The sequence below is a fragment of the Pseudomonas sp. PS01270 genome (assembly GCF_029959775.1).
In the GTDB taxonomy this organism is placed as follows: Bacteria; Pseudomonadota; Gammaproteobacteria; order Pseudomonadales; family Pseudomonadaceae; genus Aquipseudomonas; species Aquipseudomonas atacamensis.
In genome coordinates this window covers 1-56951 of sequence record NZ_JASCPT010000006.1, presented here as the reverse complement: position 1 = coordinate 56951, position 56951 = coordinate 1, and the positions used below count along the sequence as shown (strand labels likewise).

Annotated in this window: 54 protein-coding genes and 1 other RNA gene (1 of these 55 running past the window's edge); 19 read left to right on the top strand and 36 right to left on the bottom strand. The window is 60.3% G+C overall.

Annotated features, from left to right (window positions below; all coding sequences use genetic code 11):
- From cyoB to hmpA, 4 genes are all read right to left on the bottom strand, one after another.
- Positions 1-594 carry the 5' portion of a cytochrome o ubiquinol oxidase subunit I gene (gene cyoB / locus QMX86_RS04045; protein WP_016773302.1) on the bottom strand. 1437 nt of this gene lie to the left of the window's left edge, so 594 of the gene's 2031 nt are visible here — the first part of the coding sequence; its start codon is at positions 592-594; the stop codon falls past the left edge of the window.
- A 3-nt stretch (positions 595-597) separates the two neighbouring features.
- On the bottom strand, positions 598-1539 hold the full coding sequence (gene cyoA / locus QMX86_RS04040; RefSeq protein WP_024014231.1) for a ubiquinol oxidase subunit II: 942 nt from the start codon (positions 1537-1539) through the stop codon (positions 598-600).
- 827 nt (positions 1540-2366) lie between these two features.
- Entirely contained in the window at positions 2367-2876 is a 510-nt protein-coding gene (locus QMX86_RS04035) for a disulfide bond formation protein B (RefSeq protein ID WP_016773299.1), read from the bottom strand.
- A 251-nt stretch (positions 2877-3127) separates the two neighbouring features.
- Positions 3128-4309: an NO-inducible flavohemoprotein gene (gene hmpA, locus QMX86_RS04030; RefSeq protein WP_071173537.1), complete on the bottom strand. Its 1182-nt coding sequence runs from the start codon at positions 4307-4309 to the stop codon at positions 3128-3130.
- Between the two features lie 165 nt (positions 4310-4474).
- Between hmpA and norR the strand changes: the two genes are divergently transcribed.
- From norR to QMX86_RS04005, 5 genes are all read left to right on the top strand, one after another.
- The gene (gene norR / locus QMX86_RS04025) at positions 4475-6037 is read left to right on the top strand and encodes a nitric oxide reductase transcriptional regulator NorR (RefSeq protein ID WP_282383557.1); all 1563 of its coding nucleotides are present in this window, start codon (positions 4475-4477) and stop codon (positions 6035-6037) included.
- A 316-nt stretch (positions 6038-6353) separates the two neighbouring features.
- Positions 6354-7256, top strand: coding sequence for a chemotaxis protein (locus tag QMX86_RS04020; protein WP_016773296.1), 903 nt, complete (start codon positions 6354-6356; stop codon positions 7254-7256).
- 3 nt (positions 7257-7259) lie between these two features.
- Entirely contained in the window at positions 7260-7742 is a 483-nt protein-coding gene (locus tag QMX86_RS04015; RefSeq protein WP_122747813.1) for a GNAT family N-acetyltransferase, read from the top strand.
- A gap of 154 nt (positions 7743-7896) precedes the next feature.
- Positions 7897-8223 (top strand): hypothetical protein, encoded by a 327-nt coding sequence (locus tag QMX86_RS04010; protein ID WP_110646182.1) that lies wholly within the window; start codon positions 7897-7899, stop codon positions 8221-8223.
- Positions 8224-8306: 83 nt separating this feature from the next.
- Positions 8307-9056 carry a YkgJ family cysteine cluster protein gene (locus tag QMX86_RS04005; RefSeq protein WP_282383564.1) on the top strand — a complete coding sequence of 250 codons (750 nt, stop codon included), beginning with the start codon at positions 8307-8309 and terminating at the stop codon, positions 9054-9056.
- 123 nt (positions 9057-9179) lie between these two features.
- Here QMX86_RS04005 and QMX86_RS04000 read toward each other — a convergent pair whose 3' ends face one another.
- The 3 genes from QMX86_RS04000 to QMX86_RS03990 form a co-directional block, all read right to left on the bottom strand.
- Positions 9180-9419: a hypothetical protein gene (locus QMX86_RS04000; protein ID WP_039761398.1), complete on the bottom strand. Its 240-nt coding sequence runs from the start codon at positions 9417-9419 to the stop codon at positions 9180-9182.
- A 139-nt stretch (positions 9420-9558) separates the two neighbouring features.
- Positions 9559-9978: a hypothetical protein gene (locus QMX86_RS03995; RefSeq protein ID WP_130928502.1), complete on the bottom strand. Its 420-nt coding sequence runs from the start codon at positions 9976-9978 to the stop codon at positions 9559-9561.
- Positions 9941-10570, bottom strand: coding sequence for a nucleotidyltransferase domain-containing protein (locus QMX86_RS03990; protein WP_071173543.1), 630 nt, complete (start codon positions 10568-10570; stop codon positions 9941-9943). Before QMX86_RS03990 ends, QMX86_RS03995 begins: the two co-directional genes overlap by 38 nt.
- Before the next feature lie 191 nt (positions 10571-10761).
- Here QMX86_RS03990 and QMX86_RS03985 point away from each other — a divergent pair, with 191 nt between their 5' ends.
- The 7 genes from QMX86_RS03985 to QMX86_RS03955 all read left to right on the top strand — a co-directional run bounded on the left by QMX86_RS03985 (position 10762) and on the right by QMX86_RS03955 (position 20801).
- Positions 10762-11922 carry an efflux RND transporter periplasmic adaptor subunit gene (locus tag QMX86_RS03985; RefSeq protein WP_273526196.1) on the top strand — a complete coding sequence of 387 codons (1161 nt, stop codon included), beginning with the start codon at positions 10762-10764 and terminating at the stop codon, positions 11920-11922.
- Positions 11919-15020, top strand: a complete 3102-nt coding sequence (locus tag QMX86_RS03980) for a multidrug efflux RND transporter permease subunit (protein ID WP_273526195.1) — start codon at positions 11919-11921, stop codon at positions 15018-15020. Before QMX86_RS03985 ends, QMX86_RS03980 begins: the two co-directional genes overlap by 4 nt.
- Before the next feature lie 9 nt (positions 15021-15029).
- Positions 15030-15707 (top strand): heavy metal response regulator transcription factor, encoded by a 678-nt coding sequence (locus tag QMX86_RS03975; RefSeq protein ID WP_016773287.1) that lies wholly within the window; start codon positions 15030-15032, stop codon positions 15705-15707.
- Positions 15697-17061 (top strand): heavy metal sensor histidine kinase, encoded by a 1365-nt coding sequence (locus tag QMX86_RS03970; protein WP_122611824.1) that lies wholly within the window; start codon positions 15697-15699, stop codon positions 17059-17061. The genes QMX86_RS03975 and QMX86_RS03970 overlap by 11 nt, the downstream gene beginning before the upstream one ends.
- Positions 17062-17360: 299 nt before the next feature.
- Positions 17361-17582, top strand: coding sequence for a hypothetical protein (locus tag QMX86_RS03965; protein ID WP_016773285.1), 222 nt, complete (start codon positions 17361-17363; stop codon positions 17580-17582).
- A gap of 194 nt (positions 17583-17776) precedes the next feature.
- Complete coding sequence (locus tag QMX86_RS03960; protein WP_273526194.1) at positions 17777-19093, top strand: OprD family porin; 1317 nt, start codon at positions 17777-17779, stop codon at positions 19091-19093.
- A 199-nt stretch (positions 19094-19292) separates the two neighbouring features.
- Positions 19293-20801, top strand: coding sequence for a sensor domain-containing diguanylate cyclase (locus tag QMX86_RS03955; protein WP_282383577.1), 1509 nt, complete (start codon positions 19293-19295; stop codon positions 20799-20801).
- Between the two features lie 149 nt (positions 20802-20950).
- Here the strand turns inward: QMX86_RS03955 and lpxC are convergent, their stop codons facing one another.
- The 18 genes from lpxC to rsmI all read right to left on the bottom strand — a co-directional run bounded on the left by lpxC (position 20951) and on the right by rsmI (position 40504).
- Positions 20951-21862 (bottom strand): UDP-3-O-acyl-N-acetylglucosamine deacetylase, encoded by a 912-nt coding sequence (gene lpxC, locus QMX86_RS03950; RefSeq protein WP_007916984.1) that lies wholly within the window; start codon positions 21860-21862, stop codon positions 20951-20953.
- Between the two features lie 112 nt (positions 21863-21974).
- On the bottom strand, positions 21975-23171 hold the full coding sequence (gene ftsZ / locus QMX86_RS03945) for a cell division protein FtsZ (protein ID WP_016773283.1): 1197 nt from the start codon (positions 23169-23171) through the stop codon (positions 21975-21977).
- Positions 23172-23239: 68 nt separating this feature from the next.
- Positions 23240-24499 (bottom strand): cell division protein FtsA, encoded by a 1260-nt coding sequence (gene ftsA, locus QMX86_RS03940; protein WP_016773282.1) that lies wholly within the window; start codon positions 24497-24499, stop codon positions 23240-23242.
- Positions 24500-24514: 15 nt separating this feature from the next.
- Positions 24515-25381 (bottom strand): cell division protein FtsQ/DivIB, encoded by an 867-nt coding sequence (locus QMX86_RS03935; RefSeq protein ID WP_073473459.1) that lies wholly within the window; start codon positions 25379-25381, stop codon positions 24515-24517.
- Between the two features lie 4 nt (positions 25382-25385).
- The gene (locus tag QMX86_RS03930; protein ID WP_016773280.1) at positions 25386-26360 is read right to left on the bottom strand and encodes a D-alanine--D-alanine ligase; all 975 of its coding nucleotides are present in this window, start codon (positions 26358-26360) and stop codon (positions 25386-25388) included.
- Positions 26357-27817 (bottom strand): UDP-N-acetylmuramate--L-alanine ligase, encoded by a 1461-nt coding sequence (murC, locus tag QMX86_RS03925; RefSeq protein ID WP_024014243.1) that lies wholly within the window; start codon positions 27815-27817, stop codon positions 26357-26359. Before murC ends, QMX86_RS03930 begins: the two co-directional genes overlap by 4 nt.
- The gene (gene murG / locus QMX86_RS03920; RefSeq protein WP_016773277.1) at positions 27810-28880 is read right to left on the bottom strand and encodes an undecaprenyldiphospho-muramoylpentapeptide beta-N-acetylglucosaminyltransferase; all 1071 of its coding nucleotides are present in this window, start codon (positions 28878-28880) and stop codon (positions 27810-27812) included. Before murG ends, murC begins: the two co-directional genes overlap by 8 nt.
- Positions 28870-30081 (bottom strand): putative lipid II flippase FtsW, encoded by a 1212-nt coding sequence (gene ftsW / locus QMX86_RS03915; protein WP_172667897.1) that lies wholly within the window; start codon positions 30079-30081, stop codon positions 28870-28872. The genes murG and ftsW overlap by 11 nt, the downstream gene beginning before the upstream one ends.
- 2 nt (positions 30082-30083) lie before the next feature.
- Positions 30084-31430, bottom strand: coding sequence for a UDP-N-acetylmuramoyl-L-alanine--D-glutamate ligase (gene murD / locus QMX86_RS03910; protein ID WP_282383582.1), 1347 nt, complete (start codon positions 31428-31430; stop codon positions 30084-30086).
- Positions 31431-31435: 5 nt separating this feature from the next.
- The gene (gene mraY / locus QMX86_RS03905) at positions 31436-32518 is read right to left on the bottom strand and encodes a phospho-N-acetylmuramoyl-pentapeptide-transferase (protein ID WP_016773275.1); all 1083 of its coding nucleotides are present in this window, start codon (positions 32516-32518) and stop codon (positions 31436-31438) included.
- Positions 32518-33885 carry a UDP-N-acetylmuramoyl-tripeptide--D-alanyl-D-alanine ligase gene (gene murF, locus QMX86_RS03900; protein ID WP_282383584.1) on the bottom strand — a complete coding sequence of 456 codons (1368 nt, stop codon included), beginning with the start codon at positions 33883-33885 and terminating at the stop codon, positions 32518-32520. Before murF ends, mraY begins: the two co-directional genes overlap by 1 nt.
- Positions 33878-35341 carry a UDP-N-acetylmuramoyl-L-alanyl-D-glutamate--2,6-diaminopimelate ligase gene (locus QMX86_RS03895; RefSeq protein WP_016773271.1) on the bottom strand — a complete coding sequence of 488 codons (1464 nt, stop codon included), beginning with the start codon at positions 35339-35341 and terminating at the stop codon, positions 33878-33880. The genes murF and QMX86_RS03895 overlap by 8 nt, the downstream gene beginning before the upstream one ends.
- Positions 35341-37080 (bottom strand): penicillin-binding protein 2, encoded by a 1740-nt coding sequence (locus QMX86_RS03890; RefSeq protein WP_174823877.1) that lies wholly within the window; start codon positions 37078-37080, stop codon positions 35341-35343. The genes QMX86_RS03895 and QMX86_RS03890 overlap by 1 nt, the downstream gene beginning before the upstream one ends.
- A complete protein-coding gene (ftsL, locus tag QMX86_RS03885) occupies positions 37080-37373 on the bottom strand; it encodes a cell division protein FtsL (RefSeq protein ID WP_016773269.1) in 294 nt (97 codons plus the stop codon). Before ftsL ends, QMX86_RS03890 begins: the two co-directional genes overlap by 1 nt.
- A complete protein-coding gene (gene rsmH, locus QMX86_RS03880) occupies positions 37370-38311 on the bottom strand; it encodes a 16S rRNA (cytosine(1402)-N(4))-methyltransferase RsmH (RefSeq protein ID WP_110603100.1) in 942 nt (313 codons plus the stop codon). Before rsmH ends, ftsL begins: the two co-directional genes overlap by 4 nt.
- Before the next feature lie 2 nt (positions 38312-38313).
- The gene (gene mraZ / locus QMX86_RS03875) at positions 38314-38769 is read right to left on the bottom strand and encodes a division/cell wall cluster transcriptional repressor MraZ (RefSeq protein ID WP_007917012.1); all 456 of its coding nucleotides are present in this window, start codon (positions 38767-38769) and stop codon (positions 38314-38316) included.
- Positions 38770-39171: 402 nt separating this feature from the next.
- Positions 39172-39525, bottom strand: an RNA gene (gene rnpB, locus QMX86_RS03870) — RNase P RNA component class A.
- Positions 39526-39598: 73 nt separating this feature from the next.
- Entirely contained in the window at positions 39599-40504 is a 906-nt protein-coding gene (gene rsmI / locus QMX86_RS03865; protein WP_282383587.1) for a 16S rRNA (cytidine(1402)-2'-O)-methyltransferase, read from the bottom strand.
- Between the two features lie 177 nt (positions 40505-40681).
- On the opposite strand from rsmI, the gene QMX86_RS03860 reads away from it, so the two are divergent.
- From QMX86_RS03860 to QMX86_RS03845, 4 genes are all read left to right on the top strand, one after another.
- Positions 40682-42493, top strand: coding sequence for a penicillin-binding protein activator (locus QMX86_RS03860; RefSeq protein WP_095181681.1), 1812 nt, complete (start codon positions 40682-40684; stop codon positions 42491-42493).
- Positions 42493-42855, top strand: a complete 363-nt coding sequence (locus tag QMX86_RS03855) for a YraN family protein (RefSeq protein ID WP_016773265.1) — start codon at positions 42493-42495, stop codon at positions 42853-42855. The genes QMX86_RS03860 and QMX86_RS03855 overlap by 1 nt, the downstream gene beginning before the upstream one ends.
- Before the next feature lie 101 nt (positions 42856-42956).
- Entirely contained in the window at positions 42957-43550 is a 594-nt protein-coding gene (locus QMX86_RS03850) for a phosphoheptose isomerase (protein WP_008082788.1), read from the top strand.
- The gene (locus QMX86_RS03845; RefSeq protein WP_024014250.1) at positions 43547-44125 is read left to right on the top strand and encodes a BON domain-containing protein; all 579 of its coding nucleotides are present in this window, start codon (positions 43547-43549) and stop codon (positions 44123-44125) included. Before QMX86_RS03850 ends, QMX86_RS03845 begins: the two co-directional genes overlap by 4 nt.
- 48 nt (positions 44126-44173) lie before the next feature.
- Here the strand turns inward: QMX86_RS03845 and QMX86_RS03840 are convergent, their stop codons facing one another.
- The 7 genes from QMX86_RS03840 to rplM all read right to left on the bottom strand — a co-directional run bounded on the left by QMX86_RS03840 (position 44174) and on the right by rplM (position 49063).
- On the bottom strand, positions 44174-44587 hold the full coding sequence (locus QMX86_RS03840) for a ClpXP protease specificity-enhancing factor (protein WP_016773263.1): 414 nt from the start codon (positions 44585-44587) through the stop codon (positions 44174-44176).
- A gap of 16 nt (positions 44588-44603) precedes the next feature.
- Positions 44604-45221 carry a glutathione S-transferase N-terminal domain-containing protein gene (locus tag QMX86_RS03835; RefSeq protein ID WP_007961620.1) on the bottom strand — a complete coding sequence of 206 codons (618 nt, stop codon included), beginning with the start codon at positions 45219-45221 and terminating at the stop codon, positions 44604-44606.
- 146 nt (positions 45222-45367) lie between these two features.
- Positions 45368-46150, bottom strand: coding sequence for a cytochrome c1 (locus QMX86_RS03830; RefSeq protein WP_024014251.1), 783 nt, complete (start codon positions 46148-46150; stop codon positions 45368-45370).
- Entirely contained in the window at positions 46150-47361 is a 1212-nt protein-coding gene (locus QMX86_RS03825) for a cytochrome bc complex cytochrome b subunit (protein ID WP_071173554.1), read from the bottom strand. Before QMX86_RS03825 ends, QMX86_RS03830 begins: the two co-directional genes overlap by 1 nt.
- Positions 47361-47954 (bottom strand): ubiquinol-cytochrome c reductase iron-sulfur subunit, encoded by a 594-nt coding sequence (gene petA, locus QMX86_RS03820; protein WP_007917031.1) that lies wholly within the window; start codon positions 47952-47954, stop codon positions 47361-47363. Before petA ends, QMX86_RS03825 begins: the two co-directional genes overlap by 1 nt.
- A gap of 273 nt (positions 47955-48227) precedes the next feature.
- A complete protein-coding gene (gene rpsI / locus QMX86_RS03815) occupies positions 48228-48620 on the bottom strand; it encodes a 30S ribosomal protein S9 (protein ID WP_003228056.1) in 393 nt (130 codons plus the stop codon).
- 14 nt (positions 48621-48634) lie between these two features.
- On the bottom strand, positions 48635-49063 hold the full coding sequence (gene rplM, locus QMX86_RS03810; protein ID WP_003228062.1) for a 50S ribosomal protein L13: 429 nt from the start codon (positions 49061-49063) through the stop codon (positions 48635-48637).
- Positions 49064-49307: 244 nt separating this feature from the next.
- Between rplM and QMX86_RS03805 the strand changes: the two genes are divergently transcribed.
- Positions 49308-50348, top strand: a complete 1041-nt coding sequence (locus tag QMX86_RS03805; RefSeq protein ID WP_282383598.1) for an NADP(H)-dependent aldo-keto reductase — start codon at positions 49308-49310, stop codon at positions 50346-50348.
- A 156-nt stretch (positions 50349-50504) separates the two neighbouring features.
- On the opposite strand, the gene QMX86_RS03800 is transcribed toward QMX86_RS03805, so the two are convergent.
- Positions 50505-51641 (bottom strand): acyl-CoA dehydrogenase family protein, encoded by a 1137-nt coding sequence (locus QMX86_RS03800; RefSeq protein ID WP_073473472.1) that lies wholly within the window; start codon positions 51639-51641, stop codon positions 50505-50507.
- Positions 51642-51891: 250 nt separating this feature from the next.
- Between QMX86_RS03800 and QMX86_RS03795 the strand changes: the two genes are divergently transcribed.
- Complete coding sequence (locus tag QMX86_RS03795) at positions 51892-52788, top strand: GlxA family transcriptional regulator (protein WP_162999820.1); 897 nt, start codon at positions 51892-51894, stop codon at positions 52786-52788.
- Between the two features lie 222 nt (positions 52789-53010).
- Here QMX86_RS03795 and zapE read toward each other — a convergent pair whose 3' ends face one another.
- From zapE to QMX86_RS03780, 3 genes are all read right to left on the bottom strand, one after another.
- Complete coding sequence (zapE, locus tag QMX86_RS03790; RefSeq protein ID WP_016773254.1) at positions 53011-54105, bottom strand: cell division protein ZapE; 1095 nt, start codon at positions 54103-54105, stop codon at positions 53011-53013.
- Positions 54106-54195: 90 nt separating this feature from the next.
- Positions 54196-55551: a tryptophan--tRNA ligase gene (locus QMX86_RS03785; RefSeq protein ID WP_282387290.1), complete on the bottom strand. Its 1356-nt coding sequence runs from the start codon at positions 55549-55551 to the stop codon at positions 54196-54198.
- 24 nt (positions 55552-55575) lie between these two features.
- Positions 55576-56205, bottom strand: a complete 630-nt coding sequence (locus tag QMX86_RS03780) for an alpha/beta fold hydrolase (protein ID WP_282387292.1) — start codon at positions 56203-56205, stop codon at positions 55576-55578.
- A 144-nt stretch (positions 56206-56349) separates the two neighbouring features.
- On the opposite strand from QMX86_RS03780, the gene QMX86_RS03775 reads away from it, so the two are divergent.
- The gene (locus QMX86_RS03775) at positions 56350-56784 is read left to right on the top strand and encodes a DUF1043 family protein (protein ID WP_016773251.1); all 435 of its coding nucleotides are present in this window, start codon (positions 56350-56352) and stop codon (positions 56782-56784) included.
- Positions 56785-56951: the final 167 nt, after the last annotated feature.

The following is a 56951-nucleotide window of genomic DNA, read 5'->3' as shown; positions in this document are numbered from 1 at the left end:
TCCGGATAGCTGTAGCGCCCAGATGTAGTAATCCATACCCACGCCAGGGCTGTATTGCAGACCCGACAGCGGCGGATACGCAACCCAACCGGTCTTGGCGAATTCACCGATACCCAGCGACAGGTTGATCAGCACAACGCCGGACACCAGCAGCCAGAAGCTCAAGGAGTTCAGGAACGGAAACGCAACGTCACGCGCGCCGATCTGCAGCGGCACTGCAAGGTTCATCAGGCCGGTGAAGAATGGCATCGCCATGAAGATGATCATGATCACACCGTGAGCGGTGAAGATCTGGTCATAGTGTTCAGGTGGCAGGTAGCCAGGCGAACCCTCGGTGGCCATGGCCAGCTGGGTACGCATCATGATCGCGTCGGCAAAGCCGCGCAGCAGCATGACCATGGCGACGATGATGTACATCACGCCGATTTTCTTGTGGTCGACCGAAGTCAGCCACTCGGTCCACAGGTACGTCCACTTCTTGAAGTAAGTGATCGCAGCGAACAGCGCCAGACCACCGAGGGCGATCATGGCGATGGTCACCATCACGATCGGCTCGTGGAATGGGACTGCTTCCCAACTTAATTTACCAAACATCGTTTACTCCTCTGCCCCGGCAGCTGAATGCGAACCCGCGTCAATATCCGTGGCCGCCACTTCTTTCTCTTTCTTCTCGTGCTTCAGCGGCTTGCCCGGCTTCATACCTTCGTACTTGTCGACGATGATCTGGAACTGGTTCGGCGTGACCGACGAGTAGAGTTCGACTGGGTTGTTCTGGCTCGGTTTGGCCAGGGCCGCGTATTCAGCCTGATCAAGCTGTTTAGGCGACTTCTTGACTTCACTTACCCAGGCGTCGAAATCTTCCTGAGTGGTGGAGATAGCCTTGAATTTCATACCGGTGAAACCGGCACCGCTGTAGTTGGCGGAGATACCGTCCATTTCGGCGTTGCGGTCAGCGATCAGGTGCAGCTTGGTCTGCATGCCCGCCATCGCGTAGATCTGGCCGCCCAGGCCCGGGATGAAGAACGAGTTCATCACGGCGTCGGAGGTGATCTTGAAGTTGATTGGCGTGTGCGCCGGGAACACGATCTTGTTGACCGTGGCAATGCCTTGTTCCGGGTAGATGAACAGCCACTTCCAGTCCAGCGCGACGACTTCGATGGTCACCGGCTTGACGTCAGACTCGATCGGACGATACGGGTCCAGCTCGTGAGTCGAGATGTAAGTGATGTAGCCCAGGGCGATGATGATCAGCACCGGGATGGTCCATACGGCCACTTCGATCTTGGTCGAGTGCGACCACTTCGGCGTGTAGACGGCGTTCTTGTTCGAAGCGCGGTACTTCCAGGCAAACAGGAAGGTCATGACGATGACCGGCACGACGACCAACAGCATCAGCAGCGTGGCGGTGATGATCAGGTTGCGCTGTTCCAGGCCGACCTGGCCCGTTGGATTGAGCAAGGTCATGTTGCAGCCTCCCAGCAACAACGTGCCGAGCAGCGGCACTAGGCCTAGTAATCTGGGGTACCTGTTTTTACTCATCTCACGACCTCTAAAGCAGCTTGCGCAATGCAGTTGGGTTTTGATCGCCAACACTTCACCCTGCCAAGGGTTGGCATTTTCTTTGGATTGAATAAGGGCCGCCCGTCGCGCGTCTGACGCTCGACAAAACCTTGGGACAGCGTTCAGTTCTTATTCGAATTCGTGGTCAAAGGCCTTGTTACAGACCAATTCCATTTGGTGCGGAAAATTGGAAAGGCACCGACACCAGGGTGTCTCGAAAGCCTCGCGGCTCGCTCGACACCCGACCTCCTGATCAGTTCCTTGATAAAGGCTGAACAGCGTCGGGAATTCAGTGCGGGCGATTGTAGATAGGTAGCGCCCTATACACCATGTCTTATCCCGAAATAATTTTTATCACTCAGAGCAACAATCCATCGCCATTTTTGCAAAAGTTGCGCAAGTTATCGAAAGCGTTTCTCAATAAAAGCGGCAAAATCTGCCAGCGTAACCGCCTCAAATCAGACAGCTCTGCACCCGATCTACAAACGCTGGGGCGGCGCAAAGCCCGATGTTCCAAGGGCTTCGCCCATCTGCCGGCGCCTGTTAAAACTGCCTGCTCTGGTACGTCCGTGCTCAAGCCCGAAAACACTAAAACTGGCCAATGTTTTTATGTAACAGGCGGCCAATCCGCCGCATCCCGAGTCCCTGCGACAGCCCCTGTGTGACAACATGTCGCACATTTGCCGCACGCTTCATTGCCGTTCGTCACGGTGTTTTCACAAACGCTCTGAAATGCAAAACGCCCCGATTTTCATAAGCGAAAATCGGGGCGTTTTGTTTATCGGCAGCTGTGCCGAGAAGTTGACTCAGCGCAGCGCTTTTCGATTACGCGAGGTCAGCAACGGCACCAGAATCACCACCAGCACGAACGCCACCAGCGCCCATTGCGCCAGCGACAGGCCGAGGATCGGCGGATACGGCGTCGAGCAGAAACCGTCGACCTGGAAGCCCAGCGGGAAAATTTTCGCCAACGGCAGATCATCGACAATCGGTTGCAGCACATCGACGCCACAACTCACCGCCGGATAGAACTGCGTATAGACGTGATGCCCGGCCACACCGGCTCCGGCGATCGCACAGATCACTACCAGCGTCTCGAACACAGTGATGCTGCGACGGCTGCGCATGCCCGCGCCAATGAAGGCGAACAGTGCAATCAGCAACAGTGCATAGCGCTGCAGGATGCACAGCGGGCAAGGTGCTTCGCCGAGCACGACCTGCATGTAAAGTGCGCCGCCGATCAACGCCAGGCAGATGATCCCCAGCAACACCAGATAGCGCCGCTCACGCCCCAACCGCATCGTTTCCTCGCTCATTGCCTTTCCCTTGTAAGTCCATGGTCCAGCCGGCCGGCGGCTGAAATTGTCGCAAGTCTACACCGGGGCAATAAACGATAGAGCGGTTAAGGAACCATTAACTCGCAAGGATGCGTCCCCATATCTAAATTGCGTAAAGGCCATCGCGGGCAAGCCCACTCCCACAAAGGTTGCGGTGTTCAAGATATCCGTGAACGACGCGAACCCTGTGGGAGCGGGCTTGCCCGCGATGAAAGCGACTCGGTTTCAGCTCACTCGAGAGCAGCAGCCGGGCCGAAGAACTCGTAACGGCTCTGCTTCTCCGGCACGCCCAACGCTTTCAGATGCCGCTTGATCGCGCCCATGAACCCTTTCGGCCCGAGGAAATACGCATCGACATCACGCTGCGCCGGCAGCCACTCGCCGAGCAGTTCTTCGTTGAGCAGGCCAACCTTGTCCGCCGCCGGGCTGACACCATCTTCTTCGGCGTAGCAATAGAAGCGCTTGAGTTGCGGATGACGCGCCGCCAGCCCATCGACCCAGTCGCGGAACGCGTGGACGCTGCCGTTGCGCGCGCAGTGGATAAAATGCACCGGACGTTCGGTGGCCAGCGCGGCTTCCAGCATCGCCAGCGTCGGGGTGATGCCGACGCCGCCGCTGATCAGCACCAGCGGCTTGTCGCTGGCCGCCAGGGTGAATTCGCCCGATGGCGGGAACAGTTGAATGCTCGCGCCGACGTGCAGTTGATCATGCAGATAGTTGGACGCGCGACCATTCGGTTCACGCTTGACGCTGATGCGGTACTGGCCGTTATTGGCCAGTGCCGACAGCGAATAGTTGCGACGGATCTCTTCGCCGTCGAGCATCAGCTTCATGCCGATGTACTGACCCGGTTCGGCCGCAAGAATCGGCCCTTTGTCCGCCGGTTCGAAGTAGAACGAGGTGATTTCCGCGCTCTCCTGCACCTTCGCTGCGACGATGAATTCCCGCGCACCGCGCCAGCCGCCGACAGCGTGTTCCTTCTGGTCATAGATCGCGGTTTCGGCGCCGATAAGGATGTCGGCCAGTTGCCCGTACGCAGCGCCCCAGGCACTCATCACCTCTGGTGTGGCGATCTCTTCGCCGAGCACTTCGGAAATGGCGCGCAGCAGGCAGGTACCGACGATCGGGTAATGCTCTGGCAGAATTTGCAGGGCGACGTGTTTGTTGATGATCTTCGCCACCAGATCGCCCAACTGGTCGAGCTGATCGATGTGCCGGGCGTACATCAGCACGCCGTTGGCCAAGGCACGCGGCTGATCGCCACTGGCCTGATGCGCCTGGTTGAAAAGTGGCCGCACCTGCGGGTATTCGGAGAGCATCATGCGGTAGAAATGTGTGATCAACGCCTCGCCGCCGCTTTCCAGCAGAGGCACAGTGGATTTGATGATGGCACGATCCTGGACGCTAAGCATAAGGTGACTCCTGCGCTTTCTTGAAAGATTGCATTAGGGATATCAGCTTTCGTGCCAACTAATTAATCCTTTTAATTCAACAACTTGAAACCTTCATAGTCATTTCGACACAAATGAACGTATAGTCATCGCGACTACACCTTGTCTCTTTGACTACAAAAAATCATGACCGCCAAATCCTTGCTTACCGCCCTGCTGCCTCTGGTCGCCGACCTCTCCCGCGAACTGCCCGAAGGTGAGCGCTACCGGCGCCTCCTCGAGGCCATGCGCGCCTTGTTGCCCTGCGATGCCGCCGCGTTGTTGCGTCTGGATGGCGAATCATTGGTGCCGCTGGCGGTGGACGGTTTGAGCACCGACACCCTCGGCCGCCGCTTCAAGGTCAGCGAGCATCCGCGTTTCGAAATCCTGCTGGCCGGCGCCGGGCCGACGCGCTTCGCCGCCGACAGCGACTTGCCCGATCCTTATGACGGTTTGGTCGATGGCCTCGACGATCATCTTGAAGTTCACGACTGCCTCGGCTGTCCTTTATTCGTCGATGAAAAACTCTGGGGCCTGATCACGCTCGACGCGCTGGACCCGGAGCGTTTCGAGCCGATCGAACTCGACGCACTGCAAGCCTTCGCCAGCCTCGCCTCGGCCACGGTCAATGCGGCCGAACGCATCGAACGTCTGGCCACCCGCGCCGAAGACGAGCATCAGCGCGCCGAGGTCTACCGTCAGGCCAGCGGTCAGCAGCACCGCGAAATGATCGGCCAGAGCAAAGCGCACAAACGCTTGGTGGAAGAAATCAATCTGGTCGGTGGCAGTGATCTGACTGTTCTGATCACCGGCGAAACCGGGGTCGGCAAAGAGCTCGTGGCCCAAGCGATTCACGCCGCCTCCGCGCGCGCCGACAAACCGATCATCAGCCTCAATTGCGCCGCCCTCCCCGACACGCTGGTGGAAAGCGAACTGTTCGGCCACGTGCGCGGCGCCTTCACCGGCGCCACCAGCGACCGGCGTGGCAAGTTCGAACTGGCCAATGGCGGCACGCTGTTTCTTGATGAAGTCGGCGAGCTGTCGCTGACGGTCCAGGCCAAGTTGCTGCGCGTATTGCAGAGCGGTCAATTGCAGCGCCTGGGCTCGGACAAGGAGCACCAGGTCGACGTGCGTCTGATTGCCGCGACCAATCGCGATCTGGCCGAAGAAGTGCGCAGCGGTCGCTACCGTGCCGACTTTTATCACCGCTTGAGCGTGTACCCGCTGCGGGTGCCGCCCCTACGCGATCGCGGGCGCGACGTGTTGCTGCTCAGTGGCTTCTTTCTCGAGCAGAACCGCTCGCGCATGGGCCTCAATAGCCTGCGCTTGAACAGTGATGCTCAGGAAGCACTGCTGGCCTACACCTGGCCGGGCAATGTCCGAGAGCTGGAGCATTTGATCGGACGCAGTGCGCTGAAGGCGCTGGGTAACTGCAAAGTGCGGCCGAAAATTCTGAGTTTGAGCGCGGCGGATCTGGATTTGCCCCGTGAGGTTGTGGATAACGTGGTTGCGCCTGCCAGTACCGACTTGACCAATGTACTGCCGATGATCAGCGGGGATCTGCGCACTGCCACCGATGAGTTTCAGCGGCGCCTGATCAGTGCAGCGCTGGAGCGTCATCAGGATAACTGGGCGAGTGCGGCGCGGGAGTTGGGGGTGGATCGGGCGAATCTGGGGCGGATGGCCAAACGACTAGGCATGAAGAGCTAAAAGCACACCCTCACCCTAGCCCTCTCCCAGAGGGAGAGGGGACTGATTGGGGGATATTGAAGAACTCCACTGACGTGAAAGATTTCTTCCGAATCCATAATCGACTCGGTCGTTCAGGTCGGTGTAAGACGCCAGACACCTCCGTCGGCCCCCTCTACCTCTGGGAGAGGGCTGGGGTGAGGGGCAGTGATAGAGAGAACAGCGATCAACTCAAGCCGACTACCCGACAACTTACCTAAAGCCCACCCCTTTAACGCCGATAACACGGCATCAAAGGTTTCTGGCGATTTCCACTCTCGCCCCACAGAAGGTTCTTATGTCCTCCACCAAAGCCCGCGCAGATTCACTTTCGCTTCTGCTGTTTACCTTGCGCAGCGGCAAGCTGATGGCGATCAACCTGCTGAAAGTCAGTGAAATCATCCCCTGCCCGCCGCTGACCAAGCTGCCGGAGTCGCACCCGCACGTCAAAGGCATCGCCTCGCTGCGCGGTGCATCGCTGTCGGTGATCGATCTCAGCCGCGCGATCGGCGAGCGGCCTCTGGAAGATCCCAACGGTGGCTGCCTGATCGTCACCGATGTCAGCCGTTCCAAGCAGGGTCTGCATGTGCAGGCGGTGAGCAAGATCGTCCATTGCCTGACTACAGACATCAAGCCACCACCGTTCGGCTCTGGCGGCTCACGCGCATACATCACCGGCGTGACCTCGGTGGACGGTACGCTGGTGCAGGTGCTGGATATCGAAAAAGTCATCCACAGCATCGCCCCGGCGCAGATCGAAATGGCGCCGACCGACCTGACCATGGAAGACGCCGAAGTGCTCGGCAACGCGCGCATTCTGGTGGTCGATGACAGCCAGGTGGCCCTGCAGCAATCGGTGCACACCCTGCGCAACCTCGGCCTGCAATGCCACACCGCGCGCAGTGCCAAGGAAGCCATCGACTGCCTGCTCGACCTGCAAGGCACCGCGCAGCAGATCAACCTGATCGTCTCCGACATCGAAATGTCGGAAATGGACGGCTACGCCTTCACCCGCACCCTGCGCGAGACCCCGGACTTCGCTCATTTGTACGTCTTGCTGCACACCTCCCTCGACAGCGCGATGAACAGTGAAAAGGCCCGGCTGGCCGGTGCCAATGCGGTGCTGACCAAGTTCTCCTCGCCGGAGCTGACCCAACGCCTGATCGAAGCCGCCAAGCACGTCGCGGCCAACGGGCACTGAGTGTTGGCCGAGACGTTTTGCTTTCTGCTGCGCCGCGACTTGAGTGGACCTCTGCCGGATGCTCAGTGGCCGGACGGGATTGAGCTGTCCGTCTACCGCGAGGAACTGGCGCCAGCAGTGCACCAGTTGATGCAGCTCGGACAGCTGGAAGGTGGCGGTCGAGTGCCGTCACTGCACGACTGGCGTCAGCGCTTTGCCAGCGACCCTGAATACGATCCAGCGCTGTGTTTTGTCGCCTGCGATGCCGAGGGCGTGGTGGGCGTGGCGCAGTGCTGGACCAGTGCGTATATCAAGAATCTGGTGGTGCATCCGCGAATGCAGGGCCGGGGGCTTGGGCGGGCGTTGTTGCTGCATGCCTTCAGCGTCTTTCAACAGCGCCGCGAGGGGTTTGTCGATTTGCGGGTTCTGGAGGACAACCTGCGAGCGCGGCGGTTGTATGAGAGTGTCGGGATGGTTGTGGTCCGCCGGGAATTGGTGCCGGACTGATCAAAGTCAAAAGATCGCAGCCTCCGGCAGCTCCTAAAGGAAACCGCATATCCATGTAGGAGCTGCCGAAGGCTGCGATCTTTTAGCGGTGCCCCAGGCAACAAAACTCTTGAGGCAGACTCCAACCTTGGCCATAACCAAGGATGCCCCAACCATGAAAGCCATCACCCTGGCCCTGCTCAGCCTCACCACCCTCGCCTCCCAGGCCCACGCTTCCAGCCCCGACGCCTGGGCTGCCTATGACAAGACCGTACTCGCCAGCTGCACCAAGGCCAGTGGCCTGAAAAACGTCAAACCGGTCGGCACACCTGCGCAATTCGATGACCGCGTCGGTTACACCGCTGTCCTGCTGCAAGGCCAATACCCGCAAAAACACATGAAAGGCCAGCAAGGCAGCGAGCTGTGTCTGTACAACAAACAGACGAAAACCGCGTTCGTCACCGAGTGGGATTCGATTCGCCCGACCGCCAAACCCCAGTGAATGGCGCACAACTTGCTTCGACCCGGCCCTGTGCGGTGGTTTTCCGCCACCGTTTCACACCCTGATTGAAGACAGATCGCTCAATGAATACGACATTTTCCTGCGTAGGTTGCGGCAAATGCTGCACCGACCACCATGTCCCGCTGACGCTCGCCGAAGCCCGCATGTGGGCGGCCGATGGCGGTCAGGTGATCGTGCTGGTCGAGGCGTTTCTCGGCAATGGCCTGGGCATGCCGGCGCAGCAGCGCGAACATGCCGAGCGCCGTTCGGCGGTGGTCCGCAGTGGCACTACTGATGCTCACGTGGCGATCACCTTTGCCGCCTACAACGTCGGCCCCTGCCGGAATCTTGACGACGACAAGCGCTGCCGGATCTACGAGCGCCGCCCGCTGGTGTGCCGGATTTACCCGGCGGAAATCAATCCGCACATCCCGCTCAATCCTGCTGCCAAGGATTGCCCGCCAGAGTCCTGGGAACAGGGACCGGAGCTGATTGTGGGGGGCGAGTTGGTTGATCGGGAACTGGTTGAGTTGATTCAGCGTTCACGTCAGGCGGATCGGGATGACATCAGACTCAAGGATGCGATCTGCGCAACCCTGGGAATTCGCACCACGGCGCTCAAGGGCGACGGGTTCACCGCGTACTTGCCGAACATGGATGCCTTTGCGGCAGTGATTGACCAGGTGAGCGCGCATCCGCTGGCGGCGCGAACCAGTGAATGGCTGTTTCATTTGTCCGGCGATGACGTGGCCGGCCAGGTACTGGCTGCGGGTGGGCAGGTGGTGACCGAACCGGCGCAGACTTATGCGTTTATTTCATTGCGCGCGGCTTGATCTGACATTCGTCGTGTAGCGGCTGCCGCCTTCGCGAGCAAGCTCGCTCCCACATTGGATCTGCGCGTGGGAGAGAACCTGCTCGCGAAGAGGCCGGCACCCACACCCACACAGCGCGTTATCTCAACGCTTGCCCATCGACCGACGCGTCCCCGGCGGCGCCATGCCCGGGGTTTTGGTGTGGCCATTCTTCGCGCCATTCTTGTACCACGGCTGATTCGAGCCTTTCGCCGAAGCCAGCTCGCCCGGCTTGAACGGGAACTTGAACGCCGGGATCTCGGCCTTGGTTTCGCTGGTGTCAGCCACTTCAGCCGGGACGTCGCTCACAGCGTCGTCAACCGGCGGTTGGGTCGGGGAAGTCATAAAAGCTCCGGGAACAAAAAGTCGGCCCGATCAGTGAGCCGCAAAGGCGCGCAGTATACCTGTGCGCTCTGGCTCGGCATCTGAAGATTTGCGCGATGCGCTGAATGGCTGCCTGGCACTGACACTGCGTGATGATATTTCAGTTCATGCGATGCTGAACGTCACCCACCAATTGCGAGGTGCTCTCCAGCAACTGCTCAAGAAGCGCGTCATCTTCATCCATATAGCCTTCGTATTCGGCGAGATTGCGCCGCTCGTGGCACAACGCAAACAATCGCACCTGAATTTTGCTGCTTTGCGTGGTATGGATCAGGCACTGGAATACCAGATAGCGCTTGTCCGATCGATAGCCACTCAAGCGAAGAGCTGTCAGCGCCAGCGCGTGAGCGGCGTTGTAGGCCAAATCGAACCGGCTGGAAAACGACAGTGTGCAGGTGTGCGCATCCTTGAGCCTATCCAGAGCCGAGCGCATCAGCCCCTCACACTCCTTGCGGTCAGGTGGCTCCGCTTTCAGTACACCGCTACGTAGAAGATTCTCCAGACTCTCGTTGCTGCCCATCCTTGGACTCCAAAGGGTTTGCCCCTGACAGATCGATTTTTTCCTGCTGCATCACCCGCGTGACAAAACTGTTCTGTGCCGCCAGCTTCCTGGCCCAGTCTTGCGGGGTGTATAGCGTCGGGTTGATGGGACGCCCCAATTGCTCCTCCAACGGCATGAGTCGCTCCATCAACTCACTGTAGTGCAGGCCTTCGCCAATCAGCATGAGATCTATGTCACTGAGTGTGTTCGCCGAGTTTTTGGCGATGGAGCCATACACGAACGCCCACGTGATCTGTTCGGCAAACGGTTCTAATGCCTGACGAAGAGGCTCGGCAAAACCGAATGTCTTGCGCGTGATGCCCAGAAGCTCCGCGTAGATAGGACATGCGGGGTTGGCCTGGTAATGGGTCTGGTTACCCACTCGAGTCATGCTGAGAATCCCGGCTCGTTGCAATCGATCGAGTTCACGCATCAGGCCGCCTTTGCCAACCTGTGCCCAGCGCACAATTTCGTTGGCGTAGAACGTCTGGTCAGGCTTGCCGAACAACAATCCCAACACTTTTTGCTGGGTGGCGGTGAACAGGGCTTCGCTTAAAGAAAGGTTTTCCACTGGCGCAAACCGAAGAGTCCCAAAAAAGGAACGATAGGTCCCTTTTAGGGACTTATCAACTCAACGGTAATCGCAGCCACTGCAATTAACGTCGGAAACTGACAATCCTGACAGCCAGCCGTCACCCTGCCGACCGCCTGACCGGTTTATAACTGGTCAATCTGCCCAAACTCCAGACTTCGGCGCCGCGCATGTCCATCCAGAAAAACAAAATCCTGCTGGCCACTCTCCTGATTCTGCTGGCAGCCGCCGGCCTGTGGTTCGCGCTGAAACCGGCGCCGGCCAAACTGGCTACACCGACTGCCATCCCGGTGCGGGTGGTGACGGTCAGCGCCAAAGACGTGCCGCGCTACACCAGCGGCATCGGCTCGGTGCTGTCGCTGCACAGCGTGGTGGTGCGTCCGCAGATCGACGGCATTCTGACGAAAATTCTGGTCAAGGAAGGCCAACGGGTCAAAGCAGGCGACCTGCTCGCCACCATTGACGACCGCTCGATCCGCGCCAGCCTCGACCAGGCCCGGGCGCAGTTGGGCGAGAGTCAGGCGCAGTTGCAGGTCGCGCTGGTCAATCTCAAGCGCTACAAACTGCTCAGCGTCGACGACGGCGTATCGAAACAGACCTTCGACCAGCAACAGGCCTTGGTCAATCAGCTCAAAGCCACTGCGCAAGGCAATCAGGCCTCGATCGATGCGGCGCAGGTGCAACTGTCCTACACGCAGATTCGCTCTCCGGTTACTGGGCGCGTCGGTATTCGTACGGTCGATGAAGGCAACTTCCTGCGCATGACCGACACCCAAGGCCTGTTCACCGTCACGCAGATCGACCCGATCGCCGTCGAGTTCTCCCTGCCGCAGCAGATGCTGCCGACCCTGCAGAGCCTGATCAGCGATCCGCAACGCGCACCGGTCAAGGCTTACATTGGCGCCGACACCGATGGCGAAACCGGCAATCTGCTCGGCGAAGGTCAGCTGACCCTGATCGACAACCAGATCAACGCCAACACCGGCACCATCCGCGCCAAGGCCGAGTTCGCCAATGCCAGCCAGAAGCTCTGGCCGGGTTTGCTGGTGACGGTAAAAATTCAGACGGCTGTGGATAAAGATGCGCTGGTGGTTCCGCCCACCGTCGTACAGCGTGGCCTCGAACAACACTTCGTTTACCGCGTGAAGGACGACAAGGTCGAGGCAGTGCCGGTACAGATGATTTATCAGGGCAGCGGTCAGGACATCATCAAAGGTGTCAACGCTGGTGACGTGCTGGTGACCGACGGCCAGTCGCGACTCAAGCCGGGCTCGAGCGTGCAAGTCATGAGCGAGCCGCCGCAAGTGGTGCAGGCGGAGCAGAAGCCATGAACTCGCACAAAGGCATCTCGACCTGGTGCATCGATCACCCGGTGGCGACGATTTTGCTGACGTTCGCTCTGGTACTGGTCGGTGTAATTGCCTTCCCGCGTTTGCCGATTGCGCCACTGCCGGAAGCGGAATTTCCTACGATCCAGGTCTCGGCACAGTTGCCCGGCGCCAGCCCCGACACCATGGCTTCCTCGGTGGCCACGCCGCTGGAGGTGCAATTCAGCGCCATCCCCGGCATGACCCAGATGACCTCCAGCAGTGCGCTGGGCTCAACTCTGCTGACCCTGCAATTTACCCTCGATAAAAGCATCGACACCGCCGCCCAGGAAGTACAGGCGGCGATCAACACCGCCGCCGGCAAGTTGCCCAAAGACATGCCGACACTGCCCACGTGGAAGAAGGTCAACCCGGCCGACAGTCCGGTGTTGATTCTCAGCGTCAGCTCGACACAGATGCCCGGCACCGAACTCAGCGACCTGGTGGAAACCCTGCTCTCGCGTCAGATCAGTCAGGTCGACGGCGTCGGCCAGATCAACATCACCGGTCAGCAACGCCCGGCGATTCGCGTACAAGCCTCGGCGGACAAACTCGCGGCCATCGGCCTGACGCTGGCCGACATTCGGCTGGCGATCCAGCAGACCAGCCTAAACCTGGCCAAAGGTGCGCTGTACGGCGAGTCGAGCATTTCCACGTTGTCGACCAACGACCAGTTGTTCCACCCCGAGGACTACAGCGAGCTCATCGTTTCCTACAAGGATGGCGCCCCGGTTCACCTGCGCGATGTCGCCAAAGTCGTCAACGGTGCGGAAGATGCCTACGTGCAGGCCTGGGCCGGAGATCGCCCCGGTGTGAATCTGGTGATTTTCCGCCAGCCCGGCGCCAACATTGTTGAAACCGTCGACCGCATTCAGGCCGCCCTGCCCGGCCTCGAAGCGATGCTGCCGGCCTCGGTGCAGGTGATAACCCTGATCGACCGCACGCAGACCATTCGCGCCTCGCTGCACGAAGTCGAGATCACCTTGCTGATCGCGATCCTGCTGGTGGTCGCGGTGATGGCGCTGTTCCTGCGCCAGTTGTCGGCGACGCTGATTGTCTCGGCGGTGCTCGGTGTCTCGCTGATCGCCAGTTTCGCCCTGATGTACGTCCTCGGTTTCAGCCTGAACAACCTGACGCTGGTGGCGATCGTCGTCGCGGTCGGCTTCGTCGTGGACGATGCGATCGTGGTGGTGGAAAACATCCATCGCCATCTCGAGGCCGGCGATGATATGCGCGAGGCGGCGATCAAGGGGGCCGGCGAGATTGGCTTCACCGTCGTTTCGATCAGTTTCTCACTGGTGGCGGCGTTCATTCCGCTGCTGTTCATGGGCGGTGTGGTCGGGCGCCTTTTCAAGGAATTCGCCCTGACCGCGACTTCGACGATCATGATTTCCGTGGTGGTGTCGCTGACCCTGGCGCCAACCCTTGCCGCGCTGTTTATGCGTAAGCCGGTGCATCACGCCAACGGCAAACCCGGTTTCAGCGAACGCCTGCTCGGCTGGTACGAAAAGGGCCTGCGCCGCGCCCTCGATCATCAGAAATTGATGATCGGCGTGTTCGGTCTCTCGCTGGCGTTGGCGGTCGCCGGGTACATTTTCATTCCCAAGGGGTTCTTCCCGGTGCAGGACACCGGGTTCGTCCTCGGCACCACTGAAGCCGCTGCGGATATTTCCTACGGCGACATGGTGAAAAAACACTTGGCGATGGCCGAAATCGTCGCGGCCGATCCGGCGGTGCAGGCGTTCTCGCATTCGGTCGGGGTTTCCGGCAGCAACCAGACCATCGCCAACGGGCGCTTCTGGATCGCCCTGAAAAAACGTGGTGATCGCGATGTCAGCGCCAGCCAGTTCATCGACCGCATCCGCCCGCAACTGATGAAAGTGCCCGGCATCGTCCTTTATTTGCGCGCCGGGCAGGACATCAACCTCAGCTCCGGCCCCAGCCGTGCGCAGTACCAATACGTACTCAAGAGCAACGACGGCGCGACCCTCGCCACCTGGACCCAGCGCCTGACCGAGAAACTGCGCAGCAACCCGGCGTTTCGCGACATTTCCAACGATCTGCAACTGGGCGGCAGCATCACCCACATCAGCATCGATCGCAGCGCCGCCGCGCGTTTCGGCCTGACCGCCAGCGATGTCGACGAGGCGCTGTACGATGCATTCGGCCAACGGCAGATCAATGAATTCCAGACCCAGGTCAACCAGTACAACGTGATTCTCGAGCTGGACACCAAGCAGCGCGGCAAGGCCGAAAGCCTCAACTATTTTTACCTGCGCTCGCCACTGAGCGGCGAGATGGTGCCGCTGTCGGCGCTGGCAAGGTTTGACGCGCCGACCATCGGCCCGCTGTCGATTGCCCATGACGGCATGTTCCCCGCCGCCAACATGTCATTCAACCTCGCCCCCGGCGTGGCATTGGGCGATGCGGTGATTCAGCTCAATCAGGCCAAGGCCGAGATCGGCATGCCCACCGCGATCAGCGGCAATTTCCAGGGTGCGGCGCAGGCGTTCCAGAGTTCGCTGGCCAGCCAGCCATGGCTGATTCTGGCGGCGCTGGTGGCGGTATACATCATTCTCGGCGTGCTTTATGAAAGCTTCGTGCATCCGCTGACGATCATTTCGACCCTGCCGGCAGCAGGCCTCGGCGCGGTGATCATGCTGTGGATCTGCGGCCAGGACTTTTCGATCATGGCGTTGATCGGCCTGGTGCTGCTGATCGGCATCGTCAAAAAGAACGGCATCCTGATGATCGACTTCGCGCTCGAGGCGCAGCGCCAGCGCGGTCTGCCGCCGCAGGAGGCGATTTTCGAAGCGTGCATCACCCGGTTCCGGCCGATCATCATGACCACCCTCGCCGCCCTGCTCGGTGCGTTGCCGCTGATGCTCGGTTACGGCACCGGCGCCGAACTGCGCCAGCCGTTGGGCATTGCCGTGGTCGGCGGTTTGCTGGTCAGCCAGATGCTGACGCTGTTTACCACTCCGGTCATATACTTGTGGCTTGAGCGGCTGTTCCACCGGCCCAAACCTGCGCCTGTAGCGGCGTTGGCGACCACAGACTGAGGCAGGGTCATGCGCGTTCTGATTATCGAAGACGAAGAAAAAACCGCGGACTATCTGCACCGTGGTCTGACCGAACAGGGCTACACCGTGGACCTTGCCCGCGACGGCGTCGAAGGCCTGCATCTGGCGCTGGAATGCGACTACGCCGTGATCGTCCTCGACGTGATGTTGCCGGGGCTCGATGGCTTCGGCGTACTGCGCGCATTACGTGCGCGCAAGCAGACCCCGGTGATCATGCTCACCGCCCGCGAGCGCGTCGAAGATCGGATAAAGGGCCTGCGCGACGGCGCCGACGATTACCTCGGCAAACCGTTTTCCTTTCTCGAACTGGTCGCCCGCCTGCAAGCGCTGACCCGCCGCAGCGGCGGCCATGAGCCGGTGCAAGTGACCATCGCCGACCTGTGGATCGACCTGATCAGCCGCAAGGCCACCCGCGCCGGCACGCGCCTGGATCTGACCGCGAAAGAGTTTTCCCTGCTCAGCGTGCTCGCCCGTCGCCAAGGCGAAATCCTTTCGAAGACCGCAATCGCGGAAATGGTCTGGGACATCAATTTCGACAGTGACGCCAACGTCGTCGAAGTCGCGATCAAACGCCTGCGCGCCAAGCTCGACGGGCCGTTCAACGAAAAGCTGCTGCACACGATCCGAGGCATGGGTTATGTGCTGGAGAGCCGTGGTGTCCAGTAACTCGATTGCCTTGCGCCTGAGCGGCATGTTCACGCTGGTGGCGCTGGTGGTGTTTCTGTTGATTGGCGGCGCGCTGTATCAACAGGTCGACAAGGGCCTGGGTCTGTTGCCGGAAGCTGAGCTGGATGCGCGGTACAGCGTGCTCGAATCCACCGTCGGCCGTTACGGCACGCCGGAACATTGGGTGAAGATCAACAACAAGCTCAAGCTGCTCGGCGAAGAAGACAAGCGCATCAGCTTCTGGATCAGCAGCGGTGATCCGCGCTACGAATACGGCAACCTTACGCCGCAGATTCGCGCGGCCATCAACGGCCCGTTGGGCATGCATGATCTGCAACTGCCCGATCAGCCCTACCCGCTGAAAGTGCTGGTCAGTCAGTTCCCGGCCAAGGACCAGCGCCCGCCGCTGCGCTTCATGATCGGCATCGACACCGAGACGCTGCACCAGACCCAGCATCACTTGCTCATCGCCCTGATCAGTCTGGCGATTGTCGGGGTGCTGCTGGCCTCGGCATTGGGCTATTGGGTCGCAAGAATCGGTCTGAAGCCGTTGATCAAACTGTCGCAGGAAGCCCAGCGTCTGGCACCACCACTGCGCGCCGGGCGCTTGCGTCTGTCGCCGCTGCCGCCGGAACTGGAGCAGTTTGTCGAATCGTTCAACTCAACTCTGGAACGGGTTGAACTGGCCTATTCGCGGCTGGAATCGTTCAACGCCGACGTCGCCCATGAACTGCGTTCGCCGCTGACCAACCTGATCGGCCAGACCCAGGTCGCACTGACTCGCGGGCGCTCCGCCGAACACTATTTCGAAGTGCTGCAATCCAATCTCGAAGAGCTTGAGCGACTGCGCTCGATCATCAACGACATGCTGTTTCTGGCCAGCGCCGATCAGGGCAACAAGGCGACCAAACTGACCTCGACGTCATTGGCTGATGAGGTCGCAACGACGCTGGACTATCTGGATTTCATTCTTGAAGACGCGCAGGTTGAAGTGCAGGTCAGCGGCGATGCACAGGTGCAGATCGAGGTCGCGCACCTGCGCCGGGCGTTGATCAACTTGCTCAGCAACGCGGTGCAGCATACCGAACCGGGCCAGGTGATCGAGGTGCGCATCGAGGTTGAAGAACACCAGGTGAGCATTGGCGTGGCCAATCCCGGGACGCCGATTGCCAGTGAGCATCTGCCGAGGTTGTTCGAACGGTTTTATCGGGTCGATGCTTCGCGCAGCAACAGCGGCAATAACCACGGCCTGGGGCTGGCGATCGTCAAGGCGATTGCGCTGATGCATGGCGGGGATGTGTTTGTGCGCAGTGATCGGGGCATGAACACCTTCGGCATCAACCTCCCGGTCTGAATGCTGAGCCAAGCCCTGTGGCGAGGGGATTTATCCCCGCTCGGCTGCGCAACAGTCGCAAATCCTGTGCACAAGGTCCAAGAATCTTTGAAGCTGGAATTCTTGGGGCCGCTTCGCAGCCCAACGGGGATAAATCCCCTCGCCACAGGCCACCATCACGCACAGACCGGGTTGTTACCCGTGCCGATCTTTGCTTTTGCTGTAACAGTCATTTATGAAAATCACGCTGTTTCCCAAACCCCGGCAACCTTATCTTTGCCCGCACCAAACAGCACTCGCCAAGCGAGAAGGTTTTCAAGATGTCCAACAGTATGGGTATTGCCAGCGCATTCGTTTTGTCCTCATTGATCCTGTCGCCGATGGCGATGGCTGAAGAATCGCAAGCGTTCGTGGCGCACAACGTCGCGCGCGCACAGGCATTCGATCAGCATCAGGCCGAAGTGATGGCCAAGGCTCAAGACGCGACGCAATCCCCGCAGGCCGCCACTTCCCAGGCTCAAGCGCTCGAGAAAGACAGCTGAGTCGCACCGCGAAAGGTTTCCCTCGACGCGGTTGTTTGGCTCTTCCCGTTCAACCGTCGTCACTCCAGGCCGCTGCCATTCAGCGGCCTTTTTTCGTTGTGGTCTGAAAGCCGTCTGGCGCGTCTGTAACAACAAGAAACATCAAGCCGCTCAAGAACCAGAGCGGCCCGCTGACCCAAGGAGCTCCACCGCACGTGTTTTACCCTGCCCGCCTCACCCCGCTGTTCATTGCAATTGCCGCAACGATTGCTCCCGCCACCCACGCCGACGAGTCTGCCCAACAGGGCTTCGTCGCAGGCTCGAGCCTCAACCTCAACGCCCGCAACTACTACATGAATCGCAACCGCTTGCAGAAGGCGGACGACAATATCGAGTGGGGTCAGGGTTTTCTCGGCGTGTTCCAGTCCGGCTACACCGAAGGCACGGTCGGCTTCGGCGTCGATGCCCACGCCATGCTCGGCCTGAAACTCGATGGGGGTGGCGGTACCGACGGTTCGAGCATCCTGCCGATCAGCGATGGCAACGGCAAAGCGCCGGGCTCGTTCTCCACCGCAGGCGGGACGTTGAAGATGCGCGCCTTCAACACCGAGCTGAAGGCCGGTGATCTGTTCCTCACCAACCCGGTCATCGCCGGCGGCGACACGCGGATGCTGCCGCAGACCTTTCGTGGCATCAGCCTGAGCAACCACAGCTTCGACGGCTGGCTGATCGAAGGTGGCCAGACCAGTTTCACCAAGCCCTATAACCAGAGTGGTCATACCCGCATCGGAACGTCATACGGCACCCTCGCCGACGGCGACGAAAGCCAGCACCTGAACTGGGCCGGTGTGGCCTGGAGCGGCGTTGAGGGCCTGACCAGCAGTCTTTACGCCTCCGAGCTCAAGGACATCTGGAACCAGTACTACTACGACCTCGACTACACCTGGCAACTGAACGATCTGGTCAGCCTCAACCCGGGCCTGCACTTCTATCACACGCAAGACACCGGTGATGCGCTGCTCGGCAACATCGACAACAACACTTGGAGCACGCATCTCACCGTCGGCATCGGCAACCACAGCGTCACTGCCGCGTATCAGCGGGTCAACGGCAACACGCCGTTCGACTACATCAGCCAGGGCGACAGCGTTTATCTGGACAACTCGCAGCAGTATTCGGACTTCAACGGCCCGAACGAACGCTCCTGGAAGCTCAAGTACGCTTACGACTTCACTGGCCTCGGCATGCCCGGATTGACCTCGGCGCTGTCCTATTCACGCGGCACGGTGGATCTGACCAAAGCCGACCCGAACAGCGCAGGCTATTCCAGCTGGTACAGCGCCGACGGCCATAACGCCAAGCATTGGGAACGCGACATCGATTTGCAGTACGTCGTGCAAAGCGGCCAGGCCAAGGATCTCGCGGTGCGCCTGCAATGGGCCACCAACCGGGGCGGCAACGGCTACGGCGCGATTGATTCGGATACAGATGAATACCGCGTGATCATCGACTACCCGGTCAACGTCTTCTAAGATCGGCGCTGCGTTTTTCAGATCCTGTGATCTACCCTGTGGGAGCGAGCCTGCTCCGGGCGGCGTTCCGACGAAAGCTGATTGTCAGTCAACATCTGTGTTGAATGACACACCGCTTTCGCGAGCAGGCTCGCTCCCACAGGTTCGTCCGGCGTCAGCCCAACTAAGCTTATGAAACCACTTCAACCGGCTCCCCATCATGATCACCAGCCGCACGCCTTCCATCACAGGCCTTACCGGTCGCCCCGAGCGCCTGCTGATCCTCGGCAGCCTGCTGACCGTGATTGCGATGGTGTGCATCGTCACCTTCCTGCTGATCCGCGAGTACGCCAGTGCGCAGGAAGTCGCCACGCGCCGCGCCACGACCATCGCGCAATTGATCGATGCCGATGTGCTGCGCACCGTCGAGCTGTACGACCTGACGCTGCAAGGCCTGATCGCCGCCGCCCAGCGTGACGACCTGCAGAACGTCTCGCCGCAGATCCGTCATCTGGCGCTGTTCGATCGCTCTGCCACCGCGCGCTTCAAGGGCGACATCCTCCTGCTCGACAAGCATGGCGAGGTGATCGCCGACTCCTCGCGCATCGAAGCGAAACCGGGCAATTTCGCCGACCGCGATTATTTTCTCGCTCATGCATTCAACCGCGATATCGGCATGTTCATCAGCCGCCCGTTCAAGACCCGCTGCGATTGCGAAGAGGCCGATCAGTGGCGCATCAGCTTCAGCCGACGCATCTCCTCGCAGACCGGTGAATTCCTCGGCGTGGCGGTGGCGTCGCTGAAACTCGACTATTTCGACGACCTGTTCAAAAGCCTCGACATCGGCACCGACAGCACACTGAACATCATCAACAGCGATGGCGTGCTGCTCGCGCAGAAGCCCTATTTGCAAAGCGATTCGGTCGGCAAGAGTTTCGGCAACCGGCCCAACGTCGTGCGCATTCTCAGCGACCGCGATGGCAGCGGCAGTTTCACCAGCACTTCGAGTATGGATAAACAACGCCGGCTCTACACCTACTCGCGGGTCGGCAATCTGCCGTTGACCGTGATGGTGGCGCTGTCCAGCGAGGAGGTGTTCGGCACCTGGCGGCGCACGGCGATCCTGATCAGCGGCGCCACCGGCGTGTTGTGCCTGGGGCTGTTGTGGCTGACGTGGCTGCTCGCTCGGGAACTGCGTTTGCGCCATCGCGCCGAACGCGAACTGGCGCAACTGGCTGCCACCGATGATCTGACCGGCGTTGCCAACCGACGCATGCTCGACCAGACCCTGCGCCATGAGTGGTTCCGCGCGCAACGCTCGGGCCAGCCGCTGTCGGTGATGATGATCGATGCCGACCACTTCAAGGCCTTCAATGATCGCCATGGCCATCAGGCTGGGGATCAGGTGTTGCGCGAACTGGCCAAGGTAATCACCGCGAACGTGCGACGCCCGGCGGATCTGGTCGCGCGGTATGGCGGTGAAGAGTTTTCGGTGATTCTCGCCGAGACCGACAGCGCAGGAGCGCAGCAGATCGCCGAGCAGATTCGCCAGGCTGTGGAAAACTTGCCCTGGGTCGAAGGCGCTGAGCGGGCGATGACCGTGAGTATCGGCATCGCCACCTGGACATCGGCAAGCGAGATGACACTGGAGCAGTTGTTGTTTGCAGCGGACAAGGCGTTGTATCAGGCCAAGGAAGGCGGGCGTAATCGCGTTGTAGTGCCAGTTTAAAGTCAAAAGATCGCAGCCTTCGGCAGCTCCTACATCTGGAATGCGTTCCCCTGTAGGAGCTGCCGAAGGCTGCGATCTTTTGATCTTTTAAAGGGCATAAAAAAAGGCCATCCGAGGATGGCCTTCAAAAAACTAGAGAGGTTTTTTACTTACACCGCCGCAACCGGGCGCATGTAAGAGATTGGTGCGGTGCTGGCGTCTTCGAACGTCACCACTTCCCAAGCGTCTGTCTGCTCAATCAATTTGCGCAGCAGCTGGTTGTTCAGTGCATGACCGGACTTGAAGCCTTTGAACTCACCAATCAGGCTGTTGCCCAGAAGGTACAGGTCGCCAATCGCATCGAGGATCTTGTGTTTGACGAATTCGTCTTCATAACGAAGACCGTCTTCGTTCAACACGCCATCGGCATCGACCACGATCGCGTTTTCAACGCTGCCGCCGAGTGCGAGGTTGTGCTTGCGCAGGTACTCGATATCACTCATGAAGCCAAAGGTACGGGCGCGGCTGACTTCTTTAACGAACGAAGTGCTGGAAAAATCCACGCTTGCACTCTGGGTGCGGTCCCGGAATACCGGGTGATCGAAATCGATCTCGAAGCTCACCTTGAAACCTTCGAAAGGGACGAAAGTGGCGCGCTTGTCGCCGTCTTCCACTGTCACTTCACGCAGGATGCGGATGAATTTTTTGGCGGCGTCCTGTTCTTCCAGGCCTGCCGATTGAATCAGGAATACGAAGGGTCCAGCGCTGCCATCCATGATCGGGACTTCGGACGCGGAGAGCTCGACGTAGGCGTTATCGATGCCCAGGCCAGCCATGGCCGAGAGCAAGTGCTCTACCGTGTCCACTTTGACGTCGCCATTGATCAGCGTCGTCGACATAGTGGTTTCACCGACGTTTTCCGCGCGGGCAGGAATCTGCACCACAGGGTCGAGGTCAGCGCGACAAAACACAATGCCAGTGTCGACAGGCGCAGGCTTGAGAGTCAGATAGACCTTCTCACCGGAGTGCAGGCCTACACCTGTGGCACGGATAATATTTTTCAGTGTGCGTTGTTTAATCATGGCTTGGGCCGCTTCAGCGCAAATTGCGAACTGGTATCAACAAAGGCTGGCGATGATAGCAGACCATGCCTTTGCTGAACACCAATCACCTTCATAGCCCTGATACATTCCATCAATCGGCCTGACGACGCAGGAATGCCGGAATGTCCAGGTAGTCCAGGTCATCCTGCGGATTCATCTTCGCGGCAGCCGCAGCACCGGCCTGAGCCTGGTTGCGCATGACGGTCGGACGGTCCAGGTCACGGTAGTTCACCGCTGGCTGCTCCTGACGGGCCGGAGCCGGTTGTTGCACCTGCGCCGAAGCCATCGAGGTGTGAACGGTGTTGTCGATGACCTTTACAGGCTTCTCGATTTTCGCGCCCAGACCGGTGGCAACCACAGTCACGTGCAGCTCGTCGCGCATGTCCGGATCGATAACGGTACCGACCTTGACCATCGCGTGCTCGGAAGCAAAGGCTTCGATGATCGAACCAACGTCGGAGTACTCACCCAGGGACAGGTCAGGACCGGCGGTGATGTTCACCAGAATGCCGCGCGCGCCCTGCAGGTTGACGTCTTCCAGCAGCGGGTTGCGGATTGCCGCTTCGGTAGCTTCACGTGCACGGTTCGGACCGCTGGCGCAGCCAGTGCCCATCATCGCCATGCCCATTTCGCTCATCACGGTGCGTACGTCGGCGAAGTCGACGTTGATCATGCCCGGACGCTTGATGATGTCGGAGATACCGCGAACGGCACCGGCCAGAACATCGTCAGCCTTGGCGAAAGCCGACAAGAGGCTTGCGTCTTTGCCGAGGATGGTCAGCAGTTTTTCGTTCGGAATGGTGATCAGCGAATCGACGCTTTCCGAAAGCATGCGAATGCCTTCGTCGGCGATCTGCATACGCTTGCGGCCTTCGAACGGGAACGGACGGGTCACGACCGCAACGGTCAGGATGCCCATTTCCTTGGCCACTTCGGCGATGATCGGCGCTGCACCGGTACCGGTACCGCCGCCCATGCCGGTGGTGATGAACACCATGTTGGTGCCGGCCAGCACTTCAGCGATGCGCTCGCGGTCTTCCAGAGCGGCTTGACGGCCGACCTCAGGATTGGCGCCGGCGCCCAGGCCTTTGGTCACGCCGGTGCCCAGTTGCAGGATGGTCCGCGCGCCGATGTTTTTCAGCGCTTGAGCATCGGTGTTGGCGCAGATGAATTCAACGCCTTCGATGTTGCTCTTGACCATGTGATTGACAGCGTTGCCGCCGCCACCGCCGACACCGATAACTTTGATTACCGGGCTTGCGGGGATGTTGTCTACGAGTTCGAACATTTTCCCTCTCCTTACATTCTCTAGTTTTTTCGCCTACTGCTGTTTGTAGCGGTGTTGCGGTAAAGCTTTTAAAAATTGCCCTGAACCCACTTTTTCAGTCGGTCCAGCAGCGGCGCCTGAGGCTCTTCGCTGCTGTAGCTGTCGCGGCTGCCGATGCCGGAGAACGAAACTCCGTCGGACTGCTTTTGCAGGCCGTACATCAACAAACCGACGCCAGTGGAATAAATCGGGTTGCGCACCACGTCATCCAGACCTTTCACGCCATGCGGCACACCAAGGCGCACCGGCATGTGGAAGATTTCTTCGGCCAGTTCAGTGGCGCCTTCCATTTTCGACGTACCACCGGTGAGCACGATGCCCGCCGGAATCAGGTCTTCGTAGCCGCTGCGACGCAGCTCGGCCTGGATCAGGGTGAACAGTTCGTCGTAACGCGGCTCGACCACTTCGGCCAGGGCCTGACGCGACAGTTCGCGCGGTGGACGGTCGCCAACGCTCGGCACCTTGATGGTTTCACCGGCACCGGCCAGTTTGGCCAGGGCGCAGGCGTAACGGATCTTGATCTCTTCGGCGTACTGGGTCGGAGTGCGCAACGCCATGGCGATGTCGTTGGTCACCTGATCACCGGCAATCGGGATTACAGCGGTGTGACGGATCGCGCCTTCGGTGAAGATCGCGATGTCGGTGGTGCCGCCACCAATGTCGACCAGGCACACGCCCAGTTCTTTCTCGTCGTCGGTCAGCACCGAGTAGGCCGAGGCCAGTTGCTCGAGAATGATGTCGTCGATTTCCAGACCGCAGCGACGCACGCATTTTTCAATGTTCTGTGCAGCGTTGACGGCGCAGGTGACCACGTGAACCTTGGCTTCCAGACGCACGCCGGACATGCCCAGAGGCTCGCGCACGCCTTCCTGGTTATCGATCACGTAATCCTGCGGCAGGGTGTGCAGCACGCGCTGGTCAGCCGGGATCGCCACGGCCTGGGCGGCGTCGAGTACACGCTCAAGGTCCGCCGAGCTGACTTCGCGATCACGGATCGCGACGATGCCGTGGGAATTCAGGCTGCGGATGTGATTGCCGGCCACGCCGACGAACGCCGAGTGAATGCGGCAGCCGGCCATCAGTTGGGCTTCTTCGATCGCGCGCTGGATCGACTGCACGGTGGATTCGATGTTGACCACCACGCCCTTCTTCAGGCCGCGGGACGGATGCGTGCCGATCCCGACGATTTCCAGCTGGCCGTCGTCCGCGACCTCGCCTACCAGCGCCACCACTTTGGAGGTGCCGATATCCAGACCGACGATCATTTTGCCGCTTTGCACGTTTGCCATGGGTCCTGCCTCTTCTTAATTCTTTGCGACAGCGGGTTGGGCTGTCGTCGGCGCTACGGGTTCCCGCCAGCCAACAGCGAGGCCGTTGGCGTAGCGCAGATCGATGCGCGCAATGTTCGTAATCTGCTCTTTCAGCGTCTTGTCATAGATGGCGATGAAGCGGCGCATCTTTTCCACCAGGTTGCCGCGTCCCAGCAGCAACTCGATGCCGGGGCCGGAACTGCCTGCACCGGTGGTCAGGAACCAGCTGCCGCGTTCACGCAATTCCAGGCGTGCGATCGAAAAACCCAGCGGCCGCAGCATCTGGCTCAGCACCTGATACTGCTGCATCACCTGCTGCTGAGCCCGTTGTGGGCCGAACAGCTGCGGCAGGTGTTCATAATTCGCCAGTTCCTTGGGCGTGAACGCCTGGCCCTGGTTGTTGAGCAACGACTCGTCGCCCCAACGCGCCACCGGCAATTGCTCTTCGAGGCGGATCACTACCTGATCCGGCCACACCCGACGCACTTCGGCGTGGGCGATCCAGGGCATCTGCTCGAGCTCGGTACGCATACCGGCGAGGTCGATGGTGAAGAAGCTCGACGCCACGAACGGCGCGATCCGCTGCTGCACCGCCTGCTGGCTGATGTAGCTGAGGTCGCCCTGCACCGCGATCTTGCTGATCGGCCGGTCGGCGTACGGCAGCAAACGCTGCGCGCCTTCGTACGTACCAAAGCCCAGTGCTACCAGCAGCACCGGCCAGAACAGACTTTTCAGAAAGCCGAAATTGGCTTTCGGCAGGCGCGCGGACATCGGCTCTTTCGCCACCATTCGGCTGGCACCCCGCGGCACCGGCTTGCGGCCGGGTGCGGGTGGCTGATGTCTGAGATGAGCGCCTTGCATGGTCTTAACCTCGCGCCTCTGTTGCGCCTGCGTCTTCAACGCTGGCGGCCAGAATGGCCAGAACCAGTTGCTGGAAATCCAGACCGGCAGCCCGCGCCGCCATCGGCACCAGGCTGTGATCGGTCATGCCCGGTGCGGTATTGACTTCGAGGAACCAGAACTGCCCGTCGGCGTCCTGCATCACGTCCGCCCGGCCCCAACCGGCGATACCCAGCGCCTCACAGGCCTTGGCCGTGAGTTCCATGAGTTCCTGTTCCTTGGCCGCGTCGAGCCCGCACGGAATGCGGTACTGGGTATCGTTGGCGATGTACTTGGCGTCGTAGTCGTAGAACGTGTGCGGTGTACCCAGGGCGATAGGAGGCAACACCTGGTCACGCAGGGTGGCGATGGTGAACTCCGGACCTTGAATCCATTGCTCGACCAACACTTGCGAATCGTAGGTACTGGCCGCTTTCCATGCGTCGATCAACTCGGACGCAGAATTCACTTTGGCCATCCCGATACTTGAACCTTCATGCGCCGGTTTGACGATCAAAGGCAGGCCCAGTTCCGTCGCTGCGGAAATACAATCGGCTTCGCTGCACAGTACGGCGTGACGCGGCGTCGGAATCCCGAGGCTGTGCCAGACCTGCTTGGTGCGCAGCTTGTCCATCGCCAGTGCGGAAGCAAGAATGCCGCTGCCGGTGTACGGGATGCCGGCGCACTCGAGCAGGCCCTGCATGCTGCCGTCTTCACCGCCGCGACCGTGGAGAATGATGAACGCGCGGTCGATCTTTTCGCTGAGCAGACGCTGCAGGAAGTCTTCGCCCACATCGATACCGAACGCGTCGACGCCAGCGCTTTGCAGCGCCTCGAGCACGGCGTTGCCGGATTTCAGCGAAACCTCACGCTCGGCACTCAGGCCGCCGAAGAGCACGGCGACGCGGCCGAAGTCTTTCGGCGCGATGGTGGAGAACAGCTTGGCGTAGGCAGCAGTCATTTCAACTTCCCCTCGACCGGCGCCGCCACGGCGCCGGCGAACAATTCACTTTTCAACAGCTTCGGCGCGAGACCGCCGATATCACCAGCGCCCTGGCACAGCAGAATGTCGCCGGCGCGCAGCAGCGGCTTGACCAGCGGTGCCAGATCGACGCCACGCTCGATGTAGATCGGGTCGAGCTGACCGCGCTGACGGATGCTGTTGCACAGCTTGCGGCTGTCGGCGCCCGGGATCGGCTCTTCGCCGGCCGGATAGACTTCCATCAGCAGCAGCACGTTGGCGTCGGCCAGTACATTGACGAAGTCGTCGTACAGATCACGGGTGCGGCTGTAGCGATGCGGCTGGTAGACCATCACCAGACGACGCTCCGGCCAGCCACCGCGCACGGCTTTGATCACCGCAGCGACCTCGGTCGGGTGGTGACCGTAGTCGTCGACCAGCATCACGTTGCCGCCGTCTACCGGCAGTTCGCCGTAGACCTGGAAGCGTCGGCCAACACCCTGGAAGCCTGACAGGCCCTGAACGATGGCTTCATCGCTGACGCCTTCGTCGGTGGCGATGCAGATGGTCGCCAGCGAGTTGAGCACGTTGTGGTTGCCGGGCATGTTCACCGACACGTCCAGCGGCTCGCGATCCGGGCGCAGCACGGTGAAGAAGGTCTGCATGCCCTGCTGACGGACATTGATTGCGCGTACGTCGGCGTCTTCGCTGAAGCCGTAGGTCACGGTCGGACGTTTCACCAGCGGCAGGATTTCACGCACCACCGGATCGTCCAGGCACATCACCGCCAAACCGTAGAACGGCAGGTTGTGCAGGAATTCGACGAAGGTTTTCTTCAGTTTGTTGAAGTCACCGTCGTAGGTCGCCATGTGGTCGGCGTCGATGTTGGTGACCACGGCCACCAGCGGCTGCAGATGCAGGAAGCTCGCATCGCTTTCGTCGGCTTCGGCGATCAGGTAACGGCTGGTGCCGAGCTGGGCATTGGTGCCTGCCGCATTCAGGCGACCACCAATCACGAATGTCGGGTCCAGACCACCGGCCGCGAACACCGAAGCGATCAGGCTGGTGGTGGTGGTTTTGCCATGGGTACCGGCGACGGCGATGCCGTGGCGATAGCGCATCAGCTCGGCGAGCATTTCTGCACGCGGCACTACGGGAATGCGGCGTTCAAGGGCAGTCGCCACTTCCGGGTTGGACGTGTTCACTGCGCTCGACACCACCAGCACGTCGGCGGTAGCGGCGTTCTCGGCACGGTGACCGATGAAGATCTGCGCGCCGAAGGTTTCTAGGCGCTCGGTGACCGGCGACGCTTTCAGGTCGGAACCGGAGACTTGATAGCCCAGGTTCAACAACACTTCAGCGATGCCGCACATGCCCACGCCGCCGATGCCGACGAAGTGGATGCGGCGGATGCGGCGCATTTCCGGTTGCGGCATGGCTTTCTGATTCTCAACCATGGGCCACCTCCAGACAGGTATCGACCACGCTACGGGTGGCATCGGGTTTGGCCAGTCGGCGGGCCGCTTGGGCCATTGCTTCGAGTCGTTGCGGTTGCATCAAGACCTCTGTCAGGCGCGCGGCAAGATCCGCGGCACCAGTCGTTCTTTGCGGCATCAGGAAGGCAGCGCCTTCGCGGGCCAAATAATCGGCGTTGCGGGTCTGGTGATCGTCGATCGCGTGGGGCAAGGGCACCAGCATCGAGGGCAGACCGGCGGCCGCCAGCTCACTGATGGTCAACGCGCCAGCGCGGCACACCACCAGGTCAGCCCAGCCATAGGCCTGGGCCATGTCTTTGATGAACGGCTGCACCTGCGCTTCCACACCCACGGCGCGGTAACGCTCGGCAGTCACTTCATCGTGATTTTTGCCGGCCTGATGAAACACTTCCGGGCGCAGGTCGGCAGCGACTTGGGCCAGGGCTTCAGGCAGCAATTTGTTCAACGGTTCTGCGCCCAGGCTGCCGCCAAGGATCAGCAAACGCGCTTTGCGCCCGGCCAGCGCCGGTCGCGATGTGTCGAGGAACAGCTCGCTGCGCACCGGATTACCGGTGGTACGGCGGCTGTCCGACAGAGTAAAGGTGTCGGGGAACGCTTCACACACTCGGGCGGCGAACGGCACCAGCAACCGATTGGCGGTGCCGGCGACAGCGTTCTGCTCGTGAACGATCACCGGCACGCCGGCCAGTTTTGCGGCAAGACCGCCGGGGCCGGTCACGTAACCGCCGAAGCCAACCACGCACACCGGCTTCAGACGGCGCATGATCGCCCGCGCCTGCCACACCGATTTCAGCAGCATCAGCGGCGCCTTGAGCAGCGACAGCTTGCCCTTGCCGCGCAGACCGCTGGCGTTGATCCGGTGCAGTTCAAGCCCTGCCGCCGGAACCAGTTCGTTTTCGATCCCGCGTGGCGTGCCGAGCCAGTGCACGGTGTAGCCGCGCGCCTGAAACTCGCGGGCACAGGCCAGCGCCGGGAACACGTGGCCGCCGGTACCGCCGGCCATGATCAATACGTTAGCGCCCATGAGTCGGCTCCTCGGCGAAGTCGCTCTCCTGGAATTCCATCTCTTCGCTGCCCAGGTGGGTCCGACTCTCCCACTCGATGCGCAGCAACAGGCCCAGACAGGCGCAGCAGATCACCAGCGAGCTGCCGCCGTAACTGAGGAACGGCAAGGTCAGACCCTTGGTTGGCAGCAGGCCGACGTTCACACCGATGTTGATCAGGAACTGACCAATCCACAGGAACGACAAGCCGTAAGCCACGTAAGCGGCAAAGAACTGCTTGGCCTTCTCCGCCCACAGGCCGATGTACATGCCGCGAATACACACGAACACGAACAGCGCGACGGTGCACAGCGAACCGACCGCACCGAGTTCTTCGGCGAGTACCGAGAACACGAAATCGGTGTGCGCTTCCGGCAGGTAGAACTGCTTCTGCACGCTGTTGCCCAGGCCGACGCCCAGCCACTCGCCGCGACCAAACGCGATCAAGGCTTGCGACAGCTGATAACCGGCGCCGAACTGGTCGGCCCACGGGTCGGCGAAGTTGGTCAGACGCGCCATTCGATAGGGCTGCATCTGGATCAGCAAAACCACCGCGCCAACCGCCAGCACCACCATCAGCGAGAAGCGGAACAGCCCGACCCCGCCAAGAAACAGCATCGCCGCCGCCGCGCCCATCATGACTACGGTGGCACCGAAGTCCGGTTCCATCAGCAACAGACCGGCCATTGGCAGCAGAACGATGAACGGCTTGAAGAAGCCCATCCAGCTCTCGCGCACTTCTTTCTGCCGGCGCACCAGATAACCGGCGAGGTAGATCACCACGAACACCTTGGCGATTTCCGACGGCTGCACGTTGAAGAAGCTGAAGCCGATCCAGCGCATCGAACCGTTCACTTCGCGGCCGATGCCGGGGATGATCACCATCACCAGCAGGCCGAACGCACCGATCAGCATCATCCAGCCGAGGCGCTGCCAGGTGGCGATCGGGATCATCATGGTGACGATGCATGCACCCAGACCCAGCACTACATAGATAAGGTGGCGAATCATGTAATACAGCGGACTGCCCGACTGCGCCGCCGCCACTTCGGTGGACGCCGAAGCGATCATGATCAGGCCCAGGCCGAGCAACGCCAGGCAACCGGCGAGCATCGGGAAGTCGAGGTCGATGCCACGCCCGGTGATCAGCGGCGACGGGTACGGCTTGATGATGTTTCTCAGGTTCATGCCAGTTCCTCCACAGTACGGACGAACTGGTGACCACGGTCTTCGTAATTCTTGAACATGTCGAAACTGGCGCAGGCCGGGGACAGCAGCACCACATCGCCGGGTTGGGCAGCGGCGCGGCATTGCGCGACGGCGTCGACCAGCGAGGACGCGCGGATCAGCGGCACGGCATCACCGATGGCCTCGCCGATCTTGTCGGAGTCGCGGCCCATCAGGATCACGGCGCGGCAGTTGGCCGCCACCGGATCACGCAGATCATTGAATTCGGCGCCCTTGCCGTCACCGCCGGCGATCAGAATGACCTTGCCGTCGATGTCCGCGCCGAGGCCTTCGATCGCGGCCAGAGCGGCGCCAACGTTGGTGGCTTTGGAATCGTTGTAATAGGCCACGCCGTCGAGATCGCGCACCCACTGGCAGCGATGCTCGAGGCCGGCAAACGTACGCAATGCAGAGAGCATGGCGTCGAACGGCAGGCCCACCGCGTGACCCAGTGCCAATGCGGCGAGAGCGTTGGACTGGTTGTGCGCACCGCGAATCTTCAGATCACGCACCGGCATCAGGTTCTGGAATTCGAAGGCCAAGTACTTCTCGCCGTCTTCTTCGCGGATCCCGAACGCTTTGAAATCCGGTTTGCTCAGGCCAAAGGTCCAGCATGGCTGGCCTTCGCCGATCAATGGACGGCTCAGGGCGTCCTGACGGTTGACCACAAACTGCTTCGCGCCCCGGAAGATCCGGTGCTTGGCCAGGTGATAGGCCGGCAGACCGCTGTAGCGATCCATGTGGTCTTCGCTGATGTTCAGTACGGTGGCGACCTCGGCGTTGAGCTGGTCGGTGGTTTCCAGCTGGAAACTCGACAACTCCATGACGTACAGCTCGACATCATCGCTGAGCAGATCCAGCGCCGGGGTGCCGAGGTTGCCACCGACAGCGACGCGCTTGCCGGCCGCAGCTGCCATCTCGCCGACCAGAGTAGTCACGGTGCTTTTCGCGTTGGAGCCGGTAATGGCCACGATCGGCGCCCGCGCGTTACGCGCGAACAACTCGATGTCGCCGGACATTTTCACGCCACGGGCGGCGGCGGCTTGCAGGGCCGGGGTCGCCAGCGCCAGGCCGGGGCTCACGTAGAGCTCGTCGGCACGGCAGAGGAATTCGACGTCCAGCTCGCCACAACGCACTTCCACGTGCGGATAGTCACGCTTGAGCGTGGCCAGTTCCGGTGGATTTTCCCGCGTGTCGGCCACGGCAAACGACGTGCCCTGGTTCGCCAGGAAGCGAACCAGGGACATGCCGCTCTTGCCGAGGCCGACAACGATGCGGAAGTGGTCAGAAGCGATCAGAGACACTCGTTCTACCTCAGCTTCAGGGTGGCAAGGCCGACCAGGACGAGAATCACGGTGATGATCCAGAAACGGACGATCACGCGCGGCTCGGGCCAGCCCTTGAGTTCAAAGTGGTGGTGAATCGGCGCCATGCGGAACACGCGGCGACCGGTCAGCTTAAAGGAGGCAACCTGAATGACCACTGACAGGGTTTCCATCACGAAGACGCCGCCCATGATGAACAGGACGATTTCCTGACGGACGATCACCGCGATGGTGCCCAGTGCCGCGCCGAGTGCCAGGGCACCGACGTCGCCCATGAACACTTGCGCTGGATAAGTGTTGAACCAGAGGAAACCGAGGCCGGCACCGATCAGCGCGCCGCAGAACACAATCAGCTCGCCCGCACCCGGTACGTAAGGAATCAGCAGATACTCGGCGAATTTCACGTTACCCGACAGGTAGCAGAAAATCCCCAGGCCGCCGCCGACCATCACCGTCGGCATGATCGCCAGGCCGTCGAGGCCGTCAGTCAGGTTGACCGCGTTGCTCGAACCGACAATCACGAAGTAGGTCAGCACGATGAAACCGGCGCCCAGCGGAATGCTGTAGTCCTTGAGCATCGGCAGGATCAAGGTGGTTTCCACCGGCGTGGCGGCAGTCATATAAAGGAAGATCGCTGCGCCGAGGCCGAACACCGACTGCCAGAAGTATTTCCAGCGGCTCGGCAGGCCACGGGAGTTCTTTTCGATGACTTTGCGGTAATCGTCGACCCAGCCGATGGCGCCGAACAGCAGGGTCACCAGCAGCACCACCCAAACGTAGCGGTTGCTCAGGTCAGCCCAGAGTAGAGTGCTGACGCCGATCGAAGACAGAATCAGCGCGCCACCCATGGTCGGCGTACCGGATTTGGACAGGTGCGATTGCGGGCCGTCGTTACGTACCGACTGGCCGATCTGACGGTTCTGCAGAGTACGGATCATCCACGGGCCATAGCACAGCGACAAGACCAGCGCGGTCAGCACACCGAGAATCCCGCGCAGGGTCAGGTACTGGAAGACCGCGAAGCCTTTGTAGAACTGTTGCAGATACTCCGCTAGCAGCAGCAGCATTAATGTTTCTCCAGACTGGACCCGCACAGAGCCGCAACGATGTTTTCCATCGCTGCGCTGCGCGAACCCTTGATCAAAATGGTGGTGTTTGTGTCCTGCTCGGCGGCGAGGGCCTGGATCAGCTCGGCCTGGGTGCCGAAGTGCTGCGCCTGCTCACCGAAAGCGTTTACGGCGTGGACCATGTTCGGCCCGACCGCGTAAAGCGCGGAAACCTTGCCTCGGGCGTACTCGCCCACGTCGCGGTGCCCCTGCTCCGCCCAGTCGCCCAACTCGCCGATATCTCCGAGCACCAGGACGGTGCGGCCGGAAAAGCCGGCGAGTATATCAACGGCCGCACACATCGAGGTGGGGTTTGCGTTGTAGGTGTCATCGATCACGCGCATGCCGTTTTTCGCCAGTTGCGCGACGGTGCGCCCCTTGACCGGTTGCACCGCGCCCAGCCCAGTGGCGATGCCGAACAGCGAAACGCCCAAGGCGTGGGCAGCAGCGGCGGCAGCCAGGGCATTGGCGACGTTATGGGTACCGAGCAGATTCAGTTGCACGCGCTCGCTACCTTCAGGGGTGTGCAGATTGAACGCCGGGCAACCGCGGGCATCGGTGGCCAGATCGCTGGCGTGGAAATTCGCCTCGCTGTTGCTCAGGGCGAAGGTCAACACTTGACGACCGGCAGCGCGGGTCTTCCAAATAGCGAAAGCCTTGTCGTCGAGGTTGAGTACGGCGATGCCATCGGCGGCCAGACCCTCGATGATTTCGCCTTTGGCTTCGACGATTTTTTCCGGACCGCCGAACTCACCGACGTGAGCGGTGCCGGCGTTGTTCAGGATCGCTACGTGCGGCTTGGTCAGGCCGACGGTGTAGGCGATTTCACCGAGACGCGAAGCGCCCAGTTCGATCACGGCCGAGGTGTGTTCCGGCGCCAGTTCAATCAGGGTCAGCGGTACGCCGAGGTCGTTGTTCAGGTTGCCACGGGTCGCCAGCACCGGACCGCGCGTGCGCAGGATGCTCGCGAGCATTTCCTTGACCGTGGTCTTGCCACTGGAACCGGTCACCGCCGCCACGGGCTGGGTGAACGCAGCACGGTTCAACGCGCCGAGTTGGCCCAGCGCCTGACGGGTGTCCTTGACCAGCAATTGCGGCAACGCGCTGTCGGCGACTTCGCGCTCGACCAGTGCCGCTACGGCGCCTTTGCCGGCAACGTCGTTCAGATAATCATGACCGTCGAAACGCGGGCCGGTCAGGGCGATGAACAGCTGGCCCGGCTGAATCGCCCGACTGTCGATGCTGACGCCGTCGAAACTCGCGTCAGCGCCGATCAAACGGGCTTCGAGCGCGTTGGTCAATTCGCTGAGTGTCAGGGCGTTAAGCATGGGCAACCTCCCACGCGGTCAGGGCATGATCGGCCTCGACCAGATCGGAAAACGCATGGCGCACGCCGTTGATTTCCTGATAGTCCTCGTGACCTTTGCCGGCGAGCACAATCACGTCGTCAGCGGTTGCGCCAGCAATCAATTGCGCAATGGCCTGACCGCGACCGGCGACGAAAGTGACTTTATCCACAGCGGTGAAACCGGCACGGATGTCGTCGAAAATCACCGCAGGATCTTCGGTGCGCGGGTTGTCGTCGGTGACCAACACTTGGTCGGCGAGGCGCTCGACCACTTCGGCCATCAACGGACGTTTGCCACGATCGCGATCACCGCCGCAGCCGAACAGGCACAGCAGTTGGCCTTTGACGTGCGGGCGCAGCGCAGTGAGAACCTTTTCCAGCGCATCGGGTGTGTGGGCGTAATCGACCACCACCAGCGGCTGCGTACCACCACCCAGACGCTGCATGCGCCCGGCCGGGCCTTCGAGCTTCGGCAGCACTTTGAGAATTTCGTCGAGGGCGTAATCCAGACCGAGCAAGGCGCCGACTGCGGCCAGCACGTTACTCAGGTTGAAACGACCAAGCAGCGTACTGCGCAGGTGATGCTCGCCCTGCGGCGTGACCAGCGTGGCGCGTACACCATGGTCGTCGAACTGCGCTTCGCGGCAGAACAGGTAGGCACTGCTGTCGAGCAGGCTGTAGGTGATCAAACGCGACTCGCGTTTTTCCGCCGCCAGTTGCCGGCCGAAATCGTCGTCGAGGTTGACCACGCGGCACTTCAGGTCATTCCAGGCGAACAGCCGGGCCTTGGCCTCGGCGTACGCCTGCATGGTGCCGTGATAATCCAGATGATCGCGGGACAGGTTGGTCATCACCGCCACGTCGAACGCCAGCGCGGTGACCCGGCCCTGATCCAGACCGTGGGACGACACTTCCATGGCCACGGCTTTCGCGCCGGCCTTTTTCAGGTCACCCAGGGTTGCTTGCACGGCAATCGGATTCGGCGTGGTGTGCAGGCCGCTTTCCAGCGCGCCGTAGAAACCGGAACCCAGCGTACCGACGATGCCGCAATGCTGGCCGAGCAGATCCAGCGCCTGCGCGACCAATTGGGTCACGCTGGTCTTGCCATTGGTGCCAGTGACGCCGATCAGGTTCAGATGGTGACTCGGCTCACCGTAAAAACGCCCGGCGATGTCCGACAGCTGCGCCGCCAGACCTTTGACCGGAATCAGCGGCACGTCAGTGATCGGCAGCACGGTGGCGCCTTCGACTTCATAAGCCACGGCAGCCGCGCCGCGTTGCAAGGCATCGGCGATGTGCGCACGGCCATCGAAGCGGCCACCGGGCACGGCGAGAAACAGATCGCCGGCGCGCACGTTGCGGCTGTCCAGCGCCAGTTCACGGATCAACAGATCGTGGCCGGCGTGGGGGAATATCTTGTTCAGACTTAATGACATCAGCCGCGCCCTCCATTGGCTTTCAGCGGAACGACCGGGGTGGCATTGGCCTGTTGGGTGGTCGGCAGGTTGTCCGGGGTCACGTTCATCAGGCGCAGGGTGCCGGACATCACACGGCTGAACACTGGCGCCGACACCAGACCACCGAAGTAACCGGCCTTGGTCGGCTCATCAATCACCACAACAATGGCGTAACGCGGATCGCTCATCGGGCCGAAGCCGGCGAACAGCGAACGGTAGGAGTTTTCCGCGTAGCCTTTGGTGCCGACCGAGGTCTTGCGCGCGGTACCCGACTTGCCGCCGACGTGATAAGCCGGCACCTGCGCACGGAACACGCCGCGCGGCGCTTCGATTACCTGCTGCAACATGCCCTGCATGGTTTTCGCCACGGCTTCCGGCAGCACTTGGGTAGTCTGCGGCATCTTGTCGGTTTTGATCAGGGTCAGCGGCGCGAGACGACCGTTGTTGGCCAGTGCCGAGAAGGCATGCACCAGTTGGATCGCAGTCACGGAAATACCGTAGCCGTAAGACAAGGTTGCAGTTTCAGCCTTGCGCCATTCGCGGTAGTTGGGCAGATTGCCGACACGTTCGCCGGGGAAGCCCAGGCCGGTGTCCTGACCGAGGCCGACTTTCTGCGCGAGACGGAAAATCGTTTCGCCGCCGATATCGAAGGCGACTTTACTCATGCCGACGTTACTGGAATTGATCAGGATGCCGGTCAAGTCGAGCACCGGCCCTTCGGTCTTCGACACGTCTTTGATGGTGTATTTGCCGATCTGCAACGAGCCCGGATACACCTCGACGGTGTCGCTCGGTTTCCAGCGGCCGGTTTCGATCGCCGCGCTCATGGAAATGGCCTTCATGGTCGAACCCGGCTCGAACACGTCGATCATGGCGCGGTTGCGCATCATCGCCGGTTGCAGGTTGCGACGGTTGTTCGGGTTGTAGGTCGGCTGGTTGACCATGGCCAGAATCTCGCCGGTCTTCACGTCCATGATCACCAGACTGCCGGCCTTGGCGCCGTTCTCGATGATCGCGTTGCGCAACTCGCGGTTGGCCAGGTATTGCAGACGCAGGTCAATCGACAACGCCAAGGGCTTGCCGGCCTTGGCGTTCTTGGTGACTTGAACATCCTTGATCAACCGGCCCCGGCGATCCTTGATGACTTGTCGTTTGCCCGGCACCCCGGCCAGCCATTCGTCATAGGCCAGCTCGACGCCTTCACGGCCGTGATCGTCGATGTCGGTAAAGCCGACCATGTGCGCGGTGACTTCACCGGCCGGGTAGAAGCGGCGGAATTCTTCGATGCCGTAGACGCCCGGAACTTTCAGATCGAGCACAGCCTGACCTTGCTCGGGGGTCAGCCCGCGCACCAGATAAATGAATTCTTTGTTGGCCTGGGCTTCGAGGCGTTCGCTCAGGGCTTTCGGGTTCTGGCCCAGCGCGGCGGCGAGTGCCGGCCACTTCTCTTTGGCCGACTGCATTTCCTTGGCGTTGGCCCACAGCGTGGTCACCGGCGTACTGACCGCCAGAGGCTCGCCGTTACGGTCGGTGATCAGGCCACGGTGCGCCGGAATCGGAATGTGGCGCAGGCTGCGCGCGTCGCCCTGGCCTTTGAGGAAGTCACGGTCGACCACTTGCAGGTCGATGATGCGCCAGCAGATCGCCGCGACCATCAGACCGAGCAGCGCCACCATCAGGCGGAAGCGCCATGGGAACAGTGCGCCTTCGAGTTTCATCATGGCGCCACCATCTTCACGTCAGCCGCGCCAGGGATGTGCATTTTCAGTTGTTCAGTGGCCAGCACTTCGATGCGGCTGTGCGCGGTCCAGGTGCTCTGCTCGAGAATCAGCCGCCCCCACTCGGCCTGCGCCTTGTCGCGCACGCTGAGTTCGTTATAAAGGGTGTTGAGCAACTGCCGGTTCCAGTGCGCGCTGTACGACACGGCAATGGCCGAAAACAGCACGCCGATAAACAGCAGCAGCATCAGAAAGCTGCCGCCGGGCAGTGGTTTGGCGAAAAGCTTGCTCACCGCAACTTCTCCGCGACACGCATGACGGCGCTACGGGAACGTGGGTTGGCTTTGAGTTCGGCGTCGGAGGCCGTCTGCGCTTTGCCGTGGATTTTGATTTTCGGTTCGAAGGCGACGTGGCGAACCGGCAGGTTGCGCGGCAGGTTGTCGGCCTCGCCTTTCACCAGCTTGCGCATGAACAGTTTGACGATGCGGTCTTCCAGCGAGTGGAAGCTGATGACCACCAGACGGCCGCCAACTTCCAGCGCTTCCAGCGCGGCGTCGAGGCCGGCTTCCAGATCGCCGAGTTCGTTATTGACGTGAATGCGCAAACCCTGGAATGCGCGGGTGGCCGGGTTCTTGCCCTTTTCCCACGCCGGGTTGGCGACTTTCAGCACTTCGGCCAGATCGGCGGTGCGCTCGAACGGCTTGATGTCACGGCGCTCGGCAACGGCACGGGCCATACGCCCGGAGAAACGTTCTTCGCCGTATTCCTTGAACACCCGGGCGATTTCTTCCACCGGCGCGGTGTTGACGAATTCGGCAGCGCTGATGCCACGGGACGGGTCCATGCGCATGTCCAGCGGCCCGTCATTGAGGAAACTGAAGCCGCGCTCGGCGTCATCGAGCTGCGGCGACGACACGCCGAGGTCGAGCAGAATGCCGCTGACCTTGCCGGTCAGGCCTTGCTCGGCAACCACCGAACCGAGCTCGGCAAAGCTACGCTGCACAACGACAAAGCGGCCGTCTTCGGCCGCTAGCGTTTGCCCGGTGGCAATCGCTTGAGGATCCTTGTCGAATCCGATGAGTCGACCGTCCGGCCCGAGTTGGCTGAGGATCAACCGGCTGTGCCCGCCGCGCCCGAATGTGCCGTCCAGATAGCAGCCATCAGGACGTACGGCGAGAGCCTCGACGGCTTCGTCAAGCAGTACGGTGATGTGGTTAAAGCCGCTATCAATAGTCACAGGATCAAATCACGCAGTTCATCAGGCATCGCGCCCGGTTGTTGAATAGCAGCAAGGTCAGCGGCAGATACCGCATTCCATGCATCCTCGTCCCACAATTGGAACTTGTTCAGTTGGCCGACCAGCATCGCGCGCTTATCGAGCTTGGCGTATTCGCGCAAACGCGGCGGAACCAGGAAACGACCACTGCCATCGAGTTCGAGGTCGACGGCATTACCAATCAATAAACGTTGCAGACGACGGTTCTCTTCGCGAAGCGAAGGGAGTGCGCGCAACTTGGTTTCAATAATTTCCCACTCATCGAGCGGATAGACACACAGGCATGGATCAACGGCATCAATGGTCACGATCAATTGGCCGGAACTGCGCGAATCGAGCTCGTCACGGTACCGGCTCGGCATGGCGAGACGGCCCTTTGCATCGAGACTGATAGCGTTAGCTCCGCGAAACACGTCAGCGTTTCTCCAATTTTTATCGTTTTGAGCTCAAAAAACCCACTTCATGCCACTTTCCGCCACTTGCGCACACTATAGGAATGCGCCCACCACACCGTCAAGGCGCGGATTAAAGGAAAAGCCTTACAGAACGGAGATTTAGCGACGTAAAAGGAGGCTCAACGAGAATCTGACGTGAAGTTTCGACCAATAACTTGATGCAGCACTGAAAGCTGCGCTCGAAAGTTAAAGTAGTTTGTTAAGAGTAAGATTTTTTCGGTATTACAAAGGCGCTTCGGCTGTTGATTGAAGCAGGGTGGGAAAAGGCTATTACCGCGTTTGCCGCTGCCGGAGTTTCAGACCAGGCCGGCTGATATTACACAGCCACGTCTTCTTTGTTTCAAGCAGGGAAAGAAAAAGGTGGAGAGTCGATCTGTAAGCCGGGTTCTGTCTTGAACAGTCATTCGTCTACGATGGCCATCACTGGACATCTTTAGCAACCTACCCGGTCCCAGCGCGGGCCACGCCTTGGGACCCTATTTGGTCTTGCTCCAAGTGGGGTTTACCTAGCCACGAACTGTTGCCAGACGTGCGGTGCGCTCTTACCGCACCTTTTCACCCTTACCGGCGCTTGCGCGCTTAGGCGGTTATTTTCTGTGGCACTTTCCGTAGGCTCACGCCTCCCAGGCATTACCTGGCACTTCGCCCTATGGAGCCCGGACTTTCCTCCCCCCCCTAATTTTCATAGAGGGCAGCGACTGTCCGATCGACTCTCCGCCGCGAAGGTTAACGGCAGAGCGCCGGAAGAACAAGCGCTAAAACCCTCCAGACCGCCATGGGCGACGGCTTACACGCCTTTCTGTTTATCCAGCGCGACCTGATACAGCACGTTTTTGCGCTCGCCGGTGATTTGCGCTGCCAGTGCGGCGGCGCGCTTGAGCGGCATTTCCTCCAATAGCAGATCGAGGATGCGCATGGCTTCGCTGCTGACCGCGTCCTCCGACTCCGGCGCGGTCCAGCCGGCCACCAGCACCACGCACTCGCCGCGCTGCTGATTGCTGTCGGACTCGACGAACGCACGCAGTTCGCTGAGCGGCAGGCCTTTGAGGGTTTCGAAGGTTTTGGTGATTTCCCGCGCCAGCAGAGCCTGACGCTCGCCGCCAAACGCTGCTTCCATATCCTGCAGGCATTCGAGAATGCGATGCGGCGCCTCATAGAAAATCAGGGTGCGCGGCTCTTCTTTGACTGCTTCCAGCCGCGCCTTGCGCCCGACCGACTTGGCCGGCAGAAAACCTTCGAAGATAAAACGGTCGGACGGCAAGCCCGCCGCCGACAGCGCTGCGATCAACGCACAGGCACCCGGCACGGGCACTACGTTGATGCCGGCCGCACGGGCCTGACGCACCAGGTGATAACCCGGATCGGAGATAAGCGGCGTGCCGGCATCGGAGATCAGCGCGACGTTGTCGCCCGCCAGCAACCGGGTAATAAAGCGGCTACCCTCATCCCGTTCGTTGTGTTCGTGACATGCGGCCAGCGGCGTGCCGATGCCGAAGTGCTGCATCAGGCGCGCCGAATGCCGCGTGTCTTCCGCTGCAATCAGGGCCACCTCACGAAGGATCTTCAAGGCCCGGGCGCTGATGTCGTCCAGGTTGCCGATGGGCGTCGCCACCACATAAAGCGAGCCAGCAGCGGAATTCAAAGGACCTGGAGCAGTCAAAGCGCACACCTCGTGATCGGTAAAAGCGGCCATTGTAGCGCGTCATGAGGCTTGCGATGCGCTCCGGCCGAGTGTGGTTTTTCGCCCGGTTGTGCGCTGCCGCAACATTTACTCCAGCTAAATTGACCGATTCACGCCAGTAACATCGCGCCCCGGCCAGTGCTTGGGTACAATTCCACGCTAATTTGATCGAGTATCAGGAACACTTACATGATCGCTTGCCTGCGGCTGTTCACTGCCCTCTGCCTCGCTGCCTTGTTGGCCGCGTGTGCCAGCTCCCCTTCCTCCAGCCTTGGCGAACTTCCACGGACTCCGGACGCCAGCATCGAGCAACTGCTCGAACAGGCTGCCCAGGCTAAAACCCCGGAACAAGCCGCGCTGCTGCGCCTGAGCGCGGCGGACCAGGCTTACCGCCAAGGCAATGCCGGCCAGTCCGCGCAAATCCTGCAACAAGTGCCGGTGGAGCAACTCAAGCCAGGCCAGCAGATTTTCGCCAATACGCTGTCCGCCGAACTGGCCATGACGCGCAATCAGCCGAAAGCTGCGCTGACCGCCCTGAGCCATCCAAGCTTCCAGAAGCTCAGCGAAATGCCGGAAGAGCAGCAAGTGCGCACTGGCACTGTTCACGCCCGCGCCCTTGAAGCCGACGGCCAGACACTGGCCGCTGCCCGTGAGCGTGTGTTCATCGCGCCGATGCTGGAAGGCGAAGCGGCGAGCAAGAATCACGAAGCGATCTGGACCCTGATCGCTTCGCTGCCAACCGATCAATTGCAACCGAACAACACCGACGATCTCGGCGGTTGGATGGCACTGGCGCAAGCGGTGAAAACCGCAGGCACGCTGGAACAGCAACAAGCCGCGATCGACAACTGGCGTGCGCAGAATCCAAAGCACCCGGCGGCGATCAACCTGCCGCTGCCGCTGACCAAGCTCAAGGAACTGGCCAGCCAGCCACTGAGCAAAATCGCCCTGCTGCTGCCACAGGACGGCCAGTTGGCGTCGGTCGGCAAAGCGCTGCGTGAAGGCTTCATGGCCGCGCATTATCAGGCGCAACAGGCCGGCCAGAACCCACCTGCCATCGAGTTCTACGACAGCTCGAAGCTGACCTCGATGGACGAGTTCTATCGCAAGGCACAAGCTGACGGCGTGCAACTGGTAGTCGGCCCGCTGGAAAAACCACTGGTCAAGCAACTGAGCACTCGCCCGCAACTGCCAATCACCACCCTGGCGCTGAACTACAGCGAAGGCGAGCAAGGCCCGGCGCAACTGTTCCAGTTCGGTCTGGCGGCTGAAGACGAAGCTCGCGAAGTTTCCCGTCGCGCTCGTGCCGACGGCCTGCATCGCGCCGCGATCATGGTGCCGAAAGGCGAATGGGGCGATCGCGTCCTGCGTGCCTTCAGCCAGGACTGGCAAGCCAATGGCGGCAGTATCGTTGCCACCGAGCGTGTCGATCAGCCGGTGCAACTGGCCCAGCAGATCGCCGACATGTTCCAGCTGCGTCAGAGCGAAGCCCGCGCCAAGAGCCTGCAGAATGTTGCCGGCACCAATGTCGCCGCCCAGCCTTCGCGTCGCCAGGACATCGAATTCATCTTCTTGGCCGCGACGCCGCAACAGGCCCAGCAGATCAAGCCGACCCTGAACTTCCAGTACGCCGGCGACGTTCCCGTCTACGCGACCTCCCATGTGTACAGCGCCAGCGGCGACGTCAACCAGTACAACGACATGAACGGCATTCGCTTCTGCGAAACCCCATGGCTGCTGGAAACCAGCGATCCGCTGCGCCAGCAAGTGGCTGCGCAATGGCCGCAAGCCAATGGCAGCCTCGGTCGCCTGTACGCCATGGGCGCCGACGCCTATCGCCTGGCCCCGCGCCTGGGCCAACTCAAGGCCCTGCCGGACAGCCGCATCGAAGGTCAGTCGGGCAGCCTCGGCATGACCCAGACCCAGCGCGTTGTGCGCCAGTTGCCGTGGGCACAGTTCGTCAGCGGTCAGGTGCAGCGCCTGCCGGACACACCGCGCTGATGCCCGACAGGTCACGCTCGCAAAGCGGCAAGGATGCCGAGCGCCAAGCGCTCGAACATCTGCAACAACAAGGTCTGCGCCTGTTGGCGCAGAACTGGTTATGCAAACGCGGCGAGCTTGATCTGGTCATGCTTGATGGCGATACAGTAGTATTCGTTGAAGTTCGCTACAGAAAAAACACTCAATGGGGTGGCGCGCTCGCCAGTATCGACGAGCGCAAGCAGCAGAAACTGATCTTTGCAGCACAGTATTTTCTTCAGCGCGAGTCGCGTTGGGCCAATTCCCCCTGCCGCTTCGATGTGGTGGCGATCGACAGCCACCCGAATCAGCTGAACTGGTTGCAGAATGCTTTCGACAGTTGATCGCCTGCACCCTGCCCTGTTTTCGTCCGACACATTTTGCTCTTTGCTTTGCCGGCTGCACATTCACGTGCCGAACAGCCGCGCCACTTAAGGTCACACAGATGGACATGCAATCCCGAATTCGCCAGCTTTTCCAGGCCAGTATCGACACCAAGCAACAGGCGATGGACGTACTTGCACCGCACATCGAGCAAGCCAGCCAGATCATGGTCAATGCCCTGCTCAACGAAGGCAAAATGCTCTCGTGCGGCAACGGTGGCTCGGCCGGCGATGCCCAGCATTTTTCTTCGGAGCTGCTCAACCGCTTCGAGCGCGAGCGTCCGAGTCTGCCGGCGATTGCGCTGACTACCGACACTTCGACGATCACTTCGATCGCCAACGATTACAGCTACAACGAAGTGTTCTCCAAGCAGATCCGCGCGCTCGGCCAGCCGGGCGATGTGTTGCTGGCGATTTCGACCAGCGGCAACTCGGCGAACATTATTCAAGCGATCCAGGCCGCACATGATCGCGAAATGATTGTCGTAGCTTTGACCGGACGCGATGGCGGCGGCATGGCGTCGCTGCTGTTGCCCGAGGACGTCGAGATTCGCGTACCGGCCAACGTCACTGCACGTATTCAGGAAGTCCACTTGCTGGCGATCCATTGCCTTTGCGATCTGATCGACAGCCAACTGTTCGGGAGTGAAGAATGACCCCTAATCGCCTTGGCCTTCTGGCCTTGACCCTGTGCCTCGGCATCAGCGGCTGCACTTCGGTGGTGAATGCCAGCCGTGAAGCGCCGATCGAAGACGACCGTGGCACGCGCACCTTCGGCAGCAAGATCGACGACTCGCTGATCGAAACCAAAGCGGGCGTGAACATCGCCAAGGCCGATCCGGCACTGGACAACGACTCGCACATTGTCATCACCAGCTTCAACGGCGTGGTCCTGCTCGCCGGCCAGACTCCGCGCGAAGACCTCAAGGCCAAAGCCGAACAGGCCGCCGCCAACGTCCAGCGCGTGAAGAAGGTGCACAACGAACTGCAAGTGCTGCAACCGTCCTCCCTGCTCGCGCGCCAGAACGACGCGTGGCTGACCACCAAGATCAAGACCCAGATGCTCACCGACGCCAGCATTCCTGGCTCGCGCATCAAAGTCGTGACCGAGAACGGCATCGTCTACCTGCTGGGCCTGCTGACCAAACAGGAAGCCACTCAGGCAACCAATCTGGTTCAGGGTGTGTCTGGTGTGCAGAAGATTGTGAAGCTGTTCGAATACATCGACTGACCGTAAAAGGCAGACACAAAAAAGGCGATCCATCCGGATCGCCTTTTTTTATTTCACAACCTTCAAGCTTGGCCGGCCACTCGGGCGTGGCGGCTCGCTGCCCGGTGGCGGCGAGTCGTCATCCGGATCGATGTCTTCCTCGTCGTCCATCGGCAACTCGAGGTCAAACACCATGCCCTGGCCGTTCTCCCGCGCATAAATGCCCAGGATCGCGCTGATCGGCACGTAGAGACTGTGCGGAACACCGCCGAAGCGGCCTTCGAACGTCACCACGTCGTTATCCATGTGCAGATGACGCACGGCACTCGGCGAGATGTTCAGGACGATCTGGCCGTCACTGGCAAAACCCTGTGGCACCTGCACCGCCGGGTACTCGGAGTTGACCAGCATGTGCGGGGTGCAATCGTTATCCACAATCCACTCGTAGAGCGCGCGGACCAGATAAGGTCGACTGGAGTTCATAGCGGCTCCTTAAGCCTTAGCGCATATCGCGTTCGACACCAGACAGACTCGCCTGGAAAGCCTCACGCGCAAACTGGCGCTCCATATAATCAAGCAGCGGCTTGGCCGGCCGCGGCAGTTCAATACCCAGAATCGGCAAACGCCAGAGTATGGGTAATAGGCAGCAATCCACCAGACTTTGTTCCTCACTGAGGAAGAACGGTTTGTCGGCGAACAGCGGCGAAACGCCGGTCAGGCTTTCGCGCAGTTCCTTGCGCGCCACGACCCGTGCAGCCTCTTTGCTCTTGGGATCCAGAATCAGATCCACCAGCCCGCACCAGTCACGCTGAATCCTGTGGATCAGCAGACGGCTGTTGGCCCGCGCCACCGGATAAACCGGCATCAGCGGCGGGTGCGGGTAACGCTCATCCAGATACTCCATCACCACGGTCGACTCCCACAACGCCAGGTCACGATCGACCAGCGTCGGCAGACTGCCGTAAGGGTTCACCTCAATCAGTTTAGGCGGCTGGCGGCCCGCTTCCACGTAAATGATTTCGGCGCTGACACCCTTCTCTGCAAGCACGATGCGCACTCGGTGGGAATAGTGGTCGGCGGGGTCGGAGTAACAGGCCAACCGATTGGTCACGCCCATGGCGATCCTCCTCGCTTGTTGAATTTGTCGGAACCGGAAAAACGCGCGCGCCCAGAGGGCACCTCCCGCAGGGTCTGACTGAGCAGATCCTGCTTTAGCGGAGGCGCCCTTGGGCGCGCGCGATTAACAGCAATGCTTGAAGCGTATCAGTGCACGTCTTTCCAGTATTCACGCTTGAGCAGGTAGGCGAACACAAAGAAGAACGCCAGGTACAGCAAGACATAAGTACCGATGCGCTGATGTTGCAGCTTAACCGGGTTAGCCGAGTAAGCCAGGAAGGTTACCAGATTCTTGACCTTCTCATCGAACTGCTCTTCGTTCAGAGCACCGGACTTCGGCACGATGGTCAACTGATCGCACGCTTCATGGGTCAGCGGCGTGCCGGTCAGCGGATCGTATTGCTTCTTGCCGTCCTCGACGATCTGCACCTGTTTGCAGCCGACGACCTGACGACCTTGCAGGCCGACCAGCACGTTAGGCATGCCGACGTTCGGGAAGACCTTGTTGTTCACGCCCCATGGACGCGCCGGGTCTTCATAGAACGACTTCAGGTAACCGTACAGCCAGTCAGTGCCGCGTACTCGCGCTACCAGAGTCAGGTCCGGCGGCGCTGCGCCGAACCAGGTCTTGGCGTCGGCTGGTTGCATGCCGATGTTCATGTGGTCGCCAATCTTGGCACCGGTGAACACCAGCTTCTCCAGCATCAACTCGTGCGGGATGCCGAGGTCATCGGCGACGCGCTCGTAACGCTGGAACTTGGCACTGTGGCAACCCATGCAATAGTTGGCAAAGGTCCGCGCACCATCCTGCAGGGCGGCTTTGTCGGAGACGTCGATATCGACACTTTCCAGTTCCGGACCATGACCCTCGGCAGCAAAAACCAGGGAAGGCAGCGCAGCAAAAATCAGAGCAAGAAATAACTTTTTCATCAGCCAGTCACCCTTTCCGGAACCGGTTTGGTCTTCTCGAGCCGGGTGTAGAACGGCATCAGAATGAAGTAGGCGAAATACAGGAAGGTGCAGACCTGCGACAGCAACGTGCGCCCCGGCGTCGGCGCCAGAACGCCAAGGATGCCAAGAATCACGAAGGAGATGCAGAACACCACCAGCCAGATTTTGCTCATCCAGCCCTTGTAGCGCATCGATCTCACCGGACTGCGATCCAGCCAAGGCAGCACGAACAGCACCGCAATCGCCGCACCCATGGCGATAACGCCCAGGAGTTTGTCCGGCACCGCACGCAGGATTGCGTAGAACGGCGTGAAGTACCAGACCGGGGCAATGTGCTCAGGCGTCTTGAACGGGTTGGCCGGCTCGAAGTTAGGTTTTTCGAGGAAGTAGCCGCCCATTTCCGGGAAGAAGAACACAATGAAGCAGAAGATGAACAGGAACACCACAACGCCGACAATGTCCTTCACCGTGTAGTACGGGTGGAACGCAATGCCGTCCAGCGGGATGCCGTTTTCGTCTTTGTGCTTCTTGATATCGACGCCGTCAGGGTTGTTCGAACCGACTTCGTGCAGCGCCAGAATGTGCAAGACCACCAGACCGAGAATCACGATTGGCAGCGCGACCACGTGCAAGGCGAAGAAGCGGTTCAGGGTGATTCCGGAGATCAGGTAGTCACCACGAATCCACTGCGTCAGGTCATCGCCGATCAGCGGAATCGCACCGAACAGCGAGATGATCACCTGGGCACCCCAGTACGACATCTGGCCCCACGGCAGCAGGTAACCCATGAACGCTTCGGCCATCAGTGCCAGGTAAATCAGCATGCCGAACACCCAGACCAGCTCGCGCGGTTTCTGGTACGAGCCGTAGAGCAGGCCGCGGAACATGTGCAGATAGACGACGATGAAAAACGCCGAAGCGCCGGTCGAGTGCAGCAGACGCAGGATCGAGCCGTACTCGACGTCGCGCATGATGTATTCAACGGAAGCAAAGGCTTCTTCTGCCGACGGCGTGTAACTCATCGTCAGCCAGACACCGGTGACGATCTGGTTGACCAGCACCAGCAGCGCCAGCGAGCCGAAGAAATAGAAGAAGTTGAAGTTTTTTGGTGCGTAATACTTGCTGAGATGGTCTTCCCACATTTTGGTCGCGGGAAAGCGCGCATCAACCCAATCCATGAACTTGCTCATCACGCTTTCTCCGTATCGACGCCAATGACAATCAGGTCATCGGTCTCATAGGAATGCGGGGGAACTGGCAGGTTCAAAGGCGCAGGTTGCGACTTGTAGACGCGGCCAGCCAGATCGTAGTGGGAACCGTGGCACGGGCAGAAATAGCCGCCTACCCAGTCTTTGCCCAGATCCGCAGGTGCCACTTCGGGACGGAAGGTCGGTGAGCAACCCAGGTGCGTACAGATCCCGATCAGCAGGAGAATTTCCGGCTTGATCGAGCGTACTTCAGGGTCGACATAAGTGGGTTGCGTGGAGTTTTTGGAGGTCGGATCGGAGAGCTGACCCTCGATCTTCTTGAGATTCCCCAGGATTTCCTCGGTACGGCGGACAATGAACACCGGCTGGCCGCGCCATTCAGCAATCATCTGCTGGCCTGGCTCGATTTTGCTGACATTCACTTTCACCGGTGCACCGGCAGCTTTCGCCTTGGCACTGGGAAACCATGACCCCACGAACGGGACCGCAGCCCCCACCGCTCCTGCAGCACCCACCACGGATGTGGCTGCCACCAGGAAGCGACGCCGGCCTGCATTCACGCCGTCATTGCTCATTCAGTCCTCTCCCATCAGCTTTTTTGGCCTGTTAAATCAGGCGTCTACTAAATAAATCAAATGTTACTTATAAAAATTTTGCCCGAATGGTAATGAAAACCCCCAATTCTGACAAGGTTAATTCCCCGGGGCTCAGCCCCTTAAGCCTTGGAGTATAGGGGGTCTACGGCTGTGGCAAGTTGTCACAACGCAATTCTTTGATAAATCGCAGGCATAAAAAAACGCCCGCTTCCGTGAGGAGGCGGGCGTTCTTTTTTGAACGTGGAAGCGGAATTAACGCTTCGAGTACTGCGGACGCTTACGCGCTTTACGCAGACCAACTTTCTTACGTTCAACTTCACGGGCGTCGCGGGTAACGAAGCCAGCTTTGCGCAGAGCGCTACGCAGGGTTTCGTCGTAGTCCATCAGAGCGCGAGTGATGCCGTGGCGGATTGCGCCAGCCTGACCACTTACACCACCGCCGATCACGGTGACGTAGATGTCGAACTTCTCGACAGTCTCGGTCAGCTCCAGCGGCTGACGAACTACCATGCGGGCAGTTTCGCGGCCGAAGAAGTTATCCAGCGAACGGTTGTTGATGGAGATGTTACCAGTACCCGGACGCAGGAAAACGCGTGCGGTTGCGGTCTTGCGACGGCCAGTGCCGTAATTTTGAGTCGCCGACATAATGAACTATTCCGTTAAATCTTCAGTTCTTGGGGCTGCTGAGCAGTATGAGGGTGTGCAGCGCCCGCATAGACTTTCAGCTTACGGTACATGTCGCGACCCAGTGGGTTTTTAGGCAGCATGCCTTTAACCGCGGTCTCGATCACGCGCTCAGGGGCTTTGGCGATCAGCTTTTCAAAGTTGATCGACTTGATGCCGCCCGGGAAACCGGAGTGGGAGTAGTACATTTTGTCAGTGGTTTTAGCGCCGGTAACACGGATCTGCTCGGCGTTGATGACGACGATGTAGTCGCCGGTGTCAACGTGAGGAGTGTACTCAGGCTTGTGCTTGCCACGCAGACGGCTCGCGATTTCGGTGGCCAGACGACCCAGGGTCTGACCAGCAGCGTCGACGACAAACCAGTCGCGCTTTACTGTTTCCGGTTTAGCAGTAAAAGTTTTCATTCTTTATAGCCTCAGGGGCCGCCTGTAAATAAGACGGCGGATCTTACTGAATAGTGCGTACTTTGACAAGTCAAAGGCAGCCGGATACAGACGCTTTCGGGGGCTCGGGTCGGCGCGTCCGTTCAACGGCAAGATTCTTCGGCGGCGGCGCATCACTTCCACTGCAGAAAGAGGTCGGCAATTATGCAGATTGCGAAAAATTTTTCAACCTGCTTTTATGATTGTTTTGCCCAAGGAGCACCCGATGGACTATCGCCAGCTAGGCCGTACCGACCTGAATGTGAGTGCAATCTGCCTCGGCACCATGACCTGGGGCGAGCAAAACACTGAGGCTGAAGCCTTCGCCCAGATCGAAAGGGCCAAGGAAGCCGGGATCAATTTCCTCGACACCGCCGAAATGTACCCGGTGCCGCCAAAAGCCGAAACCTACGCCACCACCGAGCGCTACATCGGCAATTACTTCAAGAGTCGCGGTGATCGCGCCGACTGGATCCTCGCCAGCAAGATCGCCGGCCCCGGCAACACCATCGACTACATTCGCGACAAGAACCTGCGCCACAACCGTCAGCACATCACCGAAGCACTGGACGGCAGCCTCAAGCGTCTGCAGACCGATTATATCGATCTGTATCAATTGCACTGGCCGGAACGCAGCACCAACTTTTTCGGACAGCTGGGGTATAAGCACAAGATCGAAGCCAACCTGACGCCGCTGGAAGACACCCTCGAAGCCCTCGACGAACAGGTGAAGGCCGGCAAGATCCGCCACATCGGTCTGTCCAACGAGACGCCGTGGGGCACCATGCGCTTCCTCGCTCTGGCCGAAGCCCGTGGCTGGCCGCGTGCGGTGTCGATCCAGAACCCGTACAACCTGCTCAACCGCAGCTTCGAAGTCGGCTTGGCCGAGATCGCCATTCGCGAACAGTGCGGCTTGCTCGCCTACTCGCCACTGGCGTTCGGTTTCCTCTCCGGCAAATACGAAAGCGGCGCCCGTCCACCGAAAGGCCGTCTGAGCCTCTACAGCCGCTTCAGCCGCTATTTCAACCCGCAATCCGAAGCGGCGTGCAGCCGTTACGTTGCACTGGCCCGCGAACACGGTCTGGATCCGGCGCAAATGGCCCTGGCCTTCGTGACCCAGCAACCCTTCGTCACCAGCAACATCATTGGCGCGACGACGCTTGAGCAACTGGACAGCAACATTGCCAGTTTTGATCTGAAACTGTCCGATGAAGTGCTGGCCGGGATTGAGGCGATTCACAAGGATCATCCGAATCCCGCGCCGTAACTGACCGCCAAAAGCTTCGCGAGCAGGCTCGCTCCCACAGTGGAACACTGTACCTGTGGGAGCGAGCCTGCTCGCGAAGAGGCCAGTCGGATTACCTCAACAGCGGAACGCGGAGCGTCCCCGGCGGCATTCCCACGCAGAGCGTGGGAACGATCATCAAAGCGACCGCGCAATAATCTCCTTCATGATTTCATTGGTGCCGGCGTAAATCCGCTGCACCCGCGCATCCGCCCACGCCCGGGCCACCGGGTATTCCCACATGAAGCCGTAGCCGCCATGCAGTTGCACGCATTCGTCGAGCACTTTGCATTGCAGGTCGGTGCCCCAATATTTGGCCATCGCCGCCGTCGGCACATCGAGTTTGCCCTGCAGATGCAGCTCCAGGCAGCGATCGACGAAGACCCGGCCGATCTGGATCTCGGTAGCCATCTCGGCCAGTTTGAAGCGGGTGTTCTGGAAATCGGCAATCGACTTGCCGAACGCCTTGCGATCACGGGTGTAATCCAGCGTCCATTGCAACGCTGCTTCAGCCGAGGCCAGGCCGCCAATCGCCACGGTCAGGCGCTCTTGCGGTAACTCCTGCATCAGATAGGCAAACCCGGCCCCCGCCTGCCCGAGAAGGTTCTCCTTCGGCACGCGCACGTCCTGGAAGAACAGTTCCGAGGTGTCCTGCGCCTTCATGCCGACCTTCTCCAGGCGCTTGCCCTTCTCGAAGCCCGGCGTATTCGCCTCCACCAAAAACAGGCTGGTGCCCTTGGCACCGGCCTTCGGGTCGGTCTTGGCCACCACGATCACCAGGTCAGCCAGAAAGCCGTTGGTGATAAAGGTTTTCGAACCGTTGATCACATATTCGTCACCGTCGAGCACCGCCGTGGTTTTCACCCCTTGCAGGTCGGAACCGGCGCCAGGCTCGGTCATGGCGATCGCCGTGACCATTTCCCCCGAGACCAGTTTCGGCAGGTATTTGTGTTTCAGCGCCTCGCTGCCGTAATGCAGGATGTACGGCGCGACGATGTCCGAGTGCAGCGAGAAACCGATACCGGTCAGACCCAGACGCCCGACTTCTTCAATCACCACAGTGCTGTAGAGGAAATCCGCGCCGAGCCCGCCGTACTCTTCCGGCAGATGCGAACAGAGCATCCCCGCCTCCCCCGCCTTGTTCCACAGCGCGCGATCGATGTGCCCCTGCTTCTCCCACTGCGCGTGATACGGCACGGCCTCTTTTTCGAGGAAAGTTCGCACGCTGTCGCGGAACAATTCGTGCTCGGAGCTGAACAGGGTTCTGGGGATCATGCGGCACCTTTCTTTGTTGTTGGAGGGATACGGCTCTCAGAGACTAAGCCCGACTCCTGCTACGGGACACTGGACACATCCGACAAAAAATAAGACGATCCAGCCGTCTGGTGACCACTTTCCCTTATAAAAACAAAATAAAAGTTGAATTATGTCTAAGCACGTCTCCCCGCCCTTGCGGCGCGTCAGCATCCTGGCCATCGACCGGGTTTTCGCTTACACCCTCATGCAGGCCAAGGATTTTTTCCATGTGGCCAGCCTGCGTTACGGCAAACAACTGGGCCACGGCCTGACACCGGCGTTCGAAACTCGCTTGGTCAGCCCGGATGGCAAACCGGTAAAAAGCTTCAGCGACGTAGTGATGCCGGTCGACGGCGGCCTGGAAAACGCCGACGTAATCATCCTCCCGGCGTTCTGGGACGATTTCGACACGCTGTGCAGCCGTTACCCGCAAATCCTGCCGTGGCTGCGCGAACAGCATGCGCGCGGCGCGGTGTTATGCGGCGAAGCCACCGGGGTGTTCTGGCTCGCCGAAGCCGGGCTGCTCAACGGCAAGGAAGCAACCACCTACTGGCGCTTCTTCAATGCCTTCGCCGAACGTTTCCCCAAGGTCTATCTGAATCAGGACAAGCACCTGACCGACGCCGACAATCTCTACTGCGCCGGCGGTACTACCTCGGCCTGCGATCTCTATATCTATCTGATCGAACGCTTCTGCGGCGCGAACGTGGCGCAAGCCGTGGCCCGCGACATCCTCTACGAAGTGCAGCGCAGCTATTCGCCGGGACGTATCGGTTTCGGTGGGCAGAAGCTGCATCAGGACGTGATCATCCTGCAGATCCAGCAATGGCTCGAAGAACATTTCGCCGACAAATTCCGCTTCGAAGACGTCGCCCGCGAGCACGGCATGAGCATCCGCAACTTCATGCGCCGCTTCCAGACCGCCACCGGCGACAAACCGCTGCACTACTTGCAGCGCCTGCGCATCGAGACGGCCAAGGGCTTGCTTTCGGGCACGCGCAAGAGCATCAAGACCATCAGTTATGAGGTCGGTTACGACGATGCGAGCTTCTTCGCGCGACTGTTCCGCCAGCACACCGAGCTGTCGCCGAATCAGTATCGGCAGCAGTTTCAGCAGGCTGCGTAACCCGGCCTGATGATCGCTCCCACGCTCTGCGTGGGAATGCCGCCACTGGACGCTCTGCGTCCGGCTCGCAAGTGACGCGGAGCGTCACGGGATGCATTCCCACGCGGAGCGTGGGAACGATCAGTTACTGCGCCTTCGCGAGCAGGCTCGCTCCCACAGGGAAAAACTTCAGCGCATAAAAAGGCCTGCAATCGCAGGCCTTGTTCGTTGCCGAAACTCCGTTTAAGGCTTGTGCGCCCGCGACAGGAATTCGTGGGATTGCATCTCCAGCAACCGGCTCAGCGTGCGCTGGAACTCGAAGGTCAGGCGTCCGCCGGTGTACAGATCCTTCAGCTCGACTTCGGCAGAAATGATCAGCTTGACGTTGCGGTCGTAGAATTCGTCGACCATGTTGATGAAGCGGCGGGCGATGTCGTCGGTGGTGACGCTCATCTGCTCGACGCCGCTGAGCAGCACGGCGTGGAAAATCTTGCCCAGTTCGATGTAGTCGTTCTGGCTGCGCGGGCCGTCGCACAGTTCGCGGAAATCGAACCAGGCCACGTCATCGCAGGTACGCAGGGCGCGGATTTCGCGGTTCTCGATGATCAGCACATCGTTTTCCACCGCCGCCGTGCACTCCGGCGTCAGTGCCTTGAAGCTCTTGCGCAGGCTTTCGTGGGCGGCTTCGTCGAGCGGATAGTGGAACAGCTCGGCTTGCTCGAGGTGACGCAGACGATAGTCAACACCGCTGTCGACGTTGACGATCTCGGTGTTCTGCTTGATCAACGCGATCGCCGGGAGGAAGCGCGCGCGCTGCAGGCCATCCTTGTACAGGCCGTCCGGAACGATGTTCGACGTCGCGACGAGGGTCACGCCGTTCTTGAACAGCTCTTCCATCAGCGTGCCGAGGATCATCGCGTCGGTGATGTCGGAGACGAAGAATTCATCGAAGCAGATCACCCGCGACTCGGCCGCGAAGCGCTTGGCGATGATGGTCAGCGGGTTCTTCTCGCCGCCCAGGGTCTTCATTTCTTCGTGCACGCGCTTCATGAAACGGTGGAAGTGTGTGCGGGTCTTTTCCTTGAACGGCAACGCTTCGAAGAAGGTGTCGACCAGGTAAGTCTTGCCGCGACCGACGCCACCCCAGAAATACAGGCCCTTGACCGGTGCCTGATCCTTTTTGCCAAACAGCTTGCCGAGCAAACCCGGCTTGTTCTGGTCAGCGGCGATCAAGTCGTCGTACAGACGCTGCAAGTGACGCACAGCAGTTTCCTGCGCGGCGTCATGGAAGAAATCCGGGCGTTTCAGATCAGCTTGATATCGTTCTAGGGGCGTCATAATTCGTTAGCAAGGCAACAAAAACGGGCCGTCACTGTAGCGACGGCCTGTGGGAATGGCAATCGGCCCTTGGTCGGGTCGTGCCGCCGATCAGTCTTGAGCTGGAGTCAGTGCGACGCGCAACGCCTCGATGGCGGCTTCTCGCGCGGCAGCGTCGGCGAAGGCCGGGCTGTCGCCGACGCACTCACCGGCCAGCCAGACGCTGAAGCTCAATTCTTCAGTACGCACGTCCAGCGGCTCGCCGGACTGCAACTGTTTGGTCACCTGGCCGGCAGTTTTGCCGTCGGCGAAGTTGCGCGACAGCAGCAATTGCTCGCCATCGGCCGCCAGCAGACGGAATCGGAAGCTGCCGTCGTCCTCGCGGAAGCTGACGAAACGCGCGGTTTTCGCGGCTTTTTTCTTGGTAGTCGCGGCGACCTGAACCTGATTGACGAAGGAACGCAGGCCAACGGCTTCGCGCAATTCGTTGAGGAACGGCGTGGCCACGGCGCGGGCCTTCTTCGCACCGATCTGCAGGATGTCTTCCAGGTCCGCAGGACGCTCGATCAACTGGTGATACTTCTCGCGCGCTTCGCCGAGATCGTTGTCGAGCAACTGGAACAGGCGATTCTTCGCCTCACCCCAGCCCAGACCACCGAGCAGCTCACCGCGGAATTCATCGGCCTGCGCCGGTGTGGCGAAGGCCTGGAACAGAGTGAACAGGTGCGAATTATCGGGATCTTTCGCTTCGCCCGGCGCCTTGGAGTCGGTGACGATCCGCGAGATCGCGTCCTTCATTTCCTTGGCGCTGGAGAACAGCGGAATGGTGTTGTCGTAGCTCTTCGACATCTTGCGACCGTCGAGGCCCGGCAAGGTGGCCACAGTTTCTTCGATCAGCGCTTCGGGCATGGTGAAGAACTCTCTGCCCTGGCCGAACAGATGGTTGAAACGCTGACCGATATCACGGGCCATTTCCACGTGCTGAATCTGATCGCGACCGACCGGCACCTTGTGCGCGTTGAACATCAGAATGTCCGCGGCCATCAGCACCGGATAGCTGTACAGGCCCATGGTGATGCCGGCATCCGGGTCTTCACCGGTTTCAACGTTCTTGTCCACCGAGGCCTTGTACGCGTGCGCACGGTTGAGCAGGCCCTTGGCGGCGACGCAAGTCAGCAGCCAGGTCAGCTCGGGGATTTCCGGGATGTCGGACTGGCGGTAGAAGGTCACGCGATCGACATCGAGGCCACCGGCCAGCCAGGTCGCGGCGATTTCCAGACGCGAGCGCTGGATGCGCAGCGGGTCATCGCATTTGATCAGGGCGTGGTAGTCGGCCAGGAAATAGAACGAATCGGCCTGGCTGTCGCGGCTGGCGAGGATTGCCGGGCGAATCGCGCCGGCGTAGTTGCCCAGGTGCGGCGTGCCGGTGGTGGTGATGCCGGTGAGAATGCGGGTACGGTTAGTCATGGGTAATCGCTTGTCAGACTGCAATCAATTCGAGAGACGCGGCAGCAGCAGATCCTTGAGATCGGTCAGCTTGCCGTGAAAAAAGTGTCCGCATTCTGCCACTTTCAGCAGCTCATGGGGGCGCTGGAGTTGCTCCGACCACTGGTAGACCAGTTGCGGATCGATGACTTCATCGGTTTCCGGCTGGATCACGGTCAACCCGCCGTGCTGCGGCAGTTGATCCTGCTCGCCCAGACGCATCACCGCCGGGGCAACCATGAACAGGTGCTCAAGCTGCACGCCTTCGGCTTCGAGACGGCCGCCGAGACTTGCTGCAACAAATCCGCCGAAGGAGAAACCGAACAGGGTCAGCGGCAGATCCGGGTGTTTTTCCCGCAGCCATGTAGCTGCGGCCTGAGCGTCGTCGACTTCACCGGTGCCCATGTCGTGCGTGCCCTGGCTGGCGCCGACGCCGCGATAGTTGAAACGCAAGGTGATCAGGCCTGCGTCGCGCGCGGTGCGCTGCAGGGTCGAGACGACCTTGTTGAGCATGGTGCCGCCCTGTACCGGGTTCGGATGGCAGATCAGCGCGATGCCGCGCGGCTGCTCGTTATCCAGATACAAAGCCTCAATTTGGCCGACAGGGCCGTCAATCACTACAGGGGTTTCACGCATCAGCAAGGGAGGAACTCCGTGACCTCGAATCGGGTCGACTCGTCTAGCAAATTGTCTGTGCCAATCTATTGCGAGTGAATCGCGGTATACAGCGCAGGTTCGAGCCGTTAACGTAAAGCAAAGCCGTTTATAGAGGAAGGACTCGTGGAACACTCGCTCTTAGTTTGGTTGTTACCGACTCTTGCCCTGGTTGTGGGTGTCGCCATTGGATTCCTGATCGCGCGCGTTGCGCCGAACGCCGCACCGAGCCGCACGCAGCGTCAACTGGATGATATCCAGGAGCGTTTCGACAGTTATCAGAACGAAGTGGTCACCCACTTCAACAGCACCGCGATGCTGGTCAAGAAGCTGACCCAGAGCTATCAGGAAGTGCAGGATCATCTCGCCGAGGGCGCCAACCGTCTGGCCCTGGACGAGCAGACCCGCCAGCGCCTGATCGCCGCCCTGCACGCCGACGCAGCGCAGGCACCACGCGAACGCCTGACGCCACCGCGCGATCAGGAACCACCGCGTGATTACGCGCCGAAGAGCCCGAATTCGCCGGGCATGCTCGATGAGCATTATGGTCTGAAGAAGTAACCGGGTTTCGCGCCCAAAAAAAAGCCCCCGGACAATGCTGGTGCCCGGGGGCTTTTTTGTATCGGCTGATTTTGCTGTGACAACACTGGCCTCTTCGCGGGCAAGCCCGCTCCCACAGGGGCCAGGTGTGGAACACAGATTTTGGGTACACCACCAATACCTGTGGG

What these genes read in the sequence shown, in the direction of transcription:
- QMX86_RS03975 (WP_016773287.1), top strand. Translation starts at nt 15,030, where the DNA reads ATGCGCGTTCTGATTATCGAAGACGAAGAAAAAACCGCGGACTATCTG.
- murC (WP_024014243.1), bottom strand. Translation starts at nt 27,817, where the DNA reads ATGGTTGAGAATCAGAAAGCCATGCCGCAACCGGAAATGCGCCGCATC.
- cyoA (WP_024014231.1), bottom strand. Translation starts at nt 1,539, where the DNA reads ATGAGTAAAAACAGGTACCCCAGATTACTAGGCCTAGTGCCGCTGCTC.
- QMX86_RS04010 (WP_110646182.1), top strand. Translation starts at nt 7,897, where the DNA reads ATGAAAGCCATCACCCTGGCCCTGCTCAGCCTCACCACCCTCGCCTCC.
- mraY (WP_016773275.1), bottom strand. Translation starts at nt 32,518, where the DNA reads ATGCTGCTGCTGCTAGCGGAGTATCTGCAACAGTTCTACAAAGGCTTC.
- QMX86_RS03895 (WP_016773271.1), bottom strand. Translation starts at nt 35,341, where the DNA reads ATGTCATTAAGTCTGAACAAGATATTCCCCCACGCCGGCCACGATCTG.
- QMX86_RS03860 (WP_095181681.1), top strand. Translation starts at nt 40,682, where the DNA reads ATGATCGCTTGCCTGCGGCTGTTCACTGCCCTCTGCCTCGCTGCCTTG.
- QMX86_RS03985 (WP_273526196.1), top strand. Translation starts at nt 10,762, where the DNA reads ATGTCCATCCAGAAAAACAAAATCCTGCTGGCCACTCTCCTGATTCTG.
- QMX86_RS04020 (WP_016773296.1), top strand. Translation starts at nt 6,354, where the DNA reads ATGTCCTCCACCAAAGCCCGCGCAGATTCACTTTCGCTTCTGCTGTTT.
- QMX86_RS03935 (WP_073473459.1), bottom strand. Translation starts at nt 25,381, where the DNA reads ATGCAAGGCGCTCATCTCAGACATCAGCCACCCGCACCCGGCCGCAAG.
- QMX86_RS03805 (WP_282383598.1), top strand. Translation starts at nt 49,308, where the DNA reads ATGGACTATCGCCAGCTAGGCCGTACCGACCTGAATGTGAGTGCAATC.
- QMX86_RS03845 (WP_024014250.1), top strand. Translation starts at nt 43,547, where the DNA reads ATGACCCCTAATCGCCTTGGCCTTCTGGCCTTGACCCTGTGCCTCGGC.
- QMX86_RS03855 (WP_016773265.1), top strand. Translation starts at nt 42,493, where the DNA reads ATGCCCGACAGGTCACGCTCGCAAAGCGGCAAGGATGCCGAGCGCCAA.
- zapE (WP_016773254.1), bottom strand. Translation starts at nt 54,105, where the DNA reads ATGACGCCCCTAGAACGATATCAAGCTGATCTGAAACGCCCGGATTTC.
- QMX86_RS03890 (WP_174823877.1), bottom strand. Translation starts at nt 37,080, where the DNA reads ATGAAACTCGAAGGCGCACTGTTCCCATGGCGCTTCCGCCTGATGGTG.
- rpsI (WP_003228056.1), bottom strand. Translation starts at nt 48,620, where the DNA reads ATGTCGGCGACTCAAAATTACGGCACTGGCCGTCGCAAGACCGCAACC.
- QMX86_RS03850 (WP_008082788.1), top strand. Translation starts at nt 42,957, where the DNA reads ATGGACATGCAATCCCGAATTCGCCAGCTTTTCCAGGCCAGTATCGAC.
- ftsZ (WP_016773283.1), bottom strand. Translation starts at nt 23,171, where the DNA reads ATGTTCGAACTCGTAGACAACATCCCCGCAAGCCCGGTAATCAAAGTT.
- ftsA (WP_016773282.1), bottom strand. Translation starts at nt 24,499, where the DNA reads ATGGCAAACGTGCAAAGCGGCAAAATGATCGTCGGTCTGGATATCGGC.
- QMX86_RS03800 (WP_073473472.1), bottom strand. Translation starts at nt 51,641, where the DNA reads ATGATCCCCAGAACCCTGTTCAGCTCCGAGCACGAATTGTTCCGCGAC.
- rplM (WP_003228062.1), bottom strand. Translation starts at nt 49,063, where the DNA reads ATGAAAACTTTTACTGCTAAACCGGAAACAGTAAAGCGCGACTGGTTT.
- QMX86_RS03930 (WP_016773280.1), bottom strand. Translation starts at nt 26,360, where the DNA reads ATGACTGCTGCCTACGCCAAGCTGTTCTCCACCATCGCGCCGAAAGAC.
- QMX86_RS03785 (WP_282387290.1), bottom strand. Translation starts at nt 55,551, where the DNA reads ATGACTAACCGTACCCGCATTCTCACCGGCATCACCACCACCGGCACG.
- QMX86_RS03825 (WP_071173554.1), bottom strand. Translation starts at nt 47,361, where the DNA reads ATGAGCAAGTTCATGGATTGGGTTGATGCGCGCTTTCCCGCGACCAAA.
- QMX86_RS04000 (WP_039761398.1), bottom strand. Translation starts at nt 9,419, where the DNA reads ATGACTTCCCCGACCCAACCGCCGGTTGACGACGCTGTGAGCGACGTC.
- QMX86_RS03835 (WP_007961620.1), bottom strand. Translation starts at nt 45,221, where the DNA reads ATGGGCGTGACCAATCGGTTGGCCTGTTACTCCGACCCCGCCGACCAC.
- QMX86_RS04005 (WP_282383564.1), top strand. Translation starts at nt 8,307, where the DNA reads ATGAATACGACATTTTCCTGCGTAGGTTGCGGCAAATGCTGCACCGAC.
- norR (WP_282383557.1), top strand. Translation starts at nt 4,475, where the DNA reads ATGACCGCCAAATCCTTGCTTACCGCCCTGCTGCCTCTGGTCGCCGAC.
- QMX86_RS04035 (WP_016773299.1), bottom strand. Translation starts at nt 2,876, where the DNA reads ATGAGCGAGGAAACGATGCGGTTGGGGCGTGAGCGGCGCTATCTGGTG.
- petA (WP_007917031.1), bottom strand. Translation starts at nt 47,954, where the DNA reads ATGAGCAATGACGGCGTGAATGCAGGCCGGCGTCGCTTCCTGGTGGCA.
- QMX86_RS03995 (WP_130928502.1), bottom strand. Translation starts at nt 9,978, where the DNA reads ATGGGCAGCAACGAGAGTCTGGAGAATCTTCTACGTAGCGGTGTACTG.
- QMX86_RS03980 (WP_273526195.1), top strand. Translation starts at nt 11,919, where the DNA reads ATGAACTCGCACAAAGGCATCTCGACCTGGTGCATCGATCACCCGGTG.
- lpxC (WP_007916984.1), bottom strand. Translation starts at nt 21,862, where the DNA reads ATGATTAAACAACGCACACTGAAAAATATTATCCGTGCCACAGGTGTA.
- rsmI (WP_282383587.1), bottom strand. Translation starts at nt 40,504, where the DNA reads ATGGCCGCTTTTACCGATCACGAGGTGTGCGCTTTGACTGCTCCAGGT.
- QMX86_RS03780 (WP_282387292.1), bottom strand. Translation starts at nt 56,205, where the DNA reads ATGCGTGAAACCCCTGTAGTGATTGACGGCCCTGTCGGCCAAATTGAG.
- hmpA (WP_071173537.1), bottom strand. Translation starts at nt 4,309, where the DNA reads ATGCTTAGCGTCCAGGATCGTGCCATCATCAAATCCACTGTGCCTCTG.
- QMX86_RS03955 (WP_282383577.1), top strand. Translation starts at nt 19,293, where the DNA reads ATGATCACCAGCCGCACGCCTTCCATCACAGGCCTTACCGGTCGCCCC.
- QMX86_RS03830 (WP_024014251.1), bottom strand. Translation starts at nt 46,150, where the DNA reads ATGAAAAAGTTATTTCTTGCTCTGATTTTTGCTGCGCTGCCTTCCCTG.
- murF (WP_282383584.1), bottom strand. Translation starts at nt 33,885, where the DNA reads ATGCTTAACGCCCTGACACTCAGCGAATTGACCAACGCGCTCGAAGCC.
- murG (WP_016773277.1), bottom strand. Translation starts at nt 28,880, where the DNA reads ATGGGCGCTAACGTATTGATCATGGCCGGCGGTACCGGCGGCCACGTG.
- QMX86_RS03840 (WP_016773263.1), bottom strand. Translation starts at nt 44,587, where the DNA reads ATGAACTCCAGTCGACCTTATCTGGTCCGCGCGCTCTACGAGTGGATT.
- QMX86_RS03965 (WP_016773285.1), top strand. Translation starts at nt 17,361, where the DNA reads ATGTCCAACAGTATGGGTATTGCCAGCGCATTCGTTTTGTCCTCATTG.